Here is a 57,671-nt window from a genome sequence, read left to right as displayed (position 1 = left end):
CGGCGATCAGGTCGACGAGCCGCTGGTGTTCATGGACCAGACACAGCACGCCGGTGCGCCCTTCATACAGTGACTGAATGATGCAGAAGCGCCGGATGATCGGCCGCACGATGGCGGTCAGCTCCTCGTTGCCGGTCAGTTCGGCCAACAGCAGATGAAAGTCACCGGAAATGCGGTTGACGCTGGGGCGATGCTCGTCGAAGGCCAGATGCTCTTCGCTCAGGTGGCGACGCAGGATGGCGATGCCGTCATCATTGATGCGCTCGCAGGCGATACGGGCCACCGCGGCCTCGATATGTAGACGGGTCTCGAAGACATCGTAGGCCTCCTTGATCGACGGCAGTGAGACGAAGGCGCCGCGATGCATCTCGAAGCGCACCAGGCGCTCCGCCGTGAGGCGGTTCAAGGCCCGGCGCACACGGCTTCTGGGCGTACCGAAGGCGCTGGCAAGCTTGGCTTCGTTGAGCCGTTCTCCGGGGCGCAAGCGCTTGTCGATCAAGGCATCGACGATGCGATCGTAGACCAGATCCTCGGCGAGGGTATCGGGTGAAGAGGACGATGGCTGAGGTGGTGATGTGTCCGAGATCATCGTGGTGTTTGCCTCGGTTGTCCGTTCTATCGTTCGGTTATAGCCTTGCTATCGCCTATGGATTTGCGGAGAGAAGGCGGCTATCGTTTTCAGGCTTTTTATTCGAGTTATCTCATCGGAGATCCTATCACGCTGACCGGGTGTTAAATAGCGGTAATTTTGCTATTGATTGCTGTTATCTCGCTAATTGTTCCACCCGTCGGTTGGCGGAAAGCTGCGACGATTATCGATACTAACAGGTAGGAAAAGACGAGCGGATGCATGACGATTCTGTGTGGTGGCACATCTCCGCATCTCCGCATCTCCGCATCTCCGCATCTCCGCATCTCCGCATCTCCGCATCTCCACATCTCCACATCTCCACATCTCCACATCTCCACATCTCCACCCCGTTGGCCGAGCGGCCATCCCCGCTGCTGTCTCCCGCAGGCTAGAGGCGGGGCGCTTGTGCTGTTTGTCGTCATCGGTGAGAGGGGCTCGTCGAAGCGCCAAAAATTACAAATACGTACAACATTGTGACGGTTAGACCTATGTCTAATGACGGTGGATGATGTAGTTTGTTTGCCTGTTAATGAATATAAAACTGTTTTAAAACAACAGTTAATGGTTGTGATATCAGATGTCAATGATGCTGGGTGGTTACGTTGAGTCTCTATGGAACCTTAAGTTGTCATTATTTGTTTGAAATGCGTAAGGCGGCTTCCTATAGTGACCTCGACATCCACTGTTGATCCTTGGTGAGGCCCCCGATGAGCGTAATGAACGACTACCCCCATGCAGAGCTTTCTGAACTGTCCCGTTCCCGGTTGATGCGGGCCTCCACCGCATCCCTGCACACCCTGCTTTACAAGCGTGGTCTGCGAAACACCTTTATCCAGAAGGTCGGATCGATGAACCGCTCGGCGCAGAAGATGGTCGGGCAAGCCTTCACACTGCGCTATATCCCGGCGCGTGAAGATATCGATGTCGTCGAGGCGTTCCGTGACCCCGAGCACCCCCAGCGCCTGGCCGTCGAGAGTGTGCCGGCGGGGCGTGTGCTGGTCTCCGACTGCCGCCAGGACGACTCCGCGGCGAGCGCCGGCAGCATTCTGCTGACGCGTCTCGAGGTTCGCGAGTGTGCGGGCTTCGTTTCCGATGCCGGCATTCGTGACTCCGAGCAGGCCGCCGAGATGTCGTTGCCGATCTTCTGCGCCAGGCCCAGTGCCCCGACCAACCTGACCAAGCATCACGCGGTGGCTCTGCAGCAGCCGATCGGCTGTGGCGGCGTGCCGGTGTATCCGGGTGACGTGCTGGTCGGTGACGGCGATGGGGTCATCGTGGTGCCGCTGGAACTGGCCGATGAGATTGCCGAGGAAGCCAGTCGCATGGAGGCGTTCGAGGCCTACGTGCTGACCAAGGTCCGTGCCGGCACACCGGTGATCGGCCTGTATCCGCCCAACGACGAGACTCGCCGCGAGTACGAAGAGTACGTGGCTCGCCAGCAGGACGCGTAAACGGCGCCATCTGGCTTGTCGGCGCCTCACCACATTCGGTGCTGGACAGGCCATTTGCTCTCACTGCTCGCCCGCAGCACTCACCCGCAATACCTGCTCTTACCATCACGAATAACCATAATCACGATAGCCCAGGAGTTCGCCATGTTTGCCCCCACCGCTGTCTCCCGTACGGTCCTGTCATCTTCGTTGCGTCGTGCCACCGGCCTTGCCCTGACGGGGCTGGTGCTGTCGGCGCCACTGGCCTACGCCGACTTCCCGAGCCGGGATATTCGCCTGATCGTGCCGTGGCCCGCCGGCGGTGGCGCCGATGCCATTTCGCGCAAGATCAGCACCCTCGCCGAGGAGTCGCTGCCGACCTCCATCTATGTGGAGAACATCGGCGGAGCGGTGACCGCTACCGGCCTGATGCAGCTGTCCAAGGCGCGGCCCGATGGCCACACCATCGGCGTCTTGACCTATGACAGCGTGGTCACGCTGCCGCGAGGCGCTATGGTGCCTGGCTACTCGCTGGACAACATGCAGCCGTTTGCGCGGATCACCCAGGAAGCCGACGCCATCGTCGCCTCCGAGCAGTCGGGGTTCGATTCCTACGAGGCACTGATCGAGGCCGCCAAGGCCGATCCGGGCAGCGTACGCATCGGTGTGGCACCGGCCGGATCCGGCCCCTTCCTCGCCGTGCGTCGTCTGGAAGCGGCGACAGGCGTCAGCTTCAACGTCATTTCCTATCCGGGCTCCTCCACCGCTGAAGCGGAAGCGCTGCTGTCCGGTGAAATCGATGCCGCCATCTCGAGCCTGGGTGACTTCGCCGGGATCCTGTCCTCGGGTGATGCCAAGGGCCTGGTCGAGCTGTCCTCGGCGCAGAATCCGGCCTATCCCGAGGTACCGCCGATCAGCGAGTTCGATCTCGATCTCGAGACCGGCAGCTTCATCGTGCTGGCCGCGCCAGAGGGCACTCCGGAAGAGTCTCTCGATGTGCTCGAGAACGCCTATCGCGAGGCCTACGAGAGCGAAGAGTTCCAGCAGTGGGTGACGACCATCGGTGTGACGCCGGGCTGGCTCGGCGCCGACGGTGTCGATGACTGGATCGCCGCCTACCAGGGCAAGACCTTCGCCGCGATGGACGAGCTCGGCCTCTAGGCCGGCGCTCGGGGCCGCCCCCGGAATCAGGCCTGAGCACCAGCCAGTTACGGCAGGCTAGCCGCTTTCACGCGCCTGACACATCTCATCAACGACCCATTGGCTCCCGCTTCATGGCGGGAGCCAAGAGGATGCTCGCATGTCACGTTCCGCTGCTCGAGCGCCTGCCAAGGCGCAATTCACCAGCGCCGCTGCCGGTTTTTATCTGGTGCTGTTACTGCTGTCTGTTGCCTATCTGGTCGGTAGCCTGAGGTTGGGGCCGCCGATGATCGATGGTCGACTGGCGCCTTCGTTCTTTCCTCTGTTGATCGGTATCGCTGCCACCGCCTTGTGTCTGGCTCAGTGGCTGGCCGAGATTCGCAGGCCCCGGGGGCAAGCGGATGAGACCGGCGAGTCGACGCCGGCAGCGGCTGGAGATTCGTCTGAGGCGGGCCTGGTGCGTCGCATGGTGCGGTCGCCGGCGATTCGGTTGATGGTCGCCACCTGTCTCTATATCGCGGCCTTCTCGGTGCTCGGCTATTGGCTGTCGTCGGCACTCTACGTGCTGACGGTGATGGTGTTGTTTGCCGGACGCGAGCGCCTGTTATCCAAGGCGGTGATCGCGCTGGTCATCACCGCGATTGGCTACCTGATGTTCAGCGAGCTGTTCAACGTTCGCCTACCGCTGCTCTGGGAGTAGGTCATGGACTTTATCTATCAGGTCATCGGCAGCTTTTCGCTGCTGCTCGACCCCACGGTACTCTTTTACGTGATCGCCGGCTTTCTGGTCGGCACCGTGTTCTCGGCCATTCCCGGACTCACCGCGACCCTGGCCCTGGCATTGCTGTTGCCCTTGACCTACAGCCTCGACGTCACCACGGCGCTGATGGCCTGTGCCAGCATCTACATGGCCGGCATGTGCGGCGGCAGCATCACCGCCACCACCATCAACATTCCCGGTGCGCCGTCGTCGATGATGACGGCGCTCGAGGGCTATCCGATGCAGCAGCGTGGCGAGGGCCCGCTGGCGCTGGGCCATGCGTCCTTTGCCTCGATGATCGGCGGCACCTTCGGCGCAATCCTGCTGGTGGTGCTGGCGCCCTTTATCGCCGATGCCTCGCTGCTGGTGCAGACCACCGGCAAGTTCTCGCTGATCGCCTTTGCCTTGATCGTCATCGTCGTCGCCCAGCGCGGCAATATCCGGCGCGCGGCTATCGCCACCTTGCTTGGCTTGATGCTGGCCACCGTCGGGCTCGATGCCATGGTGCCGGTGGCGCGTTTCACCTTCGGCAGCGGCGAGCTGGCCGCGGGCATCGACCTGATGCCGGTCATCATCGGTACCTTTGCCATCAGCGAACTGCTGACCCAAGTGAGTCAGCGTGATCAGGCGCGTCAGATTCGCGACCAGCTGAAGAACGTTGCCCGCATTCGTCGTCGCGATTTCATTCCGCCGCTGTCGGGGATTCGCAAGATCGGCGCCGCCTGCTACCTCAAGTCGTCCACCATCGGCTACCTGGTCGGCACGTTGCCGGGGGCGGGCGGTTCCATGGGGGGCTTTCTCGCCTACGTGGAAGCGGTGCGCACCTCGCGCACTCCCGAGTCCTTCGGCAAGGGTAATCCCAAGGGGATCGCCGCGGCCGAAAGTGCCAATAACGCCGTCTGTGGTGGTGCCCTGGTGCCGATGCTGACTTTCGGTATTCCTGGCGATCCGATCACCGCCATCGTGCTCGGCGTGCTGATCATCAACGGCATCCAACCCGGCCCGCAGTTGATGGAGTCCCAGGCCGAGCTGATTGCCCCGATGCTGGCCTCGCTGATGTTCAGCGCCTTGATTCTCATCCCGCTGACGATGTATCTGCTGGGCCCGTACTTCATCCGCATCGTGACGATTCGCCGCGACGTGCTGTTCGCCACCATCGCCCTGCTCGCCGTCGTGGGCAGCTACGTGGCGACCTACTCGATCTTCCAGATGGGCATGACCATGGTCATGGGTATCCTCGCGTTCTACCTCAGAAAGCATGGTTTCCCGGTAGTGACCCTGTTGCTCGGCTTCATTCTCGGACCGAACCTCGAGGAGTACCTGAGGCGCGCCCTGACCCTGTCCAATGGCGATCCCACCACCTTCTTTACCCAGCCTGACAGCCTGTTCTTCGTGGTGCTGACGGCGGTGTTCGTCTATTTCCTGGCGATTCGCAAGCCGCTGCAGCTGAAGACATCCAGCGAAAGCGGCTAGACCTGCTGGGCATTTGCCGCTGAAAGACAGAGGCTCGGCGGCGTCAAGGGAGATCTCCCCTTGGCGCCGCCGAGTCTTTTTGTGTGCTGGGTCCCCGTGCAGACGGAAATCACCGAAGGTTGGTGGCTGCAGGTGTGCCCGGCTTGCTGGTTTTCGCGGAGGCTAGTGGTGTCTGGTGCGTAGAGTCGCGGCGGTTGGTGCGGCCGATGCAGGCCGAGAGAAGGGGCTAGCCGCCGGCTGGCAGATACTTTTGTGGGGGCGAGGCCAGCAAGGGGGGACGCGGACAAGGCCAACCGATTGTCGTGGCAAATGGCGCTGGTGCCTGGCAGGTGGCGAACAGCGGCAGGCAAGTGGCAAGGAGTGAAGGATGCGTCAGGAGTAGCAAAGCGCAGACCGCGTCACACCAGACAGCGTTGCAGCAGCGGGGAGAAGCCGCAGAAGGCGAGAGCAGAAGGCGCCGAAGAACCCGAGAGACGCAAAGACACCGCCCCGGCAAGGCTGGGGCGGTGTCGATGGCGAGGACGGGTCTTCGCGGTTCGCGGGCTCGTTTAGCGAGCTTCGCGCTTGCCGTCGACCAGGCGTGGCAGCGACAGCGGGTTGCTCTCTTGCAGCGCCTCGGGCGCCAGGTACTCCGGCAGGTCCTGATAACACACCGGACGCAGGAAGCGGTGGATGGCGGCGGTGCCCACCGAGGTAGAGCGGCTGTCGGAGGTCGCAGGCCAGGGGCCACCATGGACCATGGCGTCACACACCTCGACACCGGTCGGCCAGCCGTTGAACAGGATGCGACCGGCACGCCGCTCAAGCAGCGGCAGCAAGCGGCGTGCGCTGTCGCCATCGGTCTCGTCGGCGTGCAGCGTCGCGGTGAGCTGACCCTCGAGGCCCTGAATCACCGCGGCCAGCTGGTCGAGGTCATCGCACTGAACCACCAGGGCGCTGGCGCCGAAGACTTCGTCGTGCAGCGCCTCGTCGGCGAGAAAGCGCGTCGCCGAGGTGGTAAACAGGTGCGGCTGGCAGGGCGTGGCCGACGGGCTTTCCTCGATCCCGGCGGCCAGCTGGTCGACATCGCCATGCTTGGCCAGTTGCTCGACGCCCTGGCGGTAGGCCTGCTGGATGCCGGCGGTCAGCATGGTCTGGGCCTCACACTGCTTGAGTGCGGCGGCAGCCGATGTCAGGAAGGCGTCCAGCGCCTCGCCCTTGAGCGCCAGCACCAGCCCGGGATTGGTGCAGAACTGGCCGGCGCCCGCGGTCAGCGAGCCGACGAAGGCGCGTCCCAGATCGTCGCCCTGGCGCTCGAGAGAGGCCGGCAGCAGCACGACGGGGTTGATGCTGCTCATCTCAGCATACACCGGGATGGGCTGCGGGCGTTGCTGGGCGGTACGCATCAGGGCGGTGCCGCCGCTGCGTGACCCGGTGAAGCCGACCGCCTGAATGCGCGGATCCTCGACCAGCGCCTGGCCGATCTCGTTGCCGGCGCCGAACAGCAGCGAGAAGACGCCCTCATGGAGTCCACAGTCGACGACGGCCTGCTGGACCGCTCGACCGACCAACTCGGACGTGCCGGGATGGGCGGAATGGCCCTTGATGACCACCGGGCAGCCGGCGGCGAGTGCCGAGGCGGTGTCACCGCCGGCTACCGAGAACGCCAGCGGGAAGTTGCTGGCGCCAAACACCGCCACCGGGCCCAGCGGAATCTGTTGCTGCAGCAGGCGAGCACGGGGCATGGGGCTGCGCTCGGGCTGGGCTGGGTCGATGCGAACGTCGAGCCACTCGCCGCGGCGGACCACCCCGGCGAACAGGCGTAGCTGGCCGCAGGTGCGGCCACGCTCGCCCTCCAGGCGTGCGCGAGGCAGGCCTGTCTCCTGCATGGCGCGCTCGGTCAGGGTATCGCCCAGGCCTTCGATGGCGTCGGCGATGGTCTCGAGAAACGTCGCTCTCTCCTCGAGTGACGTGTAGCGGTAGCTGGCGTAGGCGGCCTCGGCGAGTTCGCAGGCCGCGGCGACATCGCTCGCGTTGCCGTAGGGGTAGGCGGGGGCCAGCGCCTGGCCGGTGGCAGGGTCGGTGGCCCGAAGGCGTGGGTCGTCGGTGGTGCGCCCGGTGCTACCGATAAGCTGTTGTCCTTGAACTTGCATGCGAGTCTCCGAATGGCAGAAGGGCCGCGTCTGGCGGCGGCAATAGCATGGCAAAACGGGGCGGCCGGCTCGATGGCCGGCGCCCGCATGGTCGTGCTGGGAGTGCTGTCCCAGGCGGTCGCTGGGCTAATGTGGCCGTGATGCGTGGCCGTGACGCGTGGCCGTGATGCGTGGCCGTGATGCGTGGCCGTGACGCGTGGCCGTGATGCGTGGCCGTGACGCGTGGCCGTGATGCGTGGCCGTGATGCGTGGCCGTGACGCGTAGCCGTGACGCGTGGCCGTGATGCGTGGCCGTGAAGAGCAGCCGTGAAGCGCAACCATAAAGCGCCGCCGTGATGGGCTCAGTCGTGAGCCCAGGCGTTGGCGCCTTCAGGGAAACGGTTGCCTTAAGGGCAGATCTGGCCGCCGTTGACGTCGATCACCTGGCCGGTGATATAGCCACTGGTCTGGTGGGAGGCCAGGAACAGAAAGGTCGGCGCGACATCTTCCGAGGTGCCGAAGCGGCCCATGGGAATGGTCGAGCGAATCTTGCCCTTGAGTTCATCGCTCTTGTCGGCGTGGAACAGGGTATCGATGGTGCCCGGCGAGACGATATTGAAGCGAATGCCATCGGCGGTGAATTCCTTCACCCAGTTGCGGTGCAGGTTGTGCATCATCGCCTTGGTGCCGCCGTACAGGCTGGCGCCCAGGCCACCCCCTTCGCGCCCGGCGATCGAGCCGGTGCTGATGACACTGGCGCTGGTGCCGGACTTGCTGGCCGAGGCCTTGAGGTGCGGCATGGCGTAGCGGGTCGTCATGATCATCGAGCGCAGGTTCAGGTCCATCACCAGATCGAAGGCGTCGTCATCCAGGGCCTCGAGGCCGGCGCGCACGCCGAGGCCGCCGGCGTTGTTGACCAGCACGTCCAGGCTGCCGAACTCGGCGGTAAAGTCCGCCACCAGCGCTTCGCATTCGCTGCTCTTGGACAGGTCCCGCTCGAAGTAGGCGAAGCGACCGCCAATGGCCTCGAGCTCGGCGATGGCATCGCTGGCCGCGGCGTCCTTCTGGCGGCTATTGATACCGACGATCGCGCCTTCACGGGCGAAAGCGACGGCGGCGGCGAGGCCAATGCCCTTGGTCGAGCCGGTGATGAGAACGGTCTTGTCGTTAAGGTCGGCGAACATGAAAAGCTCCTGGTCGGTGGGGAGTCATTGGCCGGCGTGACCAAGCGGTCGATGAATATCGCCGCCATGGTGTCGGGACAGACAGCGTGTCAAGACAGGCTGTCGGGACAGGGTCACGACTCGACTGTTCGAGGGAACAGGAGCCGGCCGGTATTGCCACCATAGACAGCCTAACGATAAATCTCAAACAAATTATTACAACTAGCCTGGTAACGACCTGGGACGGGTCTGGAAAGTATGCCGATACGATGCCCGGTAGCGATCATCAAATGACCGCTTTAGCCATCAGACAAATGTTTCCAATGCCGCAATAATGTAAATTTTTTAACTTAAATATCAATATATTGAGCTCAATATTCGAATAAGGGGAATACATCAGGCTGAGCGCCGGTACCGGTGTAGCACGAGACGCGGAAAGCCCTTGAGAAGGGTGGGTTAGCATAAAGTATAAGTTGTAATAACTTGTCTTGAGAAGCGCGAGTCGGCACTCTTCGAACATCGCCTCGGTGGGGCGCTCAGCTATCACGCACCGCCCAGGTTTCGCCCCGTATTCCGACTTCCCAACAACAAGCCAACAACAAGAGTACTCGCCATGCGCTCACTGACTCGTTTGCTCTGCGCCTCGGTGCTGACCGTTACCGCCACGGCCAGCTTCGCCGCCGACTACCCGAATAAGCCGATCACGCTGATCGTGCCCTGGTCCGCCGGTGGTGGCACCGATTCAGTCGGTCGCCAGTTTGCCGCCGGCCTGCAGCAGGAGCTCGGCCAGACCGTTAATGTGGTCAACCGTACCGGTGGCTCCGGCGTGGTCGGCCACATGGCCATGAAGATGGCGCGCCCCGACGGCTACACCCTGGGGCTTGGTACCGCTGAAATTGCCACCTATCAGCATATCGGCACCTCGGACCTGACCTACGAGGACTACACGCCGATCGCCCTGCTGAACCTCGACTATGCCGCCTTTACCGTCAATGCCGATTCCGAGTGGGAGACCCTCGACCAGGCCGTGGCGGACCTGAAGGCCGAGCCGAACACCTACACCGTGTCTGGCTCGGCACCTGGCGCCGCCTATCACCTGTCCTTCGCCGGCTTCCTGGATCAGCAGGGTGTCGACCCCAATACCGTTAGCCTGGTGCCCAGCGAAGGGGCCGCTCCGGGGCTCCAGGAGCTGGCTGCAGGGGGTGTCGACATCGTCTTCTCGTCATTGCCCGAGACCCTGTCGATGCGCGAGTCCGGCCGTGTTCGTACCCTGGCGGTGCTGGCCAACGAGCGTGAGGACGCCTTCGCCGATGTGCCGTCGGCCAAGGAAGTCACCGGCAGCGAATGGTCACAGGGCTCCTGGCGCGGCCTGGTCGGCCCCGAAGGGCTTCCGCAAGACGTCACCGAGCGTCTGGTCGAGGCCGCCGACAGCGTGTGGAACTCAGACGACTTCCAGGAGTTCATGGCCAGTCGAGGCTTCGGCACCGTGTGGGAAGGCCCCGAAGGCTTCCGTGACTTCATGGCGGAGCAAGATCGCATCAATGCAGGAACCATCGAGAAGCTGGGTCTCGCCCAGTGATAGCGACGTTTCGATCGGGGGCAGCAGCAGGCCAGTTGTCTGAAACGTACCGACGCAGGAGAGAGACACGCCATGCGCACCAATGACGCGGTGTCCGGCGCGATGGTGGCAGCCCTCGGGGCTGCCTTCGTCGTCGCTTCCGCCGACCTACCGTCCCTGCCACGTCAGGAGTACGGGGCCGGCACCTTTCCCACGGTGATCGGCACGTTGCTGCTGGTCTTTGGTGGCTTGATGATCCTGCGCGGCGTGCGCCACCGGGAAGCCTGGGTGAAGTGGACCGCCAGCGCCCCCTTGACGCGCTTTCTCGGGGCCTTGGCTGCCGTGGTCGGCACCGTTGTCGCCTACGTGATGCTGACCCCCATCATCGGCTTCCCGCTGCTGTCCCTGGCGGTGCTGACGGCGTTGTTCTATGCCTTTCATCGCCGTCATCTACCGCTTTCCCTCGGCATCGCCGCCATCGCCACGCTTGCCATCTGGGGCCTCTTCGGCCAGCTGCTTCACGTGCCCCTGGAGCTTGGGATTCTTGAACAGGTGATCTACTCATGACCGACCTTCTCCAGGCCGCATCGATGGTCTTCACCTTCGAGGTGTTGGGCATCGTGGTGGCGGCTTCCCTGTTTGGCCTCTTCATGGGCGCGATTCCCGGGCTTACGGCGACCATGGCCACGGCGCTGCTGGTGCCGATCACCTTCTTCATGGAGCCGCTGCCGGCCATCGCCGCCATCGTTTCGGCCACCGCCATGGCGATCGTGGCCGGGGATATTCCCGGGGCCTTGTTGCGCATGCCGGGTACGCCGGCATCGGCGGTCTACGCCGATGAAGCCTTCCTGATGGGCAAGCAAGGCAAGCTGGGCCTGGCGCTGGGGCTCAACGTCACCTGTTCGATGCTGGGTGGGGTGATTGGCGTGATGATTCTCGCCCTGTTCGCGCCGCGGATTGCCGATTTCGCCTTGCAGTTCACCAGCGACGAGTATTTCTGGCTGGCCCTGCTCGGGCTTTCCTGTGCGATTCTGGTGTCTGGCGGTGACCCGCTCAAGGGCGGCGTGTCCATGCTGCTGGGGCTGGGCATCTCCATGGTCGGGATGGACAGCGTCTCGGGCCAGGTGCGCTTTACCTTCGGCAGCTACGATCTATTGGCCGGCATTTCCCTGCTGCCGGTGTTGATCGGCCTGTTTGCGATCACCGAGCTGCTGCGCAGCATGTCGAGCGCCGAGAAGCGCCAGCCGGTGGTGACGCCGGAAGCCAACGGCATGTTCACCGGCGTGGCGTCCACCGCCTGGCGCTACAAGGGCGGCGTTGTCCGCGGCGGGGTCCTCGGCACCATGATCGGCGCCTTGCCCGGTGCCGGCGCCGATATTGCCTCGTGGATCAGCTACGCGGTCAGCCGCAAGCTGTCGCGGACACCGGAGAAGTTCGGCAGCGGTCATCCGGAAGGGCTGGTGTCGGCGAGCTCTGCCAACAACGCGGCGCTGTCCGGCGCCTATATTCCGGCATTGGTGTTCGGCATTCCCGGCGACACCGTCACCGCGATCATCATCGGTGTGCTGATGACCAAGGGCATCACCCCGGGCCCCGATGTCTTTGCCGAGCAGGGCACCCTGGTCAACGCCATTTTCATGGTCTTCATCCTGGCCAACCTGCTGCTGCTGCCGCTGGGGCTGTTGGCGATCAAGGGAGCCAGGCGTTTGCTGGCGATTCCCACCGGCATTCTCTACCCATTGATTCTGATGTTTTGTATCGTTGGTGCCTTCTCGACCAACAACTCGATGTTCGATATCTGGGTCATGCTGGCCATCGGCCTGCTGGGGTACTTCCTGATGGAGAACGACTTCCCGTTGGGTCCGCTGATTCTCGCGGTTATTCTGGGGCCGATCATCGAGAGCAACTTCATGCGCTCGATCCTCAAGTCCAACGGTGACCTGATGGCCTTCGTCGATCGTCCCATCGCCATGGTGCTGGCGGTCTGCGCCCTGCTCACCTGGACCCTGATCATCGCCAATGGTGTGTTTTCGGGTAGGCGTCGGAGAATGTCGGTACCATCATGACCAGTGGATGGGTCACCTTACATGCCACGGCGCAGGCCAGCCGGCCGGCCTGCGCGAGCGGCAACCAGTGCGAAGTGGAAGCGGAATATGCCAGCAGTAGAAAAGTTTTCCCTGGGCTCGGCGGTCTACGAGAAGATCCTGGCGTCGATCATCGATGGAGCTTTCCCGGTCAACAAGAAGCTTCCGACCGAGGCTCAGCTGTGCGATCTCTACGAGGTGTCGCGCCCGGTACTGCGCGAGGCGTTGGCTCGGCTCAGGGAGGATGAACTGGTCGTCTCCCGGCGCGGCTCGGGGAGCTTCGTGATTCGCCAGCCCGACAGCGCGGTGCTCAAGTTCGCGCCGATTTCGAGCATCGCCGATATTCAGCGTTGCTTCGAGTTTCGCACCGACATCGAAGCGAGCTCGGCCTACCTTGCCGCGGTGCGGCGGACCTCGGCACAGCTCGACGAAATCTGGCGCTGCTACCAGGTCATCGATGACGCCAACGCCAAGCACGATCGGGCCACGGAAGAAGACTACCAGTTCCACCTGGCGATCACCGAAGCGTCCAACAATCACTACTACGCAACCGCCATCAGATCGCTCAACGACAGCATCAAGGAAGGCATGAACCTCACCCGGGGGCTGTCGCTGATGGCCTCAGAGGCGCGCCTGCGCATCGTCCAGGATGAGCACCTGGCGATCGTCAACGCCATCGTCGACAAGGATGGTGACGCGGCGGCTCAGGCGATGAAGACCCACCTCGAAAACGCACGACGGCGCATGTTCGAAGGCACCCAGTGAGAGGGGCGCCTGGGCGTGATCCCAGGCATGCCCTTCTCACTGTTCTGCACTGATACCGGCGTGTGGCCGGGTAGCCGTCTGCACAGTTCGGTAGCTGGCCCGACCCGAGGTCGCCTTCGCTCCTATCTCGTACGGCAGTGCGGTTCCCGGGGCTGTCACTGGGCGAGCAAAGGACCTGGTGCTGTCGGGCTAGATCTATCGGGGCAAGGACCGCCGCCTCGGCGAGGTGCTGGGCCAGGGACTCCATCGGCTTGAGTCCGGTGCTATCGCGGAACACGGCGTGGTCGCCGATGCGCGGGAGACGTCGCACGTCAGGCATTGCGCCATGGCCGGTATCATCACCGTACAGCGCGATGCTGGCAGGGGACCAGCCGACGTGAGCCCCCTGCCAGCCGAGTGCGGGATGCCGCCTTCTTACCCATCGCGAAGGTAAGTCGCTCGTTTACGGACTAAAGGCGTTCAGGCGCTCGGGGCTCTGTTTGACATGAATCACGGCGGAGCCGGGATGATTCAGCGCTTGCTGAACGATATCTTCCGTCTGTGAATCATCGTCGATGGTCCACCCACGCACACCGAATGCCTCAGCCCATGCTGCGAAGTCAGGGCTGGTCAGGGAGGTGCCGACCGGGCGCCCGGGAAAGAACTTCTCCTGAAAGCCGCGTATCGTTCCATAAAGAGAGTTGTCGGCGATGATGATCTTGATGTTGGCGCCGTAATGCACGGCAGTAGCAAGTTCATTGCACGTCATCAAAGCCCCACCATCACCCATGAAGGTGACTACCATCCTGTCTGTATGGCGCAGACCCGCTGCCACCGCGTACGGGACGCCGCTACCCATGGCCCCCGACGCACTACCGAGCAGGCGCTGGCCCGGCTGAATCGATAGATAGCGGTGTACCCAGGTCGCGAAATTTCCAGAATCGAGGCAGAAGATGGTGTCTGGACGACAGTGCCTATTCACCGCCTCGACCACGCCGCCAAAATCGACACCCGACTGGCTAGGTTTCGGCGTGTAGATAGAAAGTGAACGATAGTTGTCCTTGAGTTGAGCAACCCACTCGTGCCGGCCTGCCGGTGGTGGCGGGGCAGGACGACTGGCTAGTGCCGTCAGGAAGCATTCGCTGTCTGCTACGACGCCAAGATAGGGCGTCGTGTTTCTGCCGATGTCGTCGGCCGATGGGTACACCTGGATGACATCCTGGTCAGGCACGGGCGCTTTCGGGAAGGTATAGCCTTGTGTCGTGATATCGCCAAGACGCGTACCGACCGCCACAATCAGATCGGCTTGCTGCAGACTGTCTGCCACCGTCGCGGGCATGGTGAATCCGATTTGCCCGACCCAATTGCAATGACCGTTGTCCATGACGTCTTGTTGCTTGAACGTGCCCAGCACCGGCAGGTCCCAACGCTCGGCCACTTGCTGCAACGCCGTCCGAGCCTTTTCGGTGTTGATCTGTCCGCCGGCGAGCAGCAGGGGACGCTTGGCCGCCGCCAGGCGCCGATGAATGATATCGAGCTCGGCCGAGGCTGGCGCGGGCCGTCGAGAGACCGCGGGGGGAATAACCTGTGCTGACACTCGGTCCTGGAGCATGTCTTCGGGGAGGACGATGACCACAGGGCCTGGCGCGCCACTGGTCGCCAGGTGCCATGCCCTGGATACGGTATCGACGACTCGGCTTCCCTCATGTATTTCAAATACGGCCTTCGCGATGTCGCTGAAGGTTCTGCGGTAGTCGACCTCTTGAAACGAGTTCCGGTCGGATTCCTGACGGGTCACATGGCCGATGAAGACGAGCAGTGGAACCCCATCTTGCTGTGCTGCGTGAAGCGCAATGGCCGCGTTCATGGAACCTGGGCCGCGACTGGTGAAGATAACACCGGGGCGCTGCGTGAGCCTGGCGTCAGCCAGTGCCATGAATCCTGCGCCCCCCTCGTGGCGGCATGAGACAACCTCAATATTGGGGTGCTCGTACATCGCATCTAGCGCCGCCAGATAGCTTTCGCCAGGAACACAGAACACTCTGTCCGCACCAAATGACGAGAGTTGGTTGATCAACGCCTCCGCGGCTGATGACTCCATGAGGTATGCCTTTTCCAGTAGTAGAGATTAGCCCCTTGCCTCGATGCCTACCTAAAGACATCGAGACTGGGCTCCTTTAGAAATGTTGTTGGTTTTGGTCGTTAGAAGGCGATGTTCTCAGCCACCTTTTCGAGGCTGTGTTGATTCTCTTGCAGAAAGTCTTGATACGCCTGCCCGGCCAAGAAACTAGGCTCAGAGCCAAGTTCGGTAATCAACTTTTCTCTCAGATCGGCGTTTTGCAGCGCTGTTTCGAAGGCGTCAGCGAGTATGTCGATACGTTCTTGCGGGGTTCCCGCGGGGGCGAAAATGCCTCGGCTCGTGGCCGATTCCATATCGACGCCCATTTCTTGAAACGTCTTGATATCCTGTAGCGCTTCCCCACTCAGGCGCTCAGAATGAGCTACCCCAAGCGGGCGGAATGTTCCGTCAGCGTAGAACGAGGAACAGCAGGCGGCGTTGGTGATGGTGAAATCAATTTCCTCTGCCATGAGGGCGGACATCTGTTCGGTCGTGTCCGGATAACTTATGAGCTTTACATCGGCAACATCGATACCCATCGCATCAAACATCTGCATCCAGAAAAAATGATCGGTCGAGGTGGGGATCATGCTGAACTTCACCTCTCCAGGATGATCTTCGATGTATTGAGGGATTTCACTCGCATCCATCACCGGGTGGGCTGGATAGGTCGTGGGCATGTTGAAGGTCTGGGTCACACGTGCAACCGGAGCGAATGCATCGTAGGAGTAGTCCACCATGCCGGCAATATAGGAGAGGGCAATATTGTCGTGGCCGCCGAGAATCGTATAGCCATCTGGCTCGGCATCTTTTACGTTGCGTGATCCAAGCGTAGCGCCGGCCCCTGACATATTGACAGGGATGATGGATACACCAAGTTCTTTTTCAGCCTCGCGTGCTATCTGTCGAAAAATAATGTCGGTAGGTCCGCCGGCTCCATAGGGAATCACCATGCGGATGTCATGTTCGGGATAGCTGTCGGCTACCGCGGAAAGTGAAAAAGCCGAAGCAGACGCTGCGATAGTGCTTGAAAATATGATAGAGATAATCTTGTTGTGTTTCATGGTAAACCTCTGGTTTGTGATTATTTTGGAAATAAGTGTCAGGGCTTGTGATCCGAGGTGCTGGCCCTGTTTTGTGGTGATGAACTGCCGTCGTGAGTGTGCTGCATGTTAATCTTCTTGTTCTGGCGGAGCGCCAGGATGACTGACAGCACGGAAAGCGCGATGAATGTCGCTGACAGCGGGCGTGTCAGGAATGTAAGCCAGCTCCCATTCAGCTCTAGTGCACGAAAAAGCTGCTGTTCGAGATTGTTTCCGAGGACAACGCCAAGAATCAGAGGGGTGAGTGGAACATCGGCCTTCCAGAGTAGGTAGCCGATAATGCCAAATCCAAACAAGACCCAAATATCGAAAAGGTTGTTGTTCAGTGCATAGGCGCCGATAGCACAGAGCATTAGCACAACAGGTACGAGTATCTGCTGGGGGATTAGTGCGATGCGTGCAAACCAGCGCACCAGCAATAATTGGCATAGCACCATGACAATCGCGCCAATCAGCAGGCTTGCGTAAATTGCGCCCACGAGCACGGGATTTTGCTCGAACATCAGAGGACCTGGCGTGATGCCATGAAGGATCAGTACGCCCATCATGATCGCCATGGGAAGGTCCCCAGGAATGCCAAGCGCCAGGGTTGGAACGAAGGCTCCCCCGGCGACGGCACTGTTCGAGGCCTCCGAGGCGATGATTCCATTGGGTATGCCGGTGCCAAATTTTTCCGGGTGGCGGGAAAACTTCTTTGCCTGATCGTAGCTGATAAAGTTAGCGACAGTTCCCCCGGTTCCAGGAAGAGCGCCGACAAGGCTGCCAATCAGGGAGGAACGAAGGGTGTTTATTTTCTGTCCCATGATGTCTTTTACTATCTTCGCGTACGGAATAGTAACGTTCATCGATACATTCTTTTGCGCAGTGTCTTTGTTGCCCAGTTTCTCGATATTTTCCATAAGCTGAGAAAAGGCAAATATCCCGATCATGACGGGGAGGATTTCGAATCCTGAGCTGAAAGCCGGGAGGTCAAAGTCGAAACGGATATTGCTGTTTCTATCGTAGCCCACCGTCGTTATGAGTAAGCCAAGCGCGGCGGCTAGCATCCCCTTTAACAGTCGTCCATTCGATAACCCGGCCACTAGCGTCAAGGCGAAGAGAATAAGTGTGGATATTTCCCATGGGCGGAAATTCATGCTGAACTTGGCAAGGAGTGGCCCGAAAAGAACCAGTACCGCCACACTGATCACAGTTCCAATGAATGAAGCGAGGACACCGATTCCGAGCGCTCTCCCCGGCTCTCCCTTCAGCGCCATTGGGTAGCCGTCGTAGACGGTGGTGATGGAAGAAGGTGTACCCGGGATTCCCAACATGATTCCGGAAACAAGGCCTCCCGAATAGCCGCCGACGAACACGCCGATCATTATCGACACACCGCTCACAGGGTCCATGGCGAAAGTGAAAGGGAATACGACCAGTATCGCCATGGTGACGGTGAAGCCGGGTATACTTCCTCCGATGATTCCGAATAATACGCCGATGGTTATTAGCAGTAGGACGGAAGGGCTGCTGACCAGCGAAAGTGCATGTGCAAAGAACTCAGCCATGAGGTTCTCCAGGTTGATCGTCTCAAGGAAGCCAGATGTTAAGACCGAATTGGAAGACAACGTAGATGGCTAACCCAGCGGTAAGGCTTACGGTTATCGTCAATAGCGATTTTCGACGTGAATCTAGCCCCAACAATAAACCTATTGCGCATGCGAGAAAGACAATGGTCGATACCAGGTATCCGGCGAGCGGAAGGACAGCAGCATAAATGCCAAACAGCGTGAAGAGCAGCAGCACCTTATGGTTGTTCTTTATCCATTGATAAGCCGCGAGCCATGTCAGTTTCTGTGTTTCGGCGCGCTTTTCAAGCACAGAGCGAATGAGAATCAGAATGGAAAGCACGGCAATGACGCCCAGTAGCAGGCGGGGGAACATTGCGGACCCGTAGGTTTGCCAGGTTGTGGGCGGGCGAATGTTTCCAGACTCTGCATAGAAAATTCCGCACAAGATGAGCATGGCGACCGCGAGTGCACGGTCCTTGGTAATGAGTGTCATACAGGCTCTCTCCCGGCCTCTATCGGATAACGATGCGATTTAGGTGTGACGCTAAGGCGTGTCGCTGCGGCCCGAGCGGACTCGAGGTCAGGGTGACGTCACCGCCTCGTCCGGTGAGCGGTGAGGCCTAGGCGGCTCAGAGCTTGCCCGAGAGCGTGGGCTGGGGCGCATCGTGGGGAGTGTCTGTAAGCAGCGAAACGTCGAATGTCGAATCGGAGCAGAGCCGTGGGGAGGCATACTCAGCGTGGCTGAGCCATCGCCAACGGCGGGATGACGAGGTGGTGACTTGGAGGGTTGAGTCATGTCTGAACACCGTGGGTTGTTTTGTTGGTGTGACAGCGAGTGCTGAATGCCGAGGCGGGATTCGGCGTCCAGTGTGACGATTTTTTCATCTTGTTTAGGTTTTTTATAAAAAAATCGATTATTTGGGTAGAGTAGGCAGGCGACGCAAGGGACGTCAACCTCCTTTAGGCAATTCGATTCATCGCAGGGCGGCTGCCACCCATGGCGAAGAGGGTGGCCTTCGTCGACGCACAAGGCGGTCTGGCGCTGTATGCCGCTCCCTATCCGCTCCCTATCCGCGCCTTGGCGCGTGCCCCGATACCCTGACGCTTTGCGGGTTACCATCGCTTCGCTGGGCGCCGTGGAGTCGCTCAGGCGCACCGGCCGCATGCAGGAAGAAGGGCTGGGTAAAGTCCGCCGCCTCGGCGAGGCGCTGGGCCAAGGACTCCATCAGCTTGAGTCGGGTGCCATCGCGGAACAGCGCGTAGTAGCCGATACGCGGGAGCCGCGGCTCGGTGCCGATGACTTCCAGAGCGTCGCTGGCGGTCAGATTTGCTACACAGTGGTGGGGGAGCACGCTGATGCCCTGCCCGGCGGTGACCAACCCCACCAGCGCCAGCAGGTTGTCGGCCGTCAGCGTAGAGCCCGCAATGCCGTGCTGGTGCAGCCAGTGATTGACCTGGTGGGCATAGCCCGAGCGCTTGCCCTGACCGATTAGGATGTAGTTACCAAGGGCATGCAGGGGCACGGGCCGCGCTTCTGTCACCAGCCCTCTTCTGGCCATGAAGGCCATTTCCACTTCTCCCACCAGCCGCGATTCGACTCCGGGCTGGGCAAAGGCTTCTTGGCTCGCGGGGATCACCACCAGATCCAGCTCACCATCCTGGAATTGCTGATACAGCGTGCGGCTCATGTCGATGGTGATATCCAGGCGCACGTCGGGCCGCTGCTCGGTGAAGGTGGCCAGAAAGCCCGGTAACCAGGTCAGCGCCGTGAGGTCGGTGAAGCCCAGCCTGATGCGGTGCAGGCGCGATGGACGCTGCTTGAGCTCAAGAATCTGCTCGGCCTGATGCACGGTCGACATGGCGTGCTCGAGCAGTCGCTCGCCTTCTTCGGTGAGCTGAGCACCGCGGCGTGAACGGTCGAACAGCCTGAGCCCGGTGGCCTCTTCAAGCTCCGCGATGCGCTTGGAGATCGTCGACGGCGTGGTCTTGAGGCTCTGGGCGGCGCGCTCGAAGGTGCCGAGCTCGACGATCTGGAGAAAGGTCGTGAGTTGCTTGAGCGTTAGCATGGCGAGACCAATGGTGAAATTTTCGAAAGATATATTGTGAAATTAAATCGCTTTTTTTCAACTTCAAAGGGATTTTATAGTGATTCGACGCCGCCGTGAGACGACGGCAGCGCGGACTCGCTGGTGTTCTGTCCCGAGAGAGTTGCTCCGATCGTCACCATAAGGGGAGCTCCTTGGGCAGGGCGCTCGAACAAGACCAATACGGGAGAGTCATCATGCAACTGTCATTTCCACAACGCGGGGCGGCGGTGCTGGCCGCGCTGGGGCTGGCGTTCGCGGTATCGCCATCGGCGCTGGCCGACGATTACCCGAGCAAGCCGATTCAGATGATCGTCGCCTACGGCGCCGGCGGCAGTACCGACACCATGGCGCGAATCTTCGCCAAGTACGCCGAGGAAGAGCTTGGCCAGCGTGTGGTGGTGGTCAACAAACCCGGCGCAGGGGGCGAACTCGGCTGGGTGTACCTGGCCAATGCCGACCCGGATGGCTACACCCTTGGCTTGATCAACTCGCCGTCGGTGGAGACCCACCCCTTCACCCGTGCCGACACGGTGGGCTATACCCTGGAAGACCTGCTGCCGCTGGCCAATGTCGTCACCGACCCGGGAGTCCTGGCCGTGGCCGCGGACAGCCCTTGGCAGACATTGGATGAGCTGGTCGCGGCGGTGAAGGCCGAGCCACGCTCGGTGACGGTCTCCCACGAGGGGGTCGGCGGCGACGACCATCTGGCGGCGTTGAACTTCGCTTCCGCCGCGGGTATTGATCTGAATTTCGTCTCCTTCAATGGTAATGCCGAGGCCACGGCGGCGCTGCTTGGCGGTCATATTGACGCCTTCGAGGGCAATATGTCCGAGGCCACCGCCCATATCAGTGAAGGGGATGTGCGCGGCCTGGCGGTGTGGTCGAAGGAGCGCATGGACGCGATTGCCGATGTGCCGACCGGCACGGAGCTTGGCTATGAGGTCGTATCGTCGGCATCGCGGGGGCTGGCCTTGCCGGCAGGTGTGCCGGATGCGGTTTATGAGCGGCTGCTCGAGGCGACGCGTAGCGTCATCGAAAACCCCGACTTTGTCGCCGAGCTCACCCAGCTCAACATGCCTCTCGACCCTGTGTATGGCGATGCGTACGTCGACTCCCTGAAGGCGAGCCAAGACAGCCTCAAGGCCGTGTGGGATCAGAACCCCTGGATTGAACAGTGATTCAGTACCGCCTGGATCGCCTGGTGGCAATCGCCACCGCGGCGATCTGCCTAGCCGTGATGGCTGCGGGGTGGGGAATGCGTGGTGATGCGGGCCTCTTCCCGCTCATCACGGGGACGCTGGGCGTACTGGCAAGCGCGTGGCTGGGATTGACCGGCCACAAGGCGTCGACAGACACCGAACGGGCTCCCGCTTGCGGCAATGGGCAGCGCCTGGTGCTGTGGAGTGCGGGCGTTGTGCTGCTGTTGGCGCTGATGGAGCCCGTCGGCACCTTCATCGTCGTCCCGCTGTTCCTGGTGGCCACCTTTCGGTGGTTGGCGGGCCTGCGTTGGGCCTTTGCCTTCCTGCTTGCCGGCGGCTTCACGCTGGCCATCTATATCGTCTTCGCCTGGCTGCTGTCGGTGCCGCTTCCGGCGGGCTGGCTGGCGTCCTGACCCAGAACGACTCGGGAAAACCGTATGGATATCTTGATCACGGCCTTCGCCAATGTGGTGACGCCGGCAGCCCTGATGACGCTGGTACTGGGCACGCTGGCGGGCATTTTGGTCGGCGCCCTGCCGGGGCTTTCCTCGACCATGGGCGTGGCGTTGTGCATCCCTATCACCTTTAGCATGCCGCCGGATCTGGCCCTGATTCTGCTCGGCGCCGTCTACGTCAGTTCGGTCTATGGCGGCTCGGTGACGGCCATTTTGCTGCGCACCCCAGGGACCGATGCGTCCATTGCCACGGCGCTGGATGGCTACCCCATGGCGGCGGCAGGACGGGGTGGAGAGGCCATCGGCATGGCCACACTGGCATCCTTGTTCGGTGGCCTGATCAGCGTCTTCGTATTGCTGGCCATCGCGCCTCCTTTGTCTACCATTGCGCTGGCGTTCGGCCCCCAGGAATATACTTGGCTCGCCATCTTCGGCCTGGTCACCATTGTCGGCGTGGTCTCCGAAAGGCCGGTAAAAGGGGTGTTGTCCGCGGCGTTGGGGCTGATTCTTGCCTGCGTCGGGCTAGATGCCTTTACCGGCGAGCAGCGCTTCACCTTCGGTCAAAGCGAGCTGTTCGATGGCATCCCCTTGCTGCCGGTGCTGATCGGGCTGTTCTCGGTCTCGCAGGCCTTCAACCTGTGTGTGCCGCGTAGCGGCGGTGTGCTGTCAGAAGATGCCCAGCAACTTCAGGGACGCAGCCTGCCGCACTGGTCCGACCTGAAGCGCTGCCACAGGACCCTGTGGCGTTCCTCGCTGATCGGGTCGATCGTCGGCATCCTGCCTGGCGCCGGTACCAGCATCGCCGCCTTCATTTCCTACAACGAGGCGCGGCGCCATTCGCGCCACCCGGAGCGATTCGGCAAGGGGGAAATCGAGGGGGTCGCGGCCTCCGAGGCGGCCAACAACGCGGTCACAGGCGGCACCCTGATTCCGACCCTGACCCTGGGCATTCCCGGCAATGCGGTAACGGCGGTCTTCGTCGGTGGCCTGACCATCCACGGCATGATTCCCGGGCCGTCGCTCTTCACCCAGCATGCCGAAAGTACCTACACCCTGATCGTATCCTTGTTGTTCGCCAACCTGCTGTTCGCGGTGCTGGGGCTGTGGCTGTGCCGCTACATGGTCAAGGTGACTCGCGTGCCGGGCGCCGTGCTGGGGCCAATGATCCTGCTGTTCAGCGTGGTCGGCAGCTATGCCCTGCGTAACGAGATGTTCGATGTGTGGCTGGCCGTCGGCTGCGGCTTGATGGGTTACTACCTGGAGCGCTGGCGCTATCCCGCGGCACCCCTGGTGATCGCCCTGATTCTCGGGCCGATCCTCGAGGTCAATTTCCGTCGCGCCATGCAGATTTCCCAATGGGATATGACCACCTTCTTTACCCGTCCGCTGTCGCTGGCGTTGGGCCTTCTGGTCGTACTGGCGCTGGTCGTGCCGCTCTGGCGTCGTTGGCGCCGGCGCCACGCGGCCATCGTCTGATACCCGATTGATGTTCTTTTCTTGAGATGCTGGAGAGCCCCCATGACAGCAACCCCAACCGTACCTGCCGACATTCGCTCAGCCGCGGCCCTGTCGACGACGACAGGCGACAACGTCTTCTCGGCCGCGCTGATGAGCGACATTCGTGAGCGTTTTCATCATGTCGAGGAATGCCCCTTCACCGGCCCACGAGTGTTCTTCGAGAATGCCGGGGGCTCGCTGACCCTGAAGTCGGTGGTCAAGCGTAGCGCCGAAATCGCCAGCCTGCCGGACAACGATCATCGCGATAACGATGCCTCACGCGCTATCTCGCGAATCATCGCCTCGGGCCGTACGGCCATGGCGACCCTGTTCGGGGCACAAGAAGGCGTCATCTTCGGCGGAGAAACCGGCACCGAGTGTCTGTTTCGTGTGATTCGGGCCGCGGCGGGGGCGGCCCCGGCGGGCGGCAGCATCGTCGCCTGTGAGCTTGAGCATCCGGCCACCTATGACGCCACCGCCCAGTGGGCAGGACGCACCGGGCGCGAGTGGCTGACGGTCGGGTTCAATACGCGCACCGGTCGGGTCACCGCCGAGGAATACCGGCAGGTGGTGCGACCGGATACCCGTATCGCGACCATCCTGCACACCAGTCCGGTTACCGGCATGGCGCAGGATGTTGCCGATATCACGGCGGCCATTCGCGGCATCGCACCCGACTGTTACATCATCGTCGATGGCATTCAGCACGCGCCACATGGCGCCCTGGACGTCTCGAGCTATGGCGTGGATGCCTACGCCGTATCGCTGTACAAGACGTTCTGCCCCTTCAATGACGGCTATGCCTGGGTGTCGCCGAGGCTGAGCACGGTGGATCACGACCGCCTGGCAGGCAAGCCAGCGGACGCCTGGGAATTGGGTAGCCGTGATCCTGCGGCCTGGGCGGGCGCCGAGCAGATGGTCGACTACCTTGAGTGGCTGGGTAGCCAGTTCACCGAGGCCACCACGCCCCGCGAGCGACTGCAGGCGGCCGGCACGGCCATGCACGCTCAGGAGACCGCGCTGGTTCGGCGCCTGATCGAAGGCAATGAGAGCGTGACGGGACTGAAGGACTTGCCAGGCGTGACCCTGATCGGTGAGGCCGATTCGCCCTGGCGTGAAGGCGTGGTGTCGTTCTGCGTCGAAGGGCGCGATGCCCTCGACGTGGTGGCGCGGCTTGGCGAGCGCGGCATCCGCGTCCACGCCCGCAAGGACGACGCCTATTCCGGCAACATCCTGCGCCCACTAGGGCTGCCTTCGGTGTCTCGGGTGTCGCTGGCGCACTACAACACCGTCGCCGAAGTGGATGCCTGTCTCACGGCGCTGAAGGTGATTCTGGCGGGCTGACGGCTGACATCGCGGCCTCTTATCAGCGCGCGGGCTTGGTCTCTGGGTCAGGGGTCAGGGGGCAGGGGTCAGGGGCACAAGCCTGCCGCCCACGAAGTCGGTCGCCAGCCCGAGTCCCCTGCAATCGCGTTGCGCTCGGCACTCGAGACCGCCGATCGCCTGATGCATGTCTGGATGGGGCGGATGGAGCAGGCAGTTGTACTCGCCCTCGGGCGCTGCCGTGTCGCAGGCGGAATCGACAGGCAAGCGGCTATGTCGGAGCGGGTCGTGCGATGGGCCACTTCTGCTGTCACGGAAGAGGTCGAAAGGCCCGCCCGGATGCGCTGCATCATCATCCGCCAACGACAAGGGATCAATAGTGCTGGGCGATCACTCGCTCGGCGAGTGCCGTCTCGGTTTCTTCGACAGCCCCGCTGACACCGAGCGCGCCGATGAGATTACCGTGGCGCCAGAGCGGGATACCGCCCCCGAGCGGAATGACATTGGGCAACGCCTGTACCGGTTTGCCTGTTCTATAGCTATCGGCAAAGGCCGACGTAGGGCGCTGATAGAGCACGGCGCAGCGAGCTTTGGCCAGTGCCGCGTCCACCCCGCCGGCGATGGCCCCATCCATCCTCGTGAGCGCCACGAGGTGTCCCGATGCATCCACCACAGCGGCGATGATCTTTATATCGGTATCCTTCGCCGCATGACGGCACTGCGCTGCCAGGCTCAGCGCCTCTTCCAGGGAAATCGAGGATAACGGCATCGAACGGGTCCTTGTTGATTGTTGTCCACTCCTGCAGGAAACGCCGTACGGATGATCGGCCGGACTACCCGATGTGTGCAGCGTTTCTGTCGGTGGCATAGAGGGTTGGAGCGTTCTCAAAGCCGGCTGCCGGGGCATGGCTGCGAGGCTAAGGCGGCGCGACGGACAGGGTTGCCTATGGCTAGGAGCGATCGGCGATCATGTCGCGCAATAACTGCACCGCATAGCCGTAGCCGCGTGCCCCCATTCCGGCCAGCACCGCGGTCGCGATCGGCGAGACCAGGGAGTGGTGATACATTGGCTCGCGCTTATGGACGTTGGAGATGTGAAATTCGATGAGGGGAAACGGGTACATCTTCAGCGCATCCATGATGGCCATCGATGTAAACGTGAAGGCCGCCGGGTTGATAATCATGCCACTTGAGTTATCGATAGCCTCGTGAATCCAGTCAATCAATTCGTGCTCGGAATTCGATTGGTGAAAGACAAGCCCAACCTCCCCGGACGCGGCTCGACAGAGAGACTCCACTTCGGCCAATGTGGTGTGACCATAGATGTCGGGTTCTCTCAATCCGAGGCGATTTAGATTCGGTCCATTGAGTACGTAAATTGGTTTAGACATGCAGTTTTTATCCATTGTAGCCAAAGAGACGCGGCAGCCAGAGAGAAATGTCGGGCACCAGTGTGATCAAGACTAGTGCAACCAGTAGTGACATGAGAAATGGGAGTACTTCGCGTACGATCTCGCTCAGCGGCCGTCCGGAGATATTCGTCATGATAAAAAGAAGTAACCCATAAGGCGGTGTGATCAACCCCAGCATGATGGTGACGACACAGACGATACCGAAATGTACCAGGTCCACTCCCAGTGCATTCGCCGTGGGAATGAAGACCGGCACGATAATCAATAATATGGTGGTTCCTTCAAGTATGCAGCCGAGCGCCAAAAGGATCGCGATCACGATAAGAAGGAAGCCCGTCGGCGAGAGGTCGAATCCGCCGAGCCAGCCGCTCAGGCCCATGGGTATGTTCTCGATGGTCACGACATAATTGAACACCAATGCCCCGGCAATAAGCATGCCAATAGAGGCCGTCGTCCGGGCGCTCGATAATAGTGAGTCGTAGATCGAGGAAAGTGAAACGCTACGATAGAGAATGGCCGAGATTAACAGGGCATAAAGTGCGGCGACGGCCGCTGCCTCGGTCGGCGTGGTTGCGCCTCCGTAGATTCCTCCGAGCAACACGACCGGCATCATGAGCGCCGGTATGGCGTAGAAGGTGATGCGCGGGAGCTCGCGAAGTGGCACGGGCTCTTCGAGTGGAAACTCACGGCGGCGAGCCGAGGTGAGAATGATCGTCGCCTGAACCAGTCCCATGAGGAGACCCGGTACGACACCCGCGAGGAAGAGATAGCCGATAGAGGCATCCGAAACGAGTGCGTAGATCACTATCGGGATGGAAGGAGGGATGATCGGGCCAATGACGGCGGAAGAGGCAGTGAGTGCCGCCGCGAATGCCGGGGGGTACTTACCTCCCTCGGTCATCATTTTTTGCATCATCTTCCCAGTGCCGGCTGCGTCGGCAATGGCGGACCCTGACATGCCCGCAAAGATGACGCTTTGCACCACGTTTACCAGGGCGAGACCACCAGGAAATCGGCCGACGAAGGCATTGCAGAAAGCCAGTAGCTTCAGTGTCATCGTGCCTGAATTCATTAATTCAGCGGCGAGAATGAAGAGTGGCACGGCCAACAAGATGTAACTGGAGAACATTCCATTGAGAAGCTGCTCTGCCGCCGTGCCCATATCCAGGCCGGACAGCATCAGGTAGAAAATAGAAGATGCGATCATGGCATGCCCGATCGGCAGGCCAAGAAGGCAGAGAAGAACAATAGAGACGATGCTGAGCGTGAAAGGATCGAGCACGGCCATTATTTTTCACCTTCACAGTCAGGGGGCGTGCGCTTCTTTCCACGGATAGAGGAGAACAGGATCCATGCGTAACGAATCAGAATAGACACCGCAAAAATTATGTATATGAAGTAGAGGTAGTCGTACCTGATGTCCAGATACGAGGTTTTTTGTATTTTCATGAATGTCACGTAGTCCCAGACCGCGGGTAACGAGTATCCATATAGAAACAGCAAGGCCGTTGCCGACAGGATGGTCATGATGCGGCGAGTCTTGGGTCCGGCGGATCCAATGATGACATCGAATCGAATCTCTTCGGACTCACGCAAGACAAACCCTGCGCCCCAAAGGACGAGCCAAAGCCACATGATGATAGTCAGCTCTGAGGCGCCGCCTATAGGAAAGTTTAATGCATAGCGAAACGCTACTTGCACAATGAAGGCAACGAACATGACCAGCAACATCAGGGCAGCGATGTGTTCTGCCTGACGATGAAGCCAGGTACCAAGAATATTCAGCTTTATCATTGTTGACTCGCCGGCTGTTGTTGGTCACACCCGGCCTAGGCCGGGTGTTTTTTTACAGGCGCTGCTTACAGGGCGTTGATGCGCCCAAGCATGCCTTCCGGCCAGTCCTTGGACAGTTCAGACTCCAGGTACATTTGTTGGGCATAGTCGCGGAAGGCCTCTACATCGGGCTCGTATATGTTGAGGCCTTCGTCCTTGAGAAGAGACGTCAGCTCGACTTCACGCTGAAGGTGTTGTTCGGTACTCCACGCAATAGCTTCGTCTGCGGCGGCTTCAAATGCCTGTTGGTTTTCTTCGCTCATCCCATCCCAGACATCCTGCGAGATCACGAGGAGGTCATACCCGACGAGGTGAGACGTCAGTACGATCTGGTCCAGGACCTCGTAGAACTTCATGTTGTAGACGTTAGGCAGCGGGTTATCCTGGCCATCGATCGCGCCGGTCTGAAGGCCGGTATACACTTCGGCATACGCCATCGGGGTAGGGTTCGCCCCCAATGCCTTCCCCAGAAACTGCCAGGCATCGCCCCCGGGCATGCGGAGTTTGACGCCGTCCATGTCCTCGGGTGTCTGAATTTCTGTCTCGGTCTGCATGCCTAGCTGGCGTGTGCCGAAATAGGTTGGCCCGAGGATATGAATGCCTAGCTGTTCCTCGGCCAGAGACTTCATCTCGGTTCCGGCGTCGCTTTCGAAGAAGGCTTCCAGGTGTTCCGCATCGCGAAAGAGATAGGCTGATGACAGGATAGAGAACTCGGGAATCTGGGTAGCAATGTCCTGCGGGGCGATATTACCCATCTCAAGGTTGCCGCGCTGTATGGCGATGATTTCTGTTGTCTGCTTGAACAGGTTGCCCCCGTAGTAGAGCTCCAGCTCAGCAATATCGCTCACATCATCGGCGAGCCTTTTCATCATGTCGGCGCGGATGTCCTGTTCCGAGAATACCGCCGAGAAGCGTAGGGTCGGAGTGTCCTGTGCGGCGGCCAGGGGGGCCATGGTCGCGCACGCCATCATGGCTCCGGCGGCAAGTACGACCCGGGAGGTGGCGGTAATGGGCATGATATGCCTCCTTTTGTATTGTCATTGTGATTGGCCTGCGACGAGGCGCTGTCTCCTGCGCTGGCCCAAGCTTCGCACTTAGTAGTACATTTCTCGTAACGGCAGGTGTAAGATCATTTAACGTACGTTTTTGATAATGTCAGCTGATTCTTGCCTGGCTCGGCGGTGGCTGTCAAGGAACCTGTCGCTTCTGTCGGCGTTCAGGAGGGCTGTTTTCCGGCAGGGCTCCGGTGGCCCGGAACACCCGCTGCGCGGCCGTAGTGGACCGACCGGCAGGGCGCCTGCTGCTTGAATCGACGAGGAGGTTGGAGTGCTTTCTGCACAACAGGAAACCGCGGGTGAAAGCGCCTACAGATCGATCCGCGGCGACATCATCGACGGTCGGTTGGCGCCGCGCTCCCGACTGCGTCTCGAGGCGCTGAAGGAGCAGTACTCGGCTAGCATCAGCACCCTGCGCGAGACCCTCTATCGCCTGTCCGCCGAAGGCCTGGTGCGTGCCGAGGGGCAGCGAGGCTTCGAAGTCGCCGCCGTCACCCAGGAGGAGTTCCAGCAACTCGCTGTACTGCGCGAATTGCTGGAGGGCTATGCCCTGCGAGAAGCCTTCCGCAAGGGGGACCTGGAATGGGAAGGCCGAGTGGTCGGTGCCCACCACAAGCTGCAGGCGATGGAACGCATGATGCTGGCCGGCGATACCAGCCGCAGCGCAGAGTGGAAGTACTATGACCGAGAGTTTCACCATACCTTGGTTTCCGCGTGTGGCTCGGCGGAGCTGCTCCAGGCGTACGTGGCTATCTTCGATCGCTACCAGCGATATCAGATTGTCGCCGTCATCTTTCGCGGCGAACCCGCCGCGCAGGAGCACGGCTGGCTGCTGGACGCGGCGTTGAGACGCGACGCGGATGACGCGATTGCCGTGTTGCACGAGCACATTTCGGCCTGTGTGACCCATACGCTGAATACCGGCCAGCTGAGCTCTGCCGATCTGGACCCTATGCCCCTGGCCCACGGGGCATCCGAGAAGCCCACGCCTCTGACGTCGGTGGGTGAGACGGTCTGGCATCGGATACGTACCGACATCATCGCTGGCAAGCTGGCCCCCGGAAGGAAATTGAAGCTGGGCAGCTTGCGGGATGACTACGGCACCAGTGTGGCCACGTTGCGCGAAGTGCTTAATCGGCTTACCTCGGAAGGGTTCGTGGTTGCCGAAGGGCAGCGCGGCTTCGACGTCGCTCAAGTATCGGCCCAGAACGTGCGCGAGCTTGCCGAGTTGCGGCTTCTGGTCGAGGGCCGAGCACTGGAGGACTCCTTCCGGCAGGGGGACGTCGACTGGGAAGCGAGAGTGGTGGCCGCTTGCCATAAACTCGCCACCATCGATGCCGACCAGGCGAGCAGTGACCACCAGGTCGCCGAGCAGTGGACGCAATATGACTGGCAGTTCCATCAGGCGCTGATTTCGGCTTGTGGCTCCGAAGCGCTGATGCGGCTGCACAACGCGATTTTCGACAGACTCCTGCGCTATCAACTTATCGCCAAGTCCTACCGGGGCCGCGTCGCCGCGGACGAGCATCAGGCGCTGCTGGACTGTGCCCTGCGGCGGGACGCCAACGGAGCGCTGGATATCCTGCAACAGCATCTCAGAGGGGCAATGGAACAGGCCTTGCCGACCGCTGCTGCTGAAGTCTAAGCAATTGATATTGATTTAAATTAGCGAGTCATTGGTGAGAAGGGGCACCACGATATGGGGGCGGCGCCCGCATGGATGAACCGCTGCGTTGCCTCGCGCCCTTGAGGGCGGCGGTCTGGGTCGATCCGTCCATGTCGGAAAACCAGACCGGTCGGAAAACCAGACCGTTGCCCCTTCTGGCATGCGTCCATGGCTCGCAAGCGTGCCCTGGCTGTGTCTGAGGGGTAGGGCAGCGATCTCCGTGACGGGATGGCTGCGTTCTGTCACTTACGTGACGGGAATATTTCGGTGTCGCTGGCGGTTCACGGGGTCGCCTTGGCGCTTTCCGTACAAGGCTTTGAGATGTCTACGAGGCCCGGGACGACTCAATCATCACTTCGATACTGCGCTCAGTATTCTTAGCGGAATTTATCAACGCGCTCAATATTTTAGCCTGTCGGTCGAGATACATTATTCCAGGCTAAAAAGGGTGTTTTGTATTCATGAACGACCACGCTCGGCCATCCCCCCCGGCGGGATTCCTGTCATGACTCACGAACCCGCGTCGTATAATCTGGCTCTGGTGGCACTATCTTTTGCCGTCGCGGCCCTGGCTTCTCTGACCGCACTCGATTTGGCGGCACGGGTACGGGGCAGCAAGGGGGCTCCCGGTATTGCCTGGCTTGTCGGTGGCGCATTCGCCATGGGGACCGGCATCTGGGCCATGCACTTTATCGGCATGCTGGCGATGGAGATGCCCGAGCACGTCGGATACGGCATCGTCCTGACGGCCCTTTCGCTACTCGCCGCTCTGCTGTCATCCGCCCTCGCCCTCTTTATCGTGCAAAGCGGCAAGTTGACCAACTATCGCCTGGCTTTCGGCTCGTTGGTCATGGGAACGGGCATTTGCCTGATGCACTATGTCGGCATGGCGGCCATGTCGACGGCCGGCTCGATAACCTACGAGCCGGTGCTCTTTCTCGTCTCCGTGGTGATCTCGGTTTCCGCCTCGGGATTGTCGCTATGGCTTGCCTTCCGTCTCACGCCGAGCGATACAGGTCCGCGCGCGCCCTTCTGGCAACGTGGCCTGGCCGCTGTCGTCATGGCCATCGGCATCTCCGGCATGCACTACACCGGCATGGCAGCCGCCGTGATACCCCACGGTGGCATGATGCCCATGGCCGGGGGAATCTCGCCCGACCAACTGGCCATCGTCATTGCGCTGATCGCGACCTGTATCATGCTTGCTGCCATGATGATCTCGATCTACGACGCCCACCTTTCTTCCCGCAACGCACAACTCGCGGGCTCTCTGCAGCGTGCCAACAGCGAGCTCAAGGACATGGTCTACGGCGATTCGCTGACCCAGTTGCCTAACCGTCTGTTGCTCGAGGAGCGCCTGGATACCTTGCTGCAACAGACAGACAATGCCTTCGCGGTCCTGTTCGTCGACCTCGATCGGTTCAAGAACGTCAACGATTCCCTCGGGCACCATGTCGGCGACGAGCTGATAAAGCACGCGGCCACGCGGCTGCAGGCGGCGATCCGCGAAACCGACACCGTGGCGCGGGTCGGAGGCGACGAATTCATGGTACTCGCCTCAAGCAACAACGGGCACGAGGGCTTCAGCGCTCTGGCCCGGCGTATCGTCAGCACCCTGGACCAACCCTTTCAAATCGGCGATAGCATCGTCAAGGTCTCGTCCAGCGTCGGCATCAGCCTCTATCCAGATCATGGCCTCGAGAAGCACGCCCTGATGGTTCACGCCGATGCCGCGATGTATTGCGCCAAGGAAAGGGGCAGAAACAACTTCCAGCTCTACGAGCCGAACATGTCGTCGCTGGCAGAGCGCCGGACGCTGATCGAACAACGGCTGCGCCTGGCGATCGACAACAACGGCCTGACGCTCGCCTACCAGCCCAAGGTGAATGTGCTGTCGGGGGAAATCACCGGCGTCGAGGCGCTATTGAGGTGGAATGATGACGAATTGGGTGTGGTGACGCCCGACGAGATCATTCCTATCGCCGAGGATACGGGGCTGATTCTTCCTCTGGGGGAGTGGGTCCTGCGGACTGCTTGCCAGTACTCAGCCGACGGGGCTGGGCACGACGGGGCCACGATGGCCGTCGCCGTCAACATTTCTGCCATTCAGCTCAACAACCGCCACTTCACCACTCTGGTAAAGAAGGTATTGCATGAGACCGGGCTCCCCGCCGGCCTTCTCGAACTCGAGCTCACTGAAAGCGCCTTGATTCAGAACCCGGACCGAGCCCTGACCATCCTCAACGAACTGCGCGAGCTCGGCATCACCCTGTCCATCGACGACTTCGGCACCGGCTACTCCAATCTTGCCCAGCTGCGCCGCTTTCCCATCCAGCGCCTGAAGATCGATCGCACTTTCATGTCCGGCGTGACGACCAATGCTCAGGATGCCGCCATCGTTCAAGCCGTCATCGCCCTGGCGCTCAGCCTCGATCTGCAGGTCGTGGCGGAAGGCATCGAAACGGAAGAGCAGCTGTCGTTTATCCGCCGGCAACAAGGGCATCAGTACCAAGGCTATCTTTGCAGCAAGGCGCTCCCGGCGGACGATCTCAAGGCATTCCTGGCGGACCGCCAGTTGGTGACTGGCTAGGTGTAGGGTTCCGGGGCGCCCTCTTTCTCATGAGCCACACGCCTTAGGTCCCTGAATGCGAGCAATAAGCGCAGCACCTGCGGTGCTCGCCGCATGGGCCGCGCGTGGTCTCGATGCAGACCACCGATATCTTCGATGCCCAGGCCGTTGACTACCGCCAGGCCGTGCTGCCAGCGGACGTTGGCGCCGGCCTCGCCGTCGAAGCCGGCCACGTCGACCTCGGGTCCAGATACGTCGGCCGAGAGGGCCGCGTCATCGGCATGCAGACGTTCGGTGAATCCGGCCCCGCCGACGATCTGTTTCAGTACATCGGCGTCACTATCGACGGCGTCGTCGCTCAAGCCGAGCAACTGCTAGACGCCGCGGTAGACTGACGTTTCCGGTGGGACGGATAACCCATAACTGTTTGATATTATTTTAAATTCTGGGAGCTTTGGGGAGGGGCGCCACGCCGAGCGTGTTCGGTGGCGCCCGCATGGGTGAACCGCTGCGTTACCTCGAGCCCCAGAAGGCGGTGGTCCGGGCCGATCCGCCCATGTCGGAAAATCAGACCGGTCGGAAAACCAGACCGTTACCCCTTCCGGCATGCGTCCATGGCTAGCTGCCGTACCCTGGTTGCGCCCCAGCGTGTTGGCGGCGGGACTTGGGCAGGCCCTTCGGGCTGTCTTGTTGCCGTTGCTGTCGAGAGACTCTCGACGCTTGACGCGGGCATCAACGGCTGTGGATCACTCGTCGGCGCTGGGTGGCCAGCGGCCACCAAGGCTCGGAACCATTTGGTCATGGCGGCATTCTCCACGGCGCTCTCGGCGGGTCCGGTGTTCCCTTCCTCCAACAGGCCGCCCACCGCGTCGCCGGTCTCGGCCAACGAGGCGACCAGTGGTGAGTAGATCCGTGTACCGTAAAGACCAAGAAACGCCGACCCGCCCCGGTGGCCATGAACCGCGATCGGCAAGCCATCGATCTCCAGGGTCAACTGCCAAGGCCGTTCACCATGCTTCAGCGAGGTCAGACGCCAGACCAGTAGTTGCAGCAGGCCTTCGTGCACGGCATCGATGTTGCCGTTGCGCCCGAGGCAGGTCAGCAGACGCGACAGCGTGGTTTGAGACGGCCGATCTTGGGCCAGTGGTGTCATCCCGCGAGCATCACTGCACGCCAGACGCCAGAGTGGGGCGTGGCGCAACGTGTCGGTATCGCTAAGGTCCATCCAGCCAATGGCTTTCTGCAGCACGACGGTATCTAGCTGGTTGGCCAACGAGTAACGGATGCGCAACGGACTGCGCAACGGACTGCGCCGATCAACCAGATTGGCCTCCAGCGCATTGATCACGCCGCTGCTATCGGGGCCTTCACGCAGCAGTAGAGCGCCGCTGTCGCTAGTGGTGTGCTGGCCGCCGAGGTCAACGGGGATGGACCCGTTGACCTCGGCGCCCAGGTGGATAGTCTTTCACCCGTAGCGGATGGTCCGCTGGAATCAGGTTGTTGGCGTAACGCACTGATTTATCAAGAGAATACTATCCGTTATCTTCGTTTTCAGGCCAGCTTCATGAATAAGACGGGCTGACACCTTCAAAGTACACATCCCACTTATCACAGCGACTACTTTTCTGGGGATTACCCTTCGGCCATCAACTATTGCCTGGCGCCTTGAAGGGATCAAAGAACGGTGCAGCATTCAGTATCTTATTCTCCTGGCTCACCAGATATCCCGCCTCGGCACTCTTGGCAAGAAATGCGGCCCAGTCAGGGTCGGCCTGAAGGGCACGACGCTTGGCGGCACGATCCGCAGCATCCTTATACATCCAGATATGGACATAAGAATTAACGTCGCCTGTTTCGACCGCACCGTAGACCACAGGATAACCCAAGTGCTTTGATTGCACCGCCCAGCCATGGTCTTCATAAAGCTTCATGTGCTTCTTTATCGTGCCAGGGCGGCACACGTAAGTTCGCAGATCATAAATCATCTTTCAACTCCTTCATCATGGTATTTGAATTAGCTTTCATGCTGCATACTGCGACATAAAAATCACGCAATGAATAGATCGTCATCAATGCTCCGGAAATAGGGATCGCGACGTAAAACAGGCCAACAGGAAGATCAAGAACTGGAGTTAACGCACTACTGCGCATCGTGAGATCCCAGCCGTACCACGTCATGGTAAACATGAAGCCAAGCGACAGGAACGCTAGTACAGCCTTGAGAAATCCGGCGGCGGGGCCCTTCCCTAACAATTGCTCAAGCCAATCAACCCTGAAATGTTCCCCTTCTCGCCATAACGCTGCAGCCCCCATAAAAACCATCCAGGCAAATAGTCCTCGGACCACCTCATCAAGCCACGGGAAACCAGCGATCTGGAAGCTACGACCGATAACATTAATAAACAGAAGTAGAAACAGAGCAGCCAAGCAGATTGAAGCTATGCTGCGCAGAATCCGGCCTATAATCCTATCAATTTTGTTCATGAGCCCATCATCAGTTCAGGAAGCCATGTAGAAATCGCAGGAATTGTTATCACCGCCATCAATACCGCAAAAAGTCCAATCAAGTAAGGCGTCAATGCGCGAGACAATCGACCAACCGATATGTTCGCTATTGATGATGTGGCAAACAATACCATGCCTACTGGCGGTGTAAGCAGACCGACCATCGAACACATGATCATAATGACGCCAAAATGAACAGGATCGACGCCAATTTGCGTCACCACGGGGAGGAACAATGGAACGGTTAATACTATTACCGCTATTCCCTCCAGGAACATGCCAAGGATAAGCAGGATGACTACAATAATAGACATTATGATCGCTGGGCTACCGGAAATTGAGAGTAGCGCTTCAACCAGCTGATTAGGTATACGCTGATGGATCAGCAGCCAACCGAAGAACCCGGCCGCCGCAATAACAAACATTACGCGCACCGTATGCACCAACGTATCCCAAATAACCTGAGGGAGATCGGAGAACTGTACTTCCTTATAAACAGCCATCGACAAGAATAACGCATAAGCACTGGCCATCACGCCAGCCTCAGTAGGCGTGAACATGCCGCCAAATACTCCTACTATTATGATTACCGGCGTCAATAGTGATAACAGTGCTGACATGAAACTACGACCGATCTCACGCCAATCAATATGGTCTCGACGTGCCATCTTGTGGCGCAGCGCATGCACATAAACAGCAAGCATCAGTGCCAAGGCCATCAGCACCCCCGGGACCACGCCTGCAAGGAATAGCTGCGCGACCGAAACCCCTGTGATCGATGAGTAGAGAACAAAAGGAATAGAGGGTGGGAAGACTGGTCCAATAGTCGACGATGCCGCAGTAATTGCAGCGGAAAAATCCGGGTCGTACTTTCGATCGGCCATGGCTTTAAGTTCCACCTGGCCCAAGCCAGCGGCATCGGCTACTGCTGCACCCGACATGCCAGAGAAAAAGAGCGAAGCGAGCACATTGACCTGGCCCAACCCACCACGAATATGGCCGACACAGGCATCTGCAAAACGGAATATTCTATGCGTTATTCCCCCCGTGTTCATCAGGTTGCCGGCAAGGATAAAAAAAGGTATCGCCAGTAGCGTGAATCCTGTTGTCGCTGAGAACATTCGTTGCGGCAACATCGACAGGATATCGAAATCCCCTTGTATCGCATAAAAACCTACAGAAACCAGTCCTAATGCTACAGCCACTGAAAGGCCAAGCCCGATCAATAGAACCAAAGCCCCGAGGATTACGAACGTAAGCATATAACACACCCTATACAGCCTGGAGCACGATCAAGCACTCCAGGCTGTATCGTAAAGTTAATCCAGGAAGCTCAGGAAAGTCTTCATGTTTTCCTCACCAACATACTCTGCAACGCGCTCTCTCGCAGGCTCCATCAGTTCCGTAAAACTGGAAAGATCGGGTTCAGTAACTTGCATGCCACGCTCTTTCAGAGCTGCAATATCTTTCTGTTCTTGATCCATAACGGCATTGCGCATCATCGTTGATGCAGCCATGCTCTCTTCACGTACAATACCCTGCTGTTCCTCAGAGAGAGAATTCCAAGTGTCCTTGTTTATTACATGGACCATGGAATTGTATACATGGTGCGTTAAAGCCAAGTGATCTTGAAACTCATCGAGGTTGTAGTGATAAATAACACTGATGGGGTTCTCCTGCCCATCAACAACTCCCTGATTCAGGGCGTTGGGAAGCTCAGGGAACGCAATCTGAGTTGTAGAGGCTCCAAGCGCCTCAAGAGCGGCGACTATCTGAAGTTCTGGGGGAGTGCGCAACTTAAGCCCTTCAACATCAGCTGGACTTTCAATTGGCTTAGCGCTGTTGGTTATATGCCGGAACCCATACTCCCAGTTCGACAGCATAACGAGGCCCTCTTCTTCAAGCTGAGGTGCAACCCACTCATAGAATGGACCATCCAGGATACTGTGGGCCTCTTCGTAGCTTCCGAAGGCAAAGGGTGTCATTACAGTGCCGAATGCCTTGACATATTTATCCAGACCACCCTGGGTCGGAAGGTTCATATCAACGACGCCTAGAACTGTCTGTTCCAGCTGCTCGGGGGGGGCGCCAAGCTCGTTCGCAGGGTAAAGCTCGACCGTAACATCACCACCAGTTCTTTCTTCGACATTCTCAGCGAACTGCAGTGCTGCTTGATGAGCCGGGTGGGACTCTGCAGCAAAGTGCGCCATCTTTAAGGAAACTTCCTCCGCATAGACTGAACTTGACAGGATGCTGGCGAGCGTACCGAATACTACTTTTTTATAATTCATCCCATAACCCTTTGATATGATTATATTTGTCGTGTGTGTTTATCGTGCCTTATCGGCCACCTACTCTTTCAGGCGTGCCTCGACGCCGGAAAATTCTTCATATGCCTTGATTACAGCAGTACAACCCTCACTACCGTGCCCCATAATGGAAGCCAAAGCATAAGTATTATGTACGGACTGAGCCATAAAAGCGGGCAACTCTGCTTGTTCTAGCCACTCAGCGTAGTAACGAACGTCTTTCTGAGCGTTTTCCAAAGACATATGCGGCGTAAAATCACGCTCAAGGGTAAGGTTGCCATAGAGGTCCATCATCCCAGACTTGCCGCCTGCCGCGGAGATAATCCCAATGACCTTGGACATATCGAGCCCCTCCTTGGCGGCGAGCGCAAACCCTTCGCACCAGGCAGCCACATTGGAAAAAGCGATATAGTTGTGAATCAGTTTTAGTCGAGTCGCATGCCCAGCGGGGCCAACATGGAAAACGTTCTCGGCATAAGCATCAAAGACCGGGCGTATGCGCTCTAACAGTGATGTTTCACCACCAAACAATACATTCACCTCGCCTCGCTCAGCATGAGCCGGGGTGCGGGTCATCGGCGCTTCGACATAGTGAACACCGGCTTTTTCACAAGCGCCGCGTAATAGATCGACATGCTCTACGGAGACCGTAGTGTGATCCAGGAATATTGCATCATCCGGTAGTGCAGCCAGAGCTCCGTCGGGGCCAAGCGCAAGAGCTTGTACCGCCTCGGCTGTCGTAATACAGACAGCGAAAACATCGGACTCAGCCGCGATCTCCACCGCTGACGCACCTTCGACGGCACCATTCTTCACTGCATCAGCGACTTTATCTGCATCAAGGTCGAAAACCGTGACGGCGAATCCTTTCGCGCAGAGGTTCTTGACGAGCCCACGCCCCATGCCACCTAAACCAACAAATCCTATCCTCGGCGCATTCATTAACGTCTCCTGAAGCTCTTGATCTGGTGCCACTCAAGCTATGGTATTTCATATTGTCTGACAACTGTTTTTAGTGCTACGTTGGTAGCATAGCCTTTCACCAACCCGATAGCGTACGGTCCAGCGGTAGCGGTGCGTTGTGGCGCAAGCGACTCAGCCAATCAGGAAGATACTTAGATGCAGGATCTGGAAATTTTCGGGCGTATTGATCGCCCTCGCAGGCTACCCGACGAGGTAGCGGTAGCTCTCACAACCGCGATTGAGGGCGGGCAGTTGCGCCCCGGTGACCGATTGCCAACGGAAGCTGTTCTTTCGGAACGTTTTGGTGTTGCCCGCACGGTGGTTCGTGAGGCGATTTCGCTCCTGAAATACGATGGCGTTGTCGACTCGCGGCGTGGCGTTGGCACCTTCATCACCGAAAGCGGGAACCGATCCGCATTTCGAATCAGTCCTGGCTGTTTCGAAAAGCGTCGCCAGATCATCAAGCTGTTTCAGCTTCGTGCGGAAGTTCAAGCTGGCGCTTCGGCGCTGGCGGCAGGCGTGCGTACTCAAGAGCAGATGCAAGGTATCGAAGAGCTTTTTGCCGAGATGGAACGCCTCGACGCACTAGGCCCGGATGAAGTCCTTGAACAACGGGTAGATACTGAACTCGATTTTTATCGCTGCATCTGCGAAGCCTCCGCCAATGAATACTATGTCGATGTTATCGGCATGATTGAAGGGAACATTCAGAGCAACTTGCGCTCTGCCTTCCTTAAGAATGCGGCTGCATCTGAGTTCGGCCCAACCATTCTCGATGAGCATCGTGCGGTGCGAGATGCACTGGCGATACAAGATGCATCGCTGGCTCGACGTGCGACACGCCTGCGATTCGAACGTGCGGCTGAACGCCTCGCCGCACGTGAAGACTTTATATGAATAACAAGGGCCAGAGATCATGAGTGACCAACGTTTACGTCACGGTGGACAAGTGCTCGTTGAAGCCTTGGAGGCACAGGGAATTGAGCGTGTATTCTGTGTCCCAGGTGAAAGTTACCTGGCCGCACTCGATGGGCTCTACCAGTCCGGGGTCGACACAATCGTTGCGAGGCACGAAGGTGGTGCTTCAATGATGGCCGAAGCCGATGGCAAGCTGACAGGCCACCCGGGAGTCGCCTTTGTGACCCGCGGGCCAGGCGCGACCAACGCTTCTTGTGGTGTGCATGTGGCGTTTCAGGATTCGACGCCGATGGTTCTGTTCATCGGCCAGGTGGCCAGCGACCAGCGTGATAGAGAAGCCTTCCAGGAGGTTGACTATCGCGCCATGTTCAGCCCGCTCGCAAAGTGGGTTGCAGAGATTGATCGTGTCGATCGAATTCCGGAGTATGTCAGCCACGCCTTCCATGTCGCACAGAGTGGCCGCCCGGGCCCCGTTGTTCTCGCATTGCCGGAAGACATGCTGTCATCCGAAGCCGGCGCAGTTCCCATTGTCCCCGCCGCAACGCTCCCCTCCGGCAAAGCAGCCGAAAGTGATGTGGCCGCGATACTCGACACACTCGCATCAGCAGAGCGCCCGTTGGTCATTGTCGGCGGTGGTGGCTGGTCAAAAGAAGCCGCTGGCGCGTTAGGCGAATTTGCCACCAAGGCCGATTTGCCAGTAGGGGCCTCTTTCAGGTGCCAGGACTATCTGGACAATCGCCATTCAAGTTACATTGGCGACATTGGCATCGGTATCAACCCCAAGCTTGCTGAAAGGGTGAAATCTGCTGATGTCATTCTTTCGCTTGGTGCCCGGCTGGGTGAAATGACCACCAGTGGCTATTCCCTGCTGACTCCACCAGTGTCCGAGCAGACTCTCATACATGTTCATGCGGACGCCGCGGAAATTGGTCGTGTCTACCGACCACGCCTGGCCGTCGTCGCGAACGCTGCTGAAATAGTCCACCAACTGGCGGATGCTGCAACAGCGCCAGACACACCTCGCCAGCAATGGACGCGTGAAGCGCGCGAGGATTACGAGGAGTGGCAACAGCCACAAGATACTCCGGGAAGCTTGAAGATGGAGCGCATCATTGCCCATCTGAATGAAACACTCGGAGACGATGCCATTCTTACCAATGGCGCGGGCAACTACTCCGCCTGGTTGCACCGTTACTATCGCTACCGCGGATGGCGTACACAACTCGCTCCCACCAGTGGCTCGATGGGCTATGGGTTGCCCGCGGCGATAGCCGCTAAACTCAGGCACCCCGAGCGAGAAGTCGTATGCCTGGCAGGCGATGGCTGTTTTCAAATGGCCATGCAGGAATTTGGTGTTGCCTGCCAGTACGGTGCCAATATCATCGTTCTCGTTTCCAACAATGGCATGTACGGAACGATAAGAATGCACCAGGAACGCACCTTCCCGGGACGACCATCGGCTACGAGAATGGTAAATCCCGATTTCGCGGACCTTGCAAGAAGCTACGGCGGGTTCGGAGCAACAGTGACAAGCGATGATGACTTTCCTGCTGCACTGCTGGCCGCACAGAATGCCGGTGTGCCAGCCATTCTGGATCTGAAGGTCGACCCGCAGGCGTTGTCCCCCAAGATGACATTGACCTCCCCTTGAATTGATGCCCCCTTCCGGAGAGTTGCACTATCTGTGCAACTCTGGAGGGGGGCACCTCAGTATTTCTGGCTCTTCGTCGTTGGGGGTGGAATTCGCCCCCTGAGCGGGACCAGGATATGACCTCCATGACGACAGGAGGTACGGCATGGACGGCACCCAGATTCTGACCCTCGGCCTGGGCCTGGGCCTGGGAGCGCCCCGGATTCTCAAGGACCAGCACCTGGATACTTCCGTGTCGCCCCACCGGTTGGACTTCTAGGTCGGCGCCGAACAGGGCAGCCTCTACCCGTGCCCCGAGTGCGGCAAGGCCTGCCCGGCGGCACTCGAACGTCTACCAGCATCTACCTGCACGCCTGCACGCCTGCACGCCTGCACGCCCGCGCGCCTCGCGCACCAAGTGCCCGGCGCATGGCGTCAAGCGCATCGAGGTGCTTTAGGCGCGCCTGGGCGGCGACTGCGCCCTGCGGTTCGAGCAGGCGGCCATGTCGCTGGTCAAGGAGATGCCGGTGCTCGCCGTCTCCCGGCACTTGGAGATCACCGGCAAGCGTTTGTGGCGCATCGTGCACCACTAGGTGGGTCGCATGCTGGGGAGCGCTGGATCTGAGTCACGTAGCCACCGTCGGCGTCGACGAAACCGCGTCCCGGCGTGGGGCAACGCTACGTGCCGGTGTGTCTCGACATGCAGCGCAAACAGGAGCCGGTAATCTTCGCCGTCCCAGGCCATGGCAAGGACGCCATCAAGGCCTTCAGCGCCTTCCTGGCGGTCCATGGCGGCGATTCGGATAATATTGTCGAGCTCGTCTGCGACATCTCATCGGCCTTCCTCAGTGGCGTGGTGGACTGTCTTCCCAAGGCCGAGGTTACGGTCGACGCGGTCCATATCGCGCAGACCTTCACCAAACGGCTGGACGAGGTGCGCAAGAAGGGGCGCAAGAAGGAGCGCCAGGAGCAGGGACACCCCAAGTCGCTACGCTGGGCACTGCTGAAAAGCCTGGAAAACGAGAACCCGACGCCCAGGCAACTGGCGACGCTCCAGGAGTTGGTGGCAGATCAGAGCGCCACGTCCGATGCCTGGGTGCGGTATGGCAGGAAAACAAAGGCCTCTTGCTGCCGTGATGGTGCACGGAGCCGGTCGACCGGATTGTCCCCCTGGGCATCGATCACACCACTGTCGCAGGTGGTGCTGAGCGTCGAGCTCAACGCGAATGGAGCCATGGCTCCAGGGAATTCATGGGAATCGTCGTTTTATCCATGGCGAGTGGTCTTCTTGGATCATGTTTAGTCAGGAACATGTTGATTATATAAGAGAAAACCACTCGTCATCGTCTTTTCTATGCCCGCTCGGTGAACAAGGCGGGATCACTCAATATTCTGAATCTGCTCGCGCATCTGCTCGATCAGGACCTTGAGTTCCACCGCGCAGCGGGTGGTGTCGGCGACCACGGACTTGGACGATAGGGTGTTGGCCTCGCGGTTCAGCTCCTGCATCAGAAAGTCGAGGCGGCGGCCCACCGGGCCCTTCTGCTTGAGCTGGCGGGCGACTTCGGCGACGTGGGTGTCGAGGCGGTCGAGTTCTTCGGCGACGTCGGCCTTGTGGGCCATCATCACGACTTCGGCCTCCAGGCGCTGGGGGTCGAGGTCGACCTCCAGGGCGTCGAGCTTGTCCTTCAGCTGCTGGCGCTGACGCTCGAGGATTTCGGGCATGCGTGCGCGGACGTCCGCCACCAGTTCGCCGATGGCGACCAGGCGCTCGTCGATCAGCGCCTTGAGCTTTTCGCCCTCGCGCTTGCGGCCGTCGATCAGGTCGTTGAGTGCGTCGTCGAACAGCGCCGTGGCGGACGCCTTGATCGCGTCGAGATCGAGGCCCGAGCTTTCCAGTACGCCGGGGTGGCCGAGCAGGGCGAGGGCGTCGGGCATGGGCGCGTCGGGCAAGGCGCTGCGCACCTCTTGCAGTGCCGTCGCCAGCGCCGTCAGGCGCTCGCCGTTGACGCTTAGCGTCTCGCTGGTCTCGCTGGCATCAAAGCGCAGGGCGGTTTCGACCTTGCCCCGGGCCAGGCGTGTGCGCAAGGCTTCGCGAAAGACCGGCTCGAGCTCGCGCAGGCTCTCCGGCAGGCGGAAGTGCGGCTCCAGGTACCGCTGATTCACCGAGCGCAGCTCCAGCTGCAGGCAGCCCCAGGGGGCCTTGGTTTCCTGGCGGGAGAAGGCGGTCATGCTGTGAACCATGGGAGTCTCCTGGACGATGACGGGGGTGGCAGGGCTGGGCCCGGCACAGGACTTTCGGCAGTGTACCCGATTGTGCCGCCAACCCGTGTAGAATGGCCGGCCTTTCCCCACAATCCATGCTCGGCGTCTGGCTCAAGGACGGCGAACAAGAGAGGTGTCATGTCCTCGGACATCCGGCGTCCCAGCGGACGCGAATTCGACCAGACTCGCGATATCAAGATCACCCGTGACTATACCTGCCACGCCGAAGGTTCGGTGCTGGTGGAGTTCGGCAATACCAAGGTGCTGTGCAACGCCAGCGTCGAGGCCGGCGTGCCACGCTGGCTGCGGGGCAAGAAGCAGGGCTGGGTGACCGCCGAGTACGGCATGCTGCCGCGAGCGACCCACACCCGCTCGGGGCGTGAGGCGGCGCGCGGCAAACAGGGCGGTCGTACCCTCGAGATTCAGCGCCTGATCGGCCGTTCGCTGCGGGCCGCGGTCAACCTGAAGAAGCTCGGCGAGTACACCATCACCGTGGACTGCGATGTGATTCAGGCCGATGGCGGCACGCGCACGGCGTCCATCACCGGTGGCTGCGTGGCGCTGGTCGATGCGATCCGCTATCTGCAGCGCGAGAAGCTGATCAAGTCAGACCCCTTCTACCAGCTCGTCAGTTCGGTGTCGGTGGGGCTCTATCGGGGCCAGCCGGTGGTCGACCTGGACTACCCGGAAGACTCCAGTGCCGATACCGACATGAACGTGGTCATCGCCCAGAGCGGCGAGCTGATCGAGGTGCAGGGTACCGCCGAGGCGGGCACCTTTAGCCGCCAGCAGCTGAACGCCTTGCTGGATCTGGCCGAGAAGGCCGGCGCTGAGCTGTTCGACCATCAGCGCGAAGCGCTGGGAATCCGCACCTAGGCGAGGTCTTGCGGCAGGCCCTCGTCGCCTGGGTAGCCTGGGCGTCGGGGCTGTTGTGCCCGGCCCGTGGCCGCTGCCATGGACAGGCTCTCGCCCGCGTAGCTGTTATGGTCAGGCTCTCGCCCGCGTAAAAGCAGCGCCGGCCCCCACGGGGGGCCGGCGCTTGCGTGTCTGGCCCCGGGCCCGGGCCAGACGGCGACACAGCAAAGGGTTAGAGCTGCAGGTCGTACTCGACGATCAGCGGCGCGAACTCGGAGAAGGTCGCGTCGCGGTCGATCCAGGCGTCGGTCACGTGGCGGCGGAAGTTCGGCCCGACGATCTGGTAATCGAGGCGCCAACCTTCCTGACGTGAGCGCGGCTGGTCCTGGTCCAGCGCCGGCCACCAGGTGTATTCATCCCCGTCGCGATTGATCTCGCGGAAGGTGTCGATGAAACCGGTGGGACCGAACACCTGATCCATCCAGGCTCGCTCTTCGGCCTTGAAGCCTGGCGTGGTCTGGTTGTCGGCCCAGTTGGCCAGGTCGATGGTCTTGTGGGCGATGTGCCAGGTGCCGCAGATGATGTACTCGCGGCGCTTGCGCGCCATCTTCGACAGGTATTCCTGGTACTGCGCCATGAACGCTTGCTTGGCCGCCGGATCCGAGCCGTCGGGCATCAGGAAGGTGGCGATCGAGAAGCGGTCGTAGTCGGCCTGCAGAAAGCGTCCTTCGTGGTCGCACTGCGGGAACCCCAGCCCATACATGATGGCCTTGGGCACCTTGCGGCAATAAAGCCCCACCCCGGAGAAACCGTCTTGTTCGGCATCGAGGAAGTAGCCCTCGTAGCCTTCCGGATAGAGGATGCTGTCGTCGAGCTCGAAGCTCTTGGCCTTCAGATTCTGAACGCAGACGACGTCGGCGTCCTGGTTGGCGAGCCAGTCGAGAAAGCCTCGACCGACGGCCTCACGGATGCCGTTGACATTGATAGTCGCGATTTTCATACATGGTCCCTTTTGCGTCGCGCGTGTATGATACCCGACGTTTCGACGTTTGGGTAAATGGCCCAGAGCGATAAACGTGATATAGCCGGAAAATCGGAAGAGGTGGCCGCGTGGCTGACACAGCAACACATCAGCAGGGCGCGCTGCGCCTCGAACCCTACCAGCGGGATTTCATCGAGTTCGCCATCGGCGAAGGCGTGCTCAGCTTCGGTGAGTTCACCCTGAAGTCGGGCCGCGTCAGCCCCTATTTCTTCAATGCGGGCCTGTTCAAGACGGGCAAGGCGCTGGCGCGACTCGGACGCTTCTACGCCAAGGCCATCGTGGCCAGTGGCCTCGACGCCGATGTGTTGTTCGGTCCGGCCTACAAGGGCATTTCCCTGGCCGCCACCACCGCCGTGGCGCTCGCCGACCATCATGACCGCGATCTGCCGTTTGCGTTCAATCGCAAGGAAGCCAAGGACCACGGCGAGGGCGGCAATATCGTCGGCGCCGCGCTCGAAGGCCGCATCCTGATCATCGACGACGTCATCACCGCCGGCACCGCCATCGGTGAGGTCATGGGCCTGATCGATGCCGCCGGTGCCAAGGCGGCGGGGGTCGTGGTGGCGCTCGATCGCCAGGAGCGCGCCGGTGATGCAGGCGCCCAGAGCGCCATCCAACAGGTCGAGGCCCGCTATGGCATCGCGGTGCTCAGCATCGTCACCCTCGACATGGTGCTGGCCTACCTCGAAGAGCACGCCGGCGATACCCTCAAGGTCCACGCCGACGCCATCCGTGCCTATCGCGATCGCTACGGCGTCGGCGCCTGAGCTGACGCGAACAGGCGATCTGGCCAGTGCGGCGCCCGGAGCGCCCGCTGGCGTGGCCGCTAGAGGGGCATCCAAGAGTGCCCCGGCGCTCGCAGCATCGCCCCGGGCCGCGGGTGCGGCTCGTGTCCTTGGCGAGGCTATCGCCTTTCTTCTCCCTGCATGATTCTCCACGGTGCGCAATTCCATGCTCGATGTGGTCCTTTATCAGCCGGAGATTCCTCCCAACACCGGTAACCTGATTCGGCTCTGTGCCAATACCGGATTTCGCCTGCACTTAATTAAGCCGTTGGGCTTTACCTTAGACGACAAGCGCTTGAAGCGCGCGGGACTCGACTATCACGAGTGGGCCCGAGTCCGGGTGCATGCCGACTGGGCGGCCTTCGTGGCGACGGTCGCGCCTGAACGTGTCTTCGCGGTGTCGACCCGCGGGCGTCACGGCTATCATGAGCCGAGCTATCGGCCCGGTGACGCCCTGGTGTTCGGCCCCGAGACTCGCGGCCTGCCCCAGGCGATGCTCGATGTCCTGCCCGAGGAGCAGCGTCTGCGCATTCCGATGCTGCCCGACAGCCGTAGCCTGAACCTGTCCAACGCCTGCGCGGTGCTGGTGTTCGAGGCCTGGCGACAACTCGACTTCGACGGCGCCGCGCTACCGGCGGCCGGCGCCAGGGATGAAACATGAGCTCTCCCCACAGCGGTGGCACGAAATCGATTCGCGAGCGCATCCGTGGCCTGAACCCACGCCAGCAGGAGGCCGTGCACTATATCGACGGCCCTTGCCTGGTGCTGGCCGGTGCCGGCTCCGGCAAGACCAGCGTGATCACCACCAAGATCGCGTACCTGGTGCAGGAGTGCGGCATGAGTGCCCGGCGCATCGCCGCCGTGACCTTCACCAACAAGGCCGCGCGGGAAATGAAGGAGCGGGTCGGCTCGATGCTCAAGGGCCGCGAAGGCCACGGCCTGACGGTCTCCACCTTTCATACCCTGGGGCTCAACATCATCCGCGGCGAGCTCAAGGCCCTGGGCTACAAGCCGGGGTTCTCGCTGTTCGACCCGGAAGACGCCAAGGCCCTGCTGCGCGATTTGATGAACAAGGACGCCCAGGTCGATGCCGACCAGATCAACCAGGTCCAGTCGACCATCTCGACCTGGAAGAATGACCTGGTGCTGCCGGCCCAGGCGCTGTCCCACGCCGCCGACGAGAACGAGCAGTACGCGGCCCGGGTCTACGAGGCCTATGTACGCCATCTCAAGGCCTACAATGCGGTGGATTTCGACGACCTGATCCTGCTGCCGGTGGTGTTGCTGCGTGACAACCCCGAGGCGTTGGAGCGCTGGCGGCGCAAGATTCACTACATGCTGGTCGACGAGTACCAGGACACCAACATCAGCCAGTACATGCTCGTGCGCATGCTGATGGCCGAGCGTCAGACCTTCACCGTGGTCGGCGATGACGATCAGTCGATCTACGCCTGGCGCGGCGCGCGTCCCGAGAATCTGGTGACCCTTGGTGAGGACTTCCCGCGGTTGAACGTGATCAAGCTGGAGCAGAACTACCGCTCCACCGGCACTATTCTGCGCGCCGCCAACACCCTGATCGCCAACAACCCCCACGTCTATGAAAAGACGCTGTGGTCGGACATGGGCCAGGGCGATCCGATCCGGGTGGTGGTGACCCGTCACGAGGAAGCCGAGACCGAGCGCGTCGCCAGCGAGATTCTCACCCGGCGTATCAAGGAGCGCGCCGAGTGGCGCGACTTCGCGGTGCTCTATCGCGGCAACTTCCAGGCGCGCCTGCTGGAGCTGAAGCTGCAGCACTACCAGATCCCGTACAAGCTTTCCGGCGGCACCTCGTTCTTTTCCCGGGGCGAGATCAAGGACGCCATGGCTTATCTGCGTCTGCTGATCAACCCGGCCGACGATAACGCCTTCCTGCGCATCGTCAACGTGCCGCGCCGCGAAATCGGCCCGACGACGTTGGAGAAGCTGGCCAACTATGCCACCGACCGTGGTGCCTCGCTGTTCGCCGCCTGCCATGAGATGGGCCTGGCCGAGCAATTGCCGGCCCGGGCGGTGGAGCGTCTGACCCGCTTTACCCACTTCATCGACGGCGTGCGTCGGCGCATGGACGAGGGCGATGCCATCGCCGCCATTCGGGAGATGATGCGTGAGATGGACTACGAGGCCTGGCTGTATCAGAACGCCAGTGCCCCGACCATCGCCGAGCGGCGCATGGGCAACGTCTGGATCCTGATCGACCAACTCGAAAAGTCGATGCAGGCCGATCCCGAGGACAATACCGAGAGCACCGAGACCGAGACCGATGACGTACAGTCGGCGATCTCGCGCCTGGTGCTGCGTGACATCCTCGAGCAGCAGGCCGAAGAAGACGACTCCGACCGGGTGCAGCTTCTGACCATGCACGCCTCCAAGGGTCTGGAGTTTCCCCACGTCTACCTGATGGGGCTGGAAGAAGAGCTGTTGCCCCACCGCAACGCCATCGAAGTGGGCACGGTAGAAGAAGAGCGCCGCCTGGCCTACGTCGGCATCACCCGCGCCCGGCGTACCCTGACCATGACCCTGGCCCGCCAGCGCAAGACCTTCGGCGAGCTGATGGACTGCGCCCCGAGCCGGTTTCTCGACGAGTTGCCGCCGGAGGATCTGGACTGGGAAGGTCGCGCCGATCGTGAAGACCCGGAGCGCAAGCAGGAGCGTGGCAAGAGCGCCATCGCCGGCCTGCGCTCGCTGCTGGACTGAGCCCCAGGTGGAACGCACCTTATCCCCAACCCCTTGGCTGGATTGGGTGTGGATAAGCGGAAGGGGCGAAGGTCGAGTGCTTGCTTGACGTTGCAGGGAAGGTGTCGAGCGAGCGGTCAGTCCTTGACCAAACCAGACGAAAGCGGGGCGCCCAAGGGCGCCCCGCTGTCATGTCACACCAGACCACGCCTCGATCGCTTACTCGACCAGGTAGTCCACGGCGGCCTTGACCTCGGCATCGGACAGGCTCGGGTTGCCGCCCTTGGGCGGCATCACATTGAGGCCGTTGATGGCGTGGTCATAGACCGTCTCGATGCCTTGGGCCAGGCGCGGCTCCCAGGCGGCGGCATCGCCGCGCTTGGGGGCCCCGGCGACGCCGGTGTCGTGGCAGGCGAAGCACACGCTGGTGTAGATGGCCTGGCCGTCGATGGCCGGGGCGGCGGGTTCTGCCGCCGCATCGTCATTGGTAGCCGAATCGCCAGCGGCGGCAGTGGCGTCTTCACCGCTATCCGCGGCAGCGGATTCTTCGCCAGCGGCGGCAGTGGTTTCTTCGCCACTATCCGCGGCTGTGGTTTCTTCGCCGCTATCCGCGGCAGCCGTTGCTTCGCCAGCGGCGGCAGTGGTTTCTTCACCACTATCCGCAGCAGCTGCATCGCCAGCGGTCTCTTCACCGCTATCCGCGGCGGCGTCACCGCCAGCGGCAGCCGGCACATCCATCACCGGTTCGAGCAGGTAAGCGACGGCGGCGTGGACTTCCTCATCGGAAAGGTTCGGGTTGCCGCCTCGGGCCGGCATGGCATTGAAGCCGTTCAAGGCGTGGTCCAGCAGTGTCTCGAAGCCTTTGCCGGTGCGCTCGGCCCAGGCGGCTTCGTCGCCATGCTTGGGTGCCCCGGCGGCGCCGGTGTCGTGGCAGGCCATGCAGACGCTGCCGTAGATGGCTTCTCCGTCGATGCCACCGCCGCTATCCGTGGCCTCACCACCAGAAGCCGCCGCCGCGGTTCCACAGTCTTCGCCCTGAAGGCAGAGCTTGCCTACCGGTTCCAGGCGCTTGGCCATGGCCTCGAGATCGGCGTCGTCCTGTGCCATCGCCTGGCCGGTGGCCAGGCCCAGGGTGATCAGGCACCCCATGATCAGCTTGCTGGAATTCACTCGAACCACCTCTGTTTACGGTCGTGTTTATTGCTTCTTGTTGGGGTGGCAACACCCACGGAGAACGTTCCCTCGCCGTGTCGTGCGCTGTGTCGGCAGTATAGCGAGATCCCCATCGCCGGGAAAATGGGTCGATTGCCGCAGCGCGCCAGACGACAGCGGTATCCGACGCCTTCCCGGGTGGACACTACAAGGCACTCAAGGTAGGATACGGCTCGCCTCGCGTCGATACGCGTAGCGTCGCGCGCCCTTAGCTCAGCTGGATAGAGCGTTGCCCTCCGGAGGCAAAGGTCATAGGTTCGAATCCTATAGGGCGCGCCAACGAATTCAAGGGCTTACGGTTATCCGTAAGCCCTTTTTCGTGCCCGCCTTACGTCCAGTCGATATTTTCTCCTCGGCACGGCCTTTCCGCTATTGCGTTAGCCCGACATGGTGATATTCCACCACAGCAGCCCCAATTCCATCTCAAGCGCCATCCCAAGGCACTCATCTTTCGGTTTTTTTGCCGTTTCGCGTGGGCAGGTCACGTGCAAGTTTGCTGATCTGAGTCAATCGGCGCTGGGCCGCAGGGCGAGGACAGGGAGGCGCACGCGGTGATACGGGTGACAAGCGCGACCCGGTCGTCGATAGCCGCGCCATGGCGGTGGACGGACGGCTTCAAGGGGGATTTGCCGCTCTGGTGTGGCGCTGCGTCGACAATGGTCGCTTCGGTTTGGCCATGATCCGGTCATGCATCTCTTGGCCTGGGGTGGCGTGGCTCTGGGGTACCGTCGCACGGAATCGCCGCTCATGGTCGTCGGGCTGATGCCGTTGATGCCTCACCGCCACGGCGGAACCTGAACGTCTGCGCCTGTCTCGAAGCTGCGCCGTTGCGAGGAGCTGCGTGCCGATGGTGGCTGTTGTGAACCAGGCGGAATGGTGCAAGCGAAAGCAGAGCCTGTGGGTCGATGGAGACCCCTCGGTGGCGAGAAGGGAGGAACTAGGGCCAATTTCCAAACAGAAGCGTCCTCAGGGCGTGTCTCTGGTCTTCGCAAGGCTGTTTATGGGCCGCGGTTGTCATGCAGTCGGAACGGGGGTGGTCCAACACTGCTACGCTATACTCGATGCTATGGCGCTATACTCGATGCTATGGCGCTATACTCGATGCTATGGCGGCCTGTTCGAGTTGATGGTTATATTTTGTTAAGCATGAGTCTGTTGGTCGCTTATGTGCGCTTTCACTGATGGGCAGGGGGTGTGTAGTCGACCATGGCAAGTAGATGGCAAGTAGATGGCAATTCAGGCGGAACGTACGATTTGTTGTAGGTTTCATGGTATGTGGGGTGTCGGTATTACCGTGTCTTTCCGCGTTGGATGGCACCATGCTGGCGAGCAATGGTCGGGTGATGATTTTTGAAACGATAAGATGATAAGGCTCTGCGTGTCGATAGGTGAAATCGACAAGGGAGGGAGGGGTGGGTCAAGATACGTCTGAGTACGCAGATGCTGCTGATAAACGAGCTAAGACCATTGCCGGACTTTCCGGTGGTATGATATTACTGCTGCCCGGGTTTATCAAAAACTTCGTGATTCCTCACGAGGTTTTTTGGCTTTTCGGATTAAGTGCAGTCTTTGCCGCGATGTCGCTTATTTTGGCAACGGCTTCCTTCATGCTCGCAGATGCGAACATTCGACGTATAGCTCTAGGCGTACCACCAAACTGGCCGAAGTATCATGTGATGTATGGTTTGTCAGTTAACGCATTTGCTGCTGCCATACTCATGTTTTCTGCGTTCGCGCTTATGAACTCATCAGACTTTACGCGGCTGGAGCTGAAGCCGGTCGATATTGTGCTCGATAAATCTGTTGCAGGGCCAGAAGAAACAATTGAGTTAACGGCTGTGTCGAGTAACACGGTTGAACCTGATGCGTTCAAATGGAGCGCATCGAGTGGAATTCTATTCGATGATAATGAAAGCTCGGTGACCTGGTTAAGTCCGTCAGGTGCTAGCGATAGTGGCTGGGTTGAAATAACTGTTGCAGTCAGGTTCGGTGAAGAGGAGCAAGTCGAGTCAACCCGGGTTTTGTTCATTTCCCCTGTGGCGAGAAGCTCGGAAACAAACTTATATGCCGAGTCACTTCCAGAATTATCGTTGCTCAACGTTCGGGAAGTGCCACGGCATCCGCCAGTATCCAGCCGATGCTCGTCTTGGCAGGCAGATCATTCACGCTGGGGGGCGCGCTCGGTGACCCCGGCGTTCGCACAGACGGTGGGGAGGGACGATTTTACCCAGTGGCCTCCGTACTTGCCTATTCCCAGTTTGCCTGGACCGCGTGAGTGTTGTAGCACCTCCGCGAGGCAGTGGCCATTCTGTGATGAAATGTGCTGATAACCACATGGGTAGTTGTTGGGCCCCTGGCTATCGATGATGGTTCGATAGCGGAAACACCCAGTATCGCCTCCTTACCTCGCCATGCTCGCTCCGTGCTCTCGTCGCCCCAGGCTCGTTGAACCAGGCTCGTCGACCCAGCCCCCAGGACAATCCTCCCCTTTGAATAATCATTGTTTATTCAAAGAATAATATTTCGCAAATTGCCTTATACAACCCGTTGGCCGAGGCTCGGTTGACGCTCGCGGCGTTTTTTCCGGCGGGCCCCCGCAAGCCATAACCACAAAGTCGCAACGGGTAACTCTATGACTTCCAAGACGCTTTCTGTTTTGACGCTCGGCGCTCTTGCCGCCCTCTCCACCTCGGCCCAGGCCCTCGACATCAAGCTTGGTCACGTGTTGGCCCCGACCCATAGCTGGAACATCGCCGCCGAAGGCTTCGCCGAGGACGTGCGCGAGGCCACCGACGGCCGGGTCAATTTCCAGGTCTTCCCCAGCGGCCAGCTCGGCAACGAGAAGACCATGGTCGAGGGGATGCAGATCGGAAGCGTGCCGGCGGGGGTGATCGGCTGCGGTTCCTTCCAGCCGCTGGATGCCAGGTTCGGCATCGTCGAACTACCTTATTCCTGGTCCGACCGCGAGAACGCCTACGCGGCCTATGACGGCGAGTTGGGCGCGGCGCTGGAGGACATCGCCGGGCAGTACAACATGAAGATCCTGTCGTGGTGGGAGAACGGCTTTCGCCACGTGACCAACAATCGCGGGCCGATCGAGACGCCGGAGGACCTGGCCGGGCTCAAGATTCGCGTCACCCCGGACAAGATGCGCCTGGATACCTTCACCGCCCTCGGCGCGAGCCCCGCGCCGCTGTCCTTCGGCGAGCTCTATTCGGCGCTGCAACAGGGGGTGTTCGACGCCCAGGAAAACCCGCTGTCGATTATCCATTCCTCGTCCTTCTTCGAGGTACAGGACTACGTCTCGCTGACCGGGCACGTCTGGGCACCGGCCTGCCTGACGGTGGCGAACAACGTCTGGAACCGCCTCTCCGAGGAGGACCAGGGGGTGGTCCAGGAGCTGGCCGACAGCTGGCGGGACGAGCAACGCGCCATGACCCAGGAAGACGACTCTCGCCTGGTTGCCGAACTCGAAGCCGAAGGCATGCAGGTCAACGAGGTCGATACCGCACCGTTCAATGCCGCCGTTCAGGGCGTCTGGGACGAGTACGAGAGTGTCTTCGGCAGTGACCTGATGGCGCTGGTGAAGCGCTACCGCGAAGGGCAGTAAGCCTCATGTCCTCATCGTCCCATGCCCATGCCCTGATCCACAGGCTCAGCCAGCTGTGCCTGGCGCTGGCCGGACTCGGTGCCGCCTTGCTGGCGGGGCTGGTGGCCTACTCGGTGTTCATGCGCTGGGTGATGGGGGCGCCTCCGCACTGGGCGGAGGAGCTGCCCCAGTTGATCCTGGTGTGGACGGCGCTGTTGGCCGCGGTGGCCTGTACCCACAAGCGCAGTCACCTGAACGCCGGGCTGATGCCGTTGCTCGTTGCCTCGGCGACGGCACGGCGGGTGATCACCCGGGTCACCGACCTGGTACTGCTCGTCATGCTGATCATCCTGGCCAAGGCCGGCTGGGACCTGGCCTGGCTGACCATGTCTCAGACCACCACCGCGTTGCAGCTGCCCGCTGGCCTTGTGTACCTGTCGGTGCCGGTGAGCTGCGTGGCCATGGCGCTGATGCAGTGTGACCACCTACTCACCGGGGAGAACCCTTCATGACCCTCGGCGCCCTGACCCTGGTGGGGGTCTTTGCCCTCGCCATTCTGATCGATATTCCGATCGCCTTCGGCCTGATCCTGGCGGTGCTGTCTTACCTGTTGATGTTTGGCGCGGCACCGATGATGGTCTCCGCCCAGCAGTTCGTGGCGGGCATGGAGAGCTTCACCCTGCTCGCCATTCCGCTGTTCGTGATGGCCGCCCAATTGATGAACCATGCCGGCCTGACCCAGCGCCTGGTACGCCTGTGCATGGCGCTTGTCGGCGATATTCGCGGTGGCCTGGCGGTGGTGGCGGTGCTCGCCTGCATGATGTTCGGGGCCCTGTCGGGTTCCGGTGTCGCCGATGTCATCGCCATCGGCAGCATGCTGCTGCCGGCGATGCACAGAAGCGGCTACCACCGCGGCTTCAGCAGTGCGCTGGTCGGCACGGCGAGCTCCATCGGTACGGTGATACCGCCGAGCATCGTGATGATCGTCTACGGCACCACCTCCAATACGTCGGTCGGCAAGCTGTTCATGGGCGGCGTGATTCCCGGCTTGCTGCTGACCATGGCGCTGGTCGGGGTGGCGATATTCGTGTCGCGTCGCCATGGTTGGTCCGGCGGCGCCAAGCCAGAGCCCGGCGAGCGGAGGCAGGCGTTCATTGGTGCGTTGCCGGCGCTGCTGGTGCCGGTGTTGATCATCGGCGGGATCCGCTTTGGGGTCTTCACTCCGACGGAGGCCGCGGCCTCGGCCATCGTCTACGCGCTGATCGTCGGCGCCCTGGTCTATCGCAGCCTGAGCCTCAGGGCCATCGTCGACAGTGTCATTGCCACCGCCGAAACCTCCGGGGCGATTCTGGTGATCATCGGTGCCGCCGGCATGTTCGCCTGGGGGCTGACCTATGAGCAGGTGCCCCAGGCCATCGCCGCGCTGATCGGCGAGATCACCGATAGCCGCCACGGCGTGCTGTTGCTGCTGACCCTGGTGCTGCTGGTGCTGGGTTCCTTCATGGAGAGCATCGCCATCATCATCATTGTCACGCCGATCGTGATGCCGCTGCTGTCGCAGTATGGCATCGATCCTGTGCACTTCGGCGTGCTGCTGACGGTCAACCTGGCGATTGGCGCCAATACGCCGCCGCTCGGGGTCGATCTGATGGCCGCCTGTCGCATCGCCGGCATCAGCGTCATGGAATCGCTTAGGCCGCTCGCCCTGATGCTGGGCGCGATGATCGCGGTGCTGATGCTGATCACCTTCGTGCCCGAGATCGTGCTGTTCCTGCCGAACCTGATGGAGTGATGCCTGTGCCCAACCCGAGCCTATCGACGTGTCGTAGCTGGCTGTTCGTGCCGGGGCATGACCCCGTGCGTCTCGACCAGGCGCTGGCCTGTGGGGCCGAAGCCATCGTCGTCGATCTCGAGGAGTTCACGCCGGCGCCGCATCGCGGCGCTGCCTGCGCGGACTTCCTTGCCTTCGCCAACGACTGCCGTCGCCTGGGTAGATTGCCCGCGGCTCGCATCAACCGCCTCGCGGACGGCGGCCATGGTGAGCTGGCCGAGCTGATGCCAGCGGTCCCGGCGGCAATCTTCCTGCCGCGGGTCGAGTCGGCGCAGGACGTCACTGCCCTCGACCTGGCCCTTCATGTCGAGGAGGCGCGCCGCGGCCTCGAGCCGGGATCGACGGCCCTGGTCCCGACCCTGGAGACGAGCCGTGGCATCGAACGAGCCCACGAGATCCTCGCTGCCAGCGCCAGAACATCGGCGGCGCTGGTCGGCACCGGTGACCTGGCACGTGACCTCGGCCTTTCAGCGAGCGCCGCTGACGACGAGCGTGTGGCGGCGCTGGCGCCCTGGCGAGTGCGTTTTCTCGCCGCCTGCCGTGACGCCGGATGCCTGGCCATCGACGGCCCCTGGCCCCAGGCGACGGGCTTCGCGGCGGACCAGGACTGGTCCATGGCGCAGGGCTACCGTGCTCGCTGCGTGGTCGATCCCGGCCAGGTACCGCTGCTGCATCGGATGCTGGGTGACGCCACCCCCGCCACCCCGGACGCGGCTTCACACAAGACCAACAATGACGAGCGAGAGCCCTGATATGAGCCCTGATACGAGCCCTGATACGAGCCCTGACATGAGCGCTGATACGAGCCCTGATACGAGCCCGGATACGAGCATGAGCCCTGATACGAGACCGGACGGCAGCCAGCCAACCGCCACACAGGCGTCGTCGATATCCTGCCGCAACGGTGGCCAGATCCTGATGGACCAGCTGCGTCGCCACGGTGCCCGCCGTGTCTTTCTCGTGCCCGGCGAAAGCTACCTGCCGTGCATCGATGCCCTGAACGAGCATCGTGGTGCCATCGAGCCCATCGTCTGTCGCCAGGAAAGCGGCGCCGCCTACATGGCCGAGGCTTACGGCAAGCTGACCAACGAGCCCGGCATCTGCTTCGTCACCCGGGGCCCCGGGGCGACCAATGCCTCCATCGGCGTGCACACCGCCTACCAGGACTCGACGCCGATGATTCTGTTTATCGGCCAGGTCGGCAACGACTTCGTCGAGCGCGAGGCGTTCCAGGAGATCGACTACCGGCGGATGTTCGGGCCCATGGCCAAGTGGGTGGCTCAGATAGACGCCACCGACCGCATTCCCGAGTACATCGCCAGGGCGTATCGCGTGGCGACCAGTGGCCGTCCCGGCCCCGTGGTGCTGGCGTTGCCCGAAGACACCCTGTGGGGCGAGGCCGAGGTGGCCGATACGTCGCCCATGGCGCCGCTGCATGCGTACCCGGGGGCGCATCAGCTGGCGGAGCTCAAGGCTCGCCTGGCCGAGGCCGAGCGTCCCTTGCTGTTGATCGGTGGCAGTGGCTGGACCGAGCAGGCCCAGGCCCAGATGGCCGCCTTCGCCGAGCGTTTCGATCTGCCGGTGGGGGTGGCCTGGCGCCGTCTGGAGTGCTTCGATCAACGCGATCCGCACTTCGTCGGTCATGTCGGTTTCGCCATGCACGACGCCCTGCGCGAGCGCCTGACGCGCTGCGACCTGTTGATCGCGGTGGGTACTCGCATGGGTGAGCCTACCAGCGAAGGCTATTCCTGGATCAGCTCGCCCACGCCGAGCCAGGACCTGGTGCATGTCTATCCCGATCCCGAGGAATTGGGCCGGGTCTATCATGCCGAGCTCGCGATCAACGCCGACGTGGTCGGCTTTGCCGCCGCGCTCGATGGGCTTGCGCCGGACGCCGTGCCGCGCTGGAGCGAGGAGACGCGAGCCGCGCGAGCCGAGTATCTCGCCACCCTCGAGCCACAGCCGTCTCCCGGGCCGCTAAGCCTCGACCGCGTCGCGGTGAGCGTCGATCGGGTGCTCGATGGTCACGGCTGCATCACCGTCGGTGCTGGCAACTACGCACTCTATGCGCACCGCTACGTGCGCTTTTC

The 57,671-nt window shown here is 60.9% G+C and carries 50 protein-coding genes, 1 tRNA gene and 1 pseudogene (2 of these 52 cut by a window edge); 30 read left to right on the top strand and 22 right to left on the bottom strand.

Annotated elements, in window-relative coordinates:
* On the bottom strand, positions 1-589 hold the 5' portion of the coding sequence (locus ACUN9Y_RS18180) for a GntR family transcriptional regulator (RefSeq protein WP_445462134.1). 140 nt of this gene lie to the left of the window's left edge; the window shows 589 of its 729 coding nt (coding positions 1-589); it begins with the start codon at positions 587-589; its stop codon lies beyond the left edge, outside the window.
* 749 nt (positions 590-1,338) lie between these two features.
* On the opposite strand from ACUN9Y_RS18180, the gene ACUN9Y_RS18175 reads away from it, so the two are divergent.
* The 4 genes from ACUN9Y_RS18175 (at position 1,339) to ACUN9Y_RS18160 (ending at position 5,434) form a co-directional block, all read left to right on the top strand.
* The gene (locus tag ACUN9Y_RS18175) at positions 1,339-2,082 is read left to right on the top strand and encodes a ribonuclease activity regulator RraA (protein WP_445462133.1); all 744 of its coding nucleotides are present in this window, start codon (positions 1,339-1,341) and stop codon (positions 2,080-2,082) included.
* Between the two features lie 144 nt (positions 2,083-2,226).
* Entirely contained in the window at positions 2,227-3,222 is a 996-nt protein-coding gene (locus ACUN9Y_RS18170) for a Bug family tripartite tricarboxylate transporter substrate binding protein (protein ID WP_445462132.1), read from the top strand.
* 139 nt (positions 3,223-3,361) lie between these two features.
* Positions 3,362-3,901 (top strand): tripartite tricarboxylate transporter TctB family protein, encoded by a 540-nt coding sequence (locus ACUN9Y_RS18165; protein WP_445462131.1) that lies wholly within the window; start codon positions 3,362-3,364, stop codon positions 3,899-3,901.
* Positions 3,902-3,904: 3 nt separating this feature from the next.
* Positions 3,905-5,434, top strand: coding sequence for a tripartite tricarboxylate transporter permease (locus ACUN9Y_RS18160; protein ID WP_445462130.1), 1,530 nt, complete (start codon positions 3,905-3,907; stop codon positions 5,432-5,434).
* A 548-nt stretch (positions 5,435-5,982) separates the two neighbouring features.
* On the opposite strand, the gene ACUN9Y_RS18155 is transcribed toward ACUN9Y_RS18160, so the two are convergent.
* Both ACUN9Y_RS18155 and ACUN9Y_RS18150 read right to left on the bottom strand, forming a co-directional pair.
* Complete coding sequence (locus ACUN9Y_RS18155) at positions 5,983-7,566, bottom strand: aldehyde dehydrogenase (NADP(+)) (protein ID WP_445462129.1); 1,584 nt, start codon at positions 7,564-7,566, stop codon at positions 5,983-5,985.
* Between the two features lie 386 nt (positions 7,567-7,952).
* Positions 7,953-8,729: an SDR family NAD(P)-dependent oxidoreductase gene (locus ACUN9Y_RS18150; protein WP_445462128.1), complete on the bottom strand. Its 777-nt coding sequence runs from the start codon at positions 8,727-8,729 to the stop codon at positions 7,953-7,955.
* Between the two features lie 592 nt (positions 8,730-9,321).
* Between ACUN9Y_RS18150 and ACUN9Y_RS18145 the strand changes: the two genes are divergently transcribed.
* The 4 genes from ACUN9Y_RS18145 to ACUN9Y_RS18130 all read left to right on the top strand — a co-directional run bounded on the left by ACUN9Y_RS18145 (position 9,322) and on the right by ACUN9Y_RS18130 (position 13,115).
* A complete protein-coding gene (locus tag ACUN9Y_RS18145; protein WP_445462127.1) occupies positions 9,322-10,287 on the top strand; it encodes a Bug family tripartite tricarboxylate transporter substrate binding protein in 966 nt (321 codons plus the stop codon).
* Between the two features lie 72 nt (positions 10,288-10,359).
* Positions 10,360-10,833, top strand: coding sequence for a tripartite tricarboxylate transporter TctB family protein (locus ACUN9Y_RS18140; RefSeq protein ID WP_445462126.1), 474 nt, complete (start codon positions 10,360-10,362; stop codon positions 10,831-10,833).
* Positions 10,830-12,332, top strand: a complete 1,503-nt coding sequence (locus ACUN9Y_RS18135; protein ID WP_445462125.1) for a tripartite tricarboxylate transporter permease — start codon at positions 10,830-10,832, stop codon at positions 12,330-12,332. The genes ACUN9Y_RS18140 and ACUN9Y_RS18135 overlap by 4 nt, the downstream gene beginning before the upstream one ends.
* Before the next feature lie 87 nt (positions 12,333-12,419).
* Entirely contained in the window at positions 12,420-13,115 is a 696-nt protein-coding gene (locus ACUN9Y_RS18130; RefSeq protein WP_445462124.1) for a FadR/GntR family transcriptional regulator, read from the top strand.
* 442 nt (positions 13,116-13,557) lie between these two features.
* On the opposite strand, the gene ACUN9Y_RS18125 is transcribed toward ACUN9Y_RS18130, so the two are convergent.
* The 5 genes from ACUN9Y_RS18125 to ACUN9Y_RS18105 form a co-directional block, all read right to left on the bottom strand.
* Entirely contained in the window at positions 13,558-15,195 is a 1,638-nt protein-coding gene (locus ACUN9Y_RS18125) for a thiamine pyrophosphate-dependent enzyme (RefSeq protein ID WP_445462123.1), read from the bottom strand.
* A 101-nt stretch (positions 15,196-15,296) separates the two neighbouring features.
* Positions 15,297-16,277 carry a Bug family tripartite tricarboxylate transporter substrate binding protein gene (locus tag ACUN9Y_RS18120; protein WP_445462122.1) on the bottom strand — a complete coding sequence of 327 codons (981 nt, stop codon included), beginning with the start codon at positions 16,275-16,277 and terminating at the stop codon, positions 15,297-15,299.
* 38 nt (positions 16,278-16,315) lie between these two features.
* The gene (locus ACUN9Y_RS18115) at positions 16,316-17,863 is read right to left on the bottom strand and encodes a tripartite tricarboxylate transporter permease (RefSeq protein ID WP_445462121.1); all 1,548 of its coding nucleotides are present in this window, start codon (positions 17,861-17,863) and stop codon (positions 16,316-16,318) included.
* A 22-nt stretch (positions 17,864-17,885) separates the two neighbouring features.
* Positions 17,886-18,359 (bottom strand): tripartite tricarboxylate transporter TctB family protein, encoded by a 474-nt coding sequence (locus ACUN9Y_RS18110; protein WP_445462120.1) that lies wholly within the window; start codon positions 18,357-18,359, stop codon positions 17,886-17,888.
* A 574-nt stretch (positions 18,360-18,933) separates the two neighbouring features.
* Positions 18,934-19,932 carry a LysR family transcriptional regulator gene (locus tag ACUN9Y_RS18105; protein ID WP_445462119.1) on the bottom strand — a complete coding sequence of 333 codons (999 nt, stop codon included), beginning with the start codon at positions 19,930-19,932 and terminating at the stop codon, positions 18,934-18,936.
* Between the two features lie 215 nt (positions 19,933-20,147).
* Between ACUN9Y_RS18105 and ACUN9Y_RS18100 the strand changes: the two genes are divergently transcribed.
* Genes ACUN9Y_RS18100 through ACUN9Y_RS18085 form a run of 4 tightly spaced genes read left to right on the top strand, consistent with a single transcriptional unit; the run spans position 20,148 to position 24,448 of the window.
* On the top strand, positions 20,148-21,131 hold the full coding sequence (locus tag ACUN9Y_RS18100) for a tripartite tricarboxylate transporter substrate binding protein (RefSeq protein WP_445462118.1): 984 nt from the start codon (positions 20,148-20,150) through the stop codon (positions 21,129-21,131).
* Positions 21,128-21,565 (top strand): tripartite tricarboxylate transporter TctB family protein, encoded by a 438-nt coding sequence (locus tag ACUN9Y_RS18095; RefSeq protein ID WP_445462117.1) that lies wholly within the window; start codon positions 21,128-21,130, stop codon positions 21,563-21,565. Before ACUN9Y_RS18100 ends, ACUN9Y_RS18095 begins: the two co-directional genes overlap by 4 nt.
* Before the next feature lie 24 nt (positions 21,566-21,589).
* Complete coding sequence (locus ACUN9Y_RS18090) at positions 21,590-23,083, top strand: tripartite tricarboxylate transporter permease (protein WP_445462116.1); 1,494 nt, start codon at positions 21,590-21,592, stop codon at positions 23,081-23,083.
* A gap of 42 nt (positions 23,084-23,125) precedes the next feature.
* On the top strand, positions 23,126-24,448 hold the full coding sequence (locus ACUN9Y_RS18085) for an aminotransferase class V-fold PLP-dependent enzyme (RefSeq protein WP_445462115.1): 1,323 nt from the start codon (positions 23,126-23,128) through the stop codon (positions 24,446-24,448).
* 352 nt (positions 24,449-24,800) lie between these two features.
* Here ACUN9Y_RS18085 and ACUN9Y_RS18080 read toward each other — a convergent pair whose 3' ends face one another.
* The 5 genes from ACUN9Y_RS18080 to dctP form a co-directional block, all read right to left on the bottom strand.
* Positions 24,801-25,196, bottom strand: a complete 396-nt coding sequence (locus ACUN9Y_RS18080) for a GlcG/HbpS family heme-binding protein (RefSeq protein ID WP_445462114.1) — start codon at positions 25,194-25,196, stop codon at positions 24,801-24,803.
* A gap of 181 nt (positions 25,197-25,377) precedes the next feature.
* The gene (locus tag ACUN9Y_RS18075; protein ID WP_445462113.1) at positions 25,378-25,818 is read right to left on the bottom strand and encodes a type II 3-dehydroquinate dehydratase; all 441 of its coding nucleotides are present in this window, start codon (positions 25,816-25,818) and stop codon (positions 25,378-25,380) included.
* Positions 25,819-25,825: 7 nt separating this feature from the next.
* The gene (locus ACUN9Y_RS18070) at positions 25,826-27,127 is read right to left on the bottom strand and encodes a TRAP transporter large permease (RefSeq protein WP_445462112.1); all 1,302 of its coding nucleotides are present in this window, start codon (positions 27,125-27,127) and stop codon (positions 25,826-25,828) included.
* Entirely contained in the window at positions 27,127-27,633 is a 507-nt protein-coding gene (locus tag ACUN9Y_RS18065; protein WP_445462111.1) for a TRAP transporter small permease, read from the bottom strand. The genes ACUN9Y_RS18070 and ACUN9Y_RS18065 overlap by 1 nt, the downstream gene beginning before the upstream one ends.
* A gap of 65 nt (positions 27,634-27,698) precedes the next feature.
* On the bottom strand, positions 27,699-28,688 hold the full coding sequence (gene dctP / locus ACUN9Y_RS18060; protein WP_445462110.1) for a TRAP transporter substrate-binding protein DctP: 990 nt from the start codon (positions 28,686-28,688) through the stop codon (positions 27,699-27,701).
* Between the two features lie 310 nt (positions 28,689-28,998).
* Between dctP and ACUN9Y_RS18055 the strand changes: the two genes are divergently transcribed.
* From ACUN9Y_RS18055 to ACUN9Y_RS18045, 3 genes are all read left to right on the top strand, one after another.
* Positions 28,999-30,372, top strand: a complete 1,374-nt coding sequence (locus tag ACUN9Y_RS18055; protein ID WP_445462109.1) for a GntR family transcriptional regulator — start codon at positions 28,999-29,001, stop codon at positions 30,370-30,372.
* A gap of 526 nt (positions 30,373-30,898) precedes the next feature.
* On the top strand, positions 30,899-32,983 hold the full coding sequence (locus tag ACUN9Y_RS18050) for a putative bifunctional diguanylate cyclase/phosphodiesterase (RefSeq protein ID WP_445462108.1): 2,085 nt from the start codon (positions 30,899-30,901) through the stop codon (positions 32,981-32,983).
* 77 nt (positions 32,984-33,060) lie between these two features.
* Entirely contained in the window at positions 33,061-33,357 is a 297-nt protein-coding gene (locus tag ACUN9Y_RS18045) for a transketolase-like TK C-terminal-containing protein (protein ID WP_445462162.1), read from the top strand.
* A 422-nt stretch (positions 33,358-33,779) separates the two neighbouring features.
* Here the strand turns inward: ACUN9Y_RS18045 and ACUN9Y_RS18040 are convergent.
* From ACUN9Y_RS18040 to ACUN9Y_RS18015, 6 genes and pseudogenes are all read right to left on the bottom strand, one after another.
* Positions 33,780-34,480: pseudogene (locus tag ACUN9Y_RS18040) on the bottom strand (transposase); the annotation flags it as partial.
* A 128-nt stretch (positions 34,481-34,608) separates the two neighbouring features.
* Entirely contained in the window at positions 34,609-34,947 is a 339-nt protein-coding gene (locus ACUN9Y_RS18035) for an NIPSNAP family protein (protein WP_445462107.1), read from the bottom strand.
* Positions 34,937-35,446 carry a TRAP transporter small permease gene (locus tag ACUN9Y_RS18030; protein ID WP_445462106.1) on the bottom strand — a complete coding sequence of 170 codons (510 nt, stop codon included), beginning with the start codon at positions 35,444-35,446 and terminating at the stop codon, positions 34,937-34,939. Before ACUN9Y_RS18030 ends, ACUN9Y_RS18035 begins: the two co-directional genes overlap by 11 nt.
* Positions 35,443-36,729 carry a TRAP transporter large permease gene (locus ACUN9Y_RS18025; protein WP_445462105.1) on the bottom strand — a complete coding sequence of 429 codons (1,287 nt, stop codon included), beginning with the start codon at positions 36,727-36,729 and terminating at the stop codon, positions 35,443-35,445. Before ACUN9Y_RS18025 ends, ACUN9Y_RS18030 begins: the two co-directional genes overlap by 4 nt.
* Before the next feature lie 57 nt (positions 36,730-36,786).
* Positions 36,787-37,758, bottom strand: a complete 972-nt coding sequence (locus tag ACUN9Y_RS18020) for a TRAP transporter substrate-binding protein (RefSeq protein ID WP_445462104.1) — start codon at positions 37,756-37,758, stop codon at positions 36,787-36,789.
* A gap of 60 nt (positions 37,759-37,818) precedes the next feature.
* On the bottom strand, positions 37,819-38,718 hold the full coding sequence (locus tag ACUN9Y_RS18015; RefSeq protein WP_445462103.1) for an NAD(P)-dependent oxidoreductase: 900 nt from the start codon (positions 38,716-38,718) through the stop codon (positions 37,819-37,821).
* A gap of 177 nt (positions 38,719-38,895) precedes the next feature.
* Between ACUN9Y_RS18015 and ACUN9Y_RS18010 the strand changes: the two genes are divergently transcribed.
* From ACUN9Y_RS18010 to ACUN9Y_RS17995, 4 genes are all read left to right on the top strand, one after another.
* Entirely contained in the window at positions 38,896-39,636 is a 741-nt protein-coding gene (locus ACUN9Y_RS18010) for a FadR/GntR family transcriptional regulator (RefSeq protein WP_445462102.1), read from the top strand.
* A 19-nt stretch (positions 39,637-39,655) separates the two neighbouring features.
* Complete coding sequence (locus tag ACUN9Y_RS18005; protein ID WP_445462101.1) at positions 39,656-41,308, top strand: thiamine pyrophosphate-binding protein; 1,653 nt, start codon at positions 39,656-39,658, stop codon at positions 41,306-41,308.
* Between the two features lie 482 nt (positions 41,309-41,790).
* Positions 41,791-41,880, top strand: a complete 90-nt coding sequence (locus ACUN9Y_RS18000) for a hypothetical protein (protein ID WP_445462100.1) — start codon at positions 41,791-41,793, stop codon at positions 41,878-41,880.
* A 107-nt stretch (positions 41,881-41,987) separates the two neighbouring features.
* Positions 41,988-42,590 (top strand): transposase, encoded by a 603-nt coding sequence (locus tag ACUN9Y_RS17995; protein ID WP_445462099.1) that lies wholly within the window; start codon positions 41,988-41,990, stop codon positions 42,588-42,590.
* 77 nt (positions 42,591-42,667) lie between these two features.
* On the opposite strand, the gene ACUN9Y_RS17990 is transcribed toward ACUN9Y_RS17995, so the two are convergent.
* Positions 42,668-43,531, bottom strand: coding sequence for a YicC/YloC family endoribonuclease (locus ACUN9Y_RS17990; RefSeq protein WP_445462098.1), 864 nt, complete (start codon positions 43,529-43,531; stop codon positions 42,668-42,670).
* Between the two features lie 159 nt (positions 43,532-43,690).
* Between ACUN9Y_RS17990 and rph the strand changes: the two genes are divergently transcribed.
* The gene (rph, locus tag ACUN9Y_RS17985; RefSeq protein ID WP_445462097.1) at positions 43,691-44,428 is read left to right on the top strand and encodes a ribonuclease PH; all 738 of its coding nucleotides are present in this window, start codon (positions 43,691-43,693) and stop codon (positions 44,426-44,428) included.
* Between the two features lie 211 nt (positions 44,429-44,639).
* Here the strand turns inward: rph and ACUN9Y_RS17980 are convergent, their stop codons facing one another.
* Positions 44,640-45,407 carry an exodeoxyribonuclease III gene (locus ACUN9Y_RS17980; RefSeq protein ID WP_445462096.1) on the bottom strand — a complete coding sequence of 256 codons (768 nt, stop codon included), beginning with the start codon at positions 45,405-45,407 and terminating at the stop codon, positions 44,640-44,642.
* Positions 45,408-45,517: 110 nt separating this feature from the next.
* Between ACUN9Y_RS17980 and pyrE the strand changes: the two genes are divergently transcribed.
* From pyrE to rep, 3 genes are all read left to right on the top strand, one after another.
* The gene (pyrE, locus tag ACUN9Y_RS17975; RefSeq protein ID WP_445462095.1) at positions 45,518-46,216 is read left to right on the top strand and encodes an orotate phosphoribosyltransferase; all 699 of its coding nucleotides are present in this window, start codon (positions 45,518-45,520) and stop codon (positions 46,214-46,216) included.
* Between the two features lie 184 nt (positions 46,217-46,400).
* A complete protein-coding gene (gene trmL, locus ACUN9Y_RS17970; RefSeq protein ID WP_445462161.1) occupies positions 46,401-46,895 on the top strand; it encodes a tRNA (uridine(34)/cytosine(34)/5-carboxymethylaminomethyluridine(34)-2'-O)-methyltransferase TrmL in 495 nt (164 codons plus the stop codon).
* The gene (rep, locus tag ACUN9Y_RS17965; protein WP_445462094.1) at positions 46,892-48,970 is read left to right on the top strand and encodes a DNA helicase Rep; all 2,079 of its coding nucleotides are present in this window, start codon (positions 46,892-46,894) and stop codon (positions 48,968-48,970) included. Before trmL ends, rep begins: the two co-directional genes overlap by 4 nt.
* Positions 48,971-49,168: 198 nt before the next feature.
* Here rep and ACUN9Y_RS17960 read toward each other — a convergent pair whose 3' ends face one another.
* Positions 49,169-50,119, bottom strand: a complete 951-nt coding sequence (locus ACUN9Y_RS17960) for a c-type cytochrome (RefSeq protein ID WP_445462093.1) — start codon at positions 50,117-50,119, stop codon at positions 49,169-49,171.
* A 244-nt stretch (positions 50,120-50,363) separates the two neighbouring features.
* Between ACUN9Y_RS17960 and ACUN9Y_RS17955 the strand changes: the two genes are divergently transcribed.
* The 7 genes from ACUN9Y_RS17955 to ACUN9Y_RS17925 all read left to right on the top strand — a co-directional run.
* Positions 50,364-50,440, top strand: a tRNA-Arg gene (locus tag ACUN9Y_RS17955).
* Positions 50,441-51,573: 1,133 nt separating this feature from the next.
* Positions 51,574-52,488: a hypothetical protein gene (locus tag ACUN9Y_RS17950; protein ID WP_445462092.1), complete on the top strand. Its 915-nt coding sequence runs from the start codon at positions 51,574-51,576 to the stop codon at positions 52,486-52,488.
* A gap of 305 nt (positions 52,489-52,793) precedes the next feature.
* The gene (locus tag ACUN9Y_RS17945) at positions 52,794-53,771 is read left to right on the top strand and encodes a TRAP transporter substrate-binding protein (RefSeq protein WP_445462091.1); all 978 of its coding nucleotides are present in this window, start codon (positions 52,794-52,796) and stop codon (positions 53,769-53,771) included.
* A 5-nt stretch (positions 53,772-53,776) separates the two neighbouring features.
* Complete coding sequence (locus tag ACUN9Y_RS17940) at positions 53,777-54,262, top strand: TRAP transporter small permease (protein WP_445462090.1); 486 nt, start codon at positions 53,777-53,779, stop codon at positions 54,260-54,262.
* A complete protein-coding gene (locus tag ACUN9Y_RS17935; protein ID WP_445462089.1) occupies positions 54,259-55,542 on the top strand; it encodes a TRAP transporter large permease in 1,284 nt (427 codons plus the stop codon). The genes ACUN9Y_RS17940 and ACUN9Y_RS17935 overlap by 4 nt, the downstream gene beginning before the upstream one ends.
* Before the next feature lie 5 nt (positions 55,543-55,547).
* Positions 55,548-56,333 (top strand): HpcH/HpaI aldolase/citrate lyase family protein, encoded by a 786-nt coding sequence (locus tag ACUN9Y_RS17930; RefSeq protein ID WP_445462088.1) that lies wholly within the window; start codon positions 55,548-55,550, stop codon positions 56,331-56,333.
* A 79-nt stretch (positions 56,334-56,412) separates the two neighbouring features.
* Positions 56,413-57,671 carry the 5' portion of a thiamine pyrophosphate-binding protein gene (locus ACUN9Y_RS17925; RefSeq protein WP_445462087.1) on the top strand. 499 nt of this gene lie beyond the right edge of the window, so only the first 1,259 of its 1,758 coding nucleotides appear in the window; the start codon lies at positions 56,413-56,415; the stop codon falls past the right edge of the window.

Source organism: Halomonas sp. V046 (assembly GCF_052645355.1).
Note: the sequence above shows the minus strand (reverse complement) of the source record. Positions and strands in the feature narration are given on the sequence as shown.

Coding starts and splice junctions, on each gene's coding strand:
- ACUN9Y_RS18175 (WP_445462133.1), top strand. CDS start 1,339: ATGAGCGTAATGAACGACTACCCCCATGCAGAGCTTTCTGAACTGTCC.
- ACUN9Y_RS18170 (WP_445462132.1), top strand. CDS start 2,227: ATGTTTGCCCCCACCGCTGTCTCCCGTACGGTCCTGTCATCTTCGTTG.
- ACUN9Y_RS18165 (WP_445462131.1), top strand. CDS start 3,362: ATGTCACGTTCCGCTGCTCGAGCGCCTGCCAAGGCGCAATTCACCAGC.
- ACUN9Y_RS18160 (WP_445462130.1), top strand. CDS start 3,905: ATGGACTTTATCTATCAGGTCATCGGCAGCTTTTCGCTGCTGCTCGAC.
- ACUN9Y_RS18155 (WP_445462129.1), bottom strand. CDS start 7,566: ATGCAAGTTCAAGGACAACAGCTTATCGGTAGCACCGGGCGCACCACC.
- ACUN9Y_RS18150 (WP_445462128.1), bottom strand. CDS start 8,729: ATGTTCGCCGACCTTAACGACAAGACCGTTCTCATCACCGGCTCGACC.
- ACUN9Y_RS18145 (WP_445462127.1), top strand. CDS start 9,322: ATGCGCTCACTGACTCGTTTGCTCTGCGCCTCGGTGCTGACCGTTACC.
- ACUN9Y_RS18140 (WP_445462126.1), top strand. CDS start 10,360: ATGCGCACCAATGACGCGGTGTCCGGCGCGATGGTGGCAGCCCTCGGG.
- ACUN9Y_RS18135 (WP_445462125.1), top strand. CDS start 10,830: ATGACCGACCTTCTCCAGGCCGCATCGATGGTCTTCACCTTCGAGGTG.
- ACUN9Y_RS18130 (WP_445462124.1), top strand. CDS start 12,420: ATGCCAGCAGTAGAAAAGTTTTCCCTGGGCTCGGCGGTCTACGAGAAG.
- ACUN9Y_RS18125 (WP_445462123.1), bottom strand. CDS start 15,195: ATGGAGTCATCAGCCGCGGAGGCGTTGATCAACCAACTCTCGTCATTT.
- ACUN9Y_RS18120 (WP_445462122.1), bottom strand. CDS start 16,277: ATGAAACACAACAAGATTATCTCTATCATATTTTCAAGCACTATCGCA.
- ACUN9Y_RS18115 (WP_445462121.1), bottom strand. CDS start 17,863: ATGGCTGAGTTCTTTGCACATGCACTTTCGCTGGTCAGCAGCCCTTCC.
- ACUN9Y_RS18110 (WP_445462120.1), bottom strand. CDS start 18,359: ATGACACTCATTACCAAGGACCGTGCACTCGCGGTCGCCATGCTCATC.
- ACUN9Y_RS18105 (WP_445462119.1), bottom strand. CDS start 19,932: ATGCTAACGCTCAAGCAACTCACGACCTTTCTCCAGATCGTCGAGCTC.
- ACUN9Y_RS18100 (WP_445462118.1), top strand. CDS start 20,148: ATGCAACTGTCATTTCCACAACGCGGGGCGGCGGTGCTGGCCGCGCTG.
- ACUN9Y_RS18090 (WP_445462116.1), top strand. CDS start 21,590: ATGGATATCTTGATCACGGCCTTCGCCAATGTGGTGACGCCGGCAGCC.
- ACUN9Y_RS18085 (WP_445462115.1), top strand. CDS start 23,126: ATGACAGCAACCCCAACCGTACCTGCCGACATTCGCTCAGCCGCGGCC.
- ACUN9Y_RS18080 (WP_445462114.1), bottom strand. CDS start 25,196: ATGCCGTTATCCTCGATTTCCCTGGAAGAGGCGCTGAGCCTGGCAGCG.
- ACUN9Y_RS18075 (WP_445462113.1), bottom strand. CDS start 25,818: ATGTCTAAACCAATTTACGTACTCAATGGACCGAATCTAAATCGCCTC.
- ACUN9Y_RS18070 (WP_445462112.1), bottom strand. CDS start 27,127: ATGGCCGTGCTCGATCCTTTCACGCTCAGCATCGTCTCTATTGTTCTT.
- ACUN9Y_RS18065 (WP_445462111.1), bottom strand. CDS start 27,633: ATGATAAAGCTGAATATTCTTGGTACCTGGCTTCATCGTCAGGCAGAA.
- dctP (WP_445462110.1), bottom strand. CDS start 28,688: ATGCCCATTACCGCCACCTCCCGGGTCGTACTTGCCGCCGGAGCCATG.
- ACUN9Y_RS18050 (WP_445462108.1), top strand. CDS start 30,899: ATGACTCACGAACCCGCGTCGTATAATCTGGCTCTGGTGGCACTATCT.
- ACUN9Y_RS18035 (WP_445462107.1), bottom strand. CDS start 34,947: ATGATTTATGATCTGCGAACTTACGTGTGCCGCCCTGGCACGATAAAG.
- ACUN9Y_RS18030 (WP_445462106.1), bottom strand. CDS start 35,446: ATGAACAAAATTGATAGGATTATAGGCCGGATTCTGCGCAGCATAGCT.
- ACUN9Y_RS18025 (WP_445462105.1), bottom strand. CDS start 36,729: ATGCTTACGTTCGTAATCCTCGGGGCTTTGGTTCTATTGATCGGGCTT.
- ACUN9Y_RS18020 (WP_445462104.1), bottom strand. CDS start 37,758: ATGAATTATAAAAAAGTAGTATTCGGTACGCTCGCCAGCATCCTGTCA.
- ACUN9Y_RS18015 (WP_445462103.1), bottom strand. CDS start 38,718: ATGAATGCGCCGAGGATAGGATTTGTTGGTTTAGGTGGCATGGGGCGT.
- ACUN9Y_RS18010 (WP_445462102.1), top strand. CDS start 38,896: ATGCAGGATCTGGAAATTTTCGGGCGTATTGATCGCCCTCGCAGGCTA.
- ACUN9Y_RS18005 (WP_445462101.1), top strand. CDS start 39,656: ATGAGTGACCAACGTTTACGTCACGGTGGACAAGTGCTCGTTGAAGCC.
- ACUN9Y_RS18000 (WP_445462100.1), top strand. CDS start 41,791: ATGTCGCTGGTCAAGGAGATGCCGGTGCTCGCCGTCTCCCGGCACTTG.
- ACUN9Y_RS17995 (WP_445462099.1), top strand. CDS start 41,988: ATGCAGCGCAAACAGGAGCCGGTAATCTTCGCCGTCCCAGGCCATGGC.
- ACUN9Y_RS17990 (WP_445462098.1), bottom strand. CDS start 43,531: ATGGTTCACAGCATGACCGCCTTCTCCCGCCAGGAAACCAAGGCCCCC.
- rph (WP_445462097.1), top strand. CDS start 43,691: ATGTCCTCGGACATCCGGCGTCCCAGCGGACGCGAATTCGACCAGACT.
- ACUN9Y_RS17980 (WP_445462096.1), bottom strand. CDS start 45,407: ATGAAAATCGCGACTATCAATGTCAACGGCATCCGTGAGGCCGTCGGT.
- trmL (WP_445462161.1), top strand. CDS start 46,401: ATGCTCGATGTGGTCCTTTATCAGCCGGAGATTCCTCCCAACACCGGT.
- rep (WP_445462094.1), top strand. CDS start 46,892: ATGAGCTCTCCCCACAGCGGTGGCACGAAATCGATTCGCGAGCGCATC.
- ACUN9Y_RS17945 (WP_445462091.1), top strand. CDS start 52,794: ATGACTTCCAAGACGCTTTCTGTTTTGACGCTCGGCGCTCTTGCCGCC.
- ACUN9Y_RS17940 (WP_445462090.1), top strand. CDS start 53,777: ATGTCCTCATCGTCCCATGCCCATGCCCTGATCCACAGGCTCAGCCAG.
- ACUN9Y_RS17935 (WP_445462089.1), top strand. CDS start 54,259: ATGACCCTCGGCGCCCTGACCCTGGTGGGGGTCTTTGCCCTCGCCATT.